Annotated in this window: 70 protein-coding genes and 2 pseudogenes (1 of these 72 cut by a window edge); 51 read left to right on the top strand and 21 right to left on the bottom strand. The window is 60.6% G+C overall.

Translation table 11 applies throughout. The annotated features are described in order from the left end of the window. The 4 genes from EOA78_RS04980 to EOA78_RS04965 form a co-directional block, all read right to left on the bottom strand. Window positions 1–1475, bottom strand: partial view of a DNA repair ATPase gene (locus tag EOA78_RS04980; protein ID WP_127314140.1) — the 5' portion only. The gene continues 133 nt to the left of window position 1, outside the view; the window shows 1475 of its 1608 coding nt (coding positions 1–1475); it begins with the start codon at window positions 1473–1475; its stop codon lies beyond the left edge, outside the window. Window positions 1476–1762: 287 nt separating this feature from the next. Next, entirely contained in the window at window positions 1763–2113 is a 351-nt protein-coding gene (locus EOA78_RS04975; RefSeq protein ID WP_245477401.1) for a hypothetical protein, read from the bottom strand. 5 nt (window positions 2114–2118) lie between these two features. Next, window positions 2119–2328, bottom strand: a complete 210-nt coding sequence (locus EOA78_RS04970) for a hypothetical protein (protein ID WP_127314139.1) — start codon at window positions 2326–2328, stop codon at window positions 2119–2121. Between the two features lie 10 nt (window positions 2329–2338). Next, the gene (locus tag EOA78_RS04965) at window positions 2339–2530 is read right to left on the bottom strand and encodes a hypothetical protein (RefSeq protein ID WP_127314138.1); all 192 of its coding nucleotides are present in this window, start codon (window positions 2528–2530) and stop codon (window positions 2339–2341) included. Between the two features lie 142 nt (window positions 2531–2672). Between EOA78_RS04965 and EOA78_RS04960 the strand changes: the two genes are divergently transcribed. Next, a complete protein-coding gene (locus EOA78_RS04960) occupies window positions 2673–2903 on the top strand; it encodes a hypothetical protein (RefSeq protein ID WP_127314137.1) in 231 nt (76 codons plus the stop codon). 90 nt (window positions 2904–2993) lie between these two features. Next, complete coding sequence (locus EOA78_RS04955) at window positions 2994–3818, top strand: hypothetical protein (protein WP_127314136.1); 825 nt, start codon at window positions 2994–2996, stop codon at window positions 3816–3818. A gap of 20 nt (window positions 3819–3838) precedes the next feature. Here the strand turns inward: EOA78_RS04955 and EOA78_RS04950 are convergent, their stop codons facing one another. Together EOA78_RS04950 and EOA78_RS04945 are read right to left on the bottom strand one after the other, a co-directional pair. After that, window positions 3839–5395, bottom strand: a complete 1557-nt coding sequence (locus EOA78_RS04950; RefSeq protein ID WP_164783644.1) for a recombinase family protein — start codon at window positions 5393–5395, stop codon at window positions 3839–3841. Between the two features lie 67 nt (window positions 5396–5462). Further along, window positions 5463–5888: pseudogene (locus EOA78_RS04945) on the bottom strand (magnesium chelatase domain-containing protein); the annotation flags it as partial. A gap of 170 nt (window positions 5889–6058) precedes the next feature. Between EOA78_RS04945 and EOA78_RS04940 the strand changes: the two are divergent. Continuing rightward, window positions 6059–7297: a site-specific integrase gene (locus EOA78_RS04940; protein WP_127314134.1), complete on the top strand. Its 1239-nt coding sequence runs from the start codon at window positions 6059–6061 to the stop codon at window positions 7295–7297. A 6-nt stretch (window positions 7298–7303) separates the two neighbouring features. Here EOA78_RS04940 and EOA78_RS04935 read toward each other — a convergent pair whose 3' ends face one another. Continuing rightward, window positions 7304–7873, bottom strand: a complete 570-nt coding sequence (locus EOA78_RS04935; protein ID WP_127314133.1) for an Arc family DNA-binding protein — start codon at window positions 7871–7873, stop codon at window positions 7304–7306. A 112-nt stretch (window positions 7874–7985) separates the two neighbouring features. Between EOA78_RS04935 and EOA78_RS04930 the strand changes: the two genes are divergently transcribed. The 7 genes from EOA78_RS04930 to EOA78_RS04895 all read left to right on the top strand — a co-directional run bounded on the left by EOA78_RS04930 (window position 7986) and on the right by EOA78_RS04895 (window position 12653). Further along, entirely contained in the window at window positions 7986–8165 is a 180-nt protein-coding gene (locus EOA78_RS04930) for an Arc family DNA-binding protein (protein WP_127314132.1), read from the top strand. Window positions 8166–8388: 223 nt separating this feature from the next. Beyond that, a complete protein-coding gene (locus EOA78_RS04920) occupies window positions 8389–8583 on the top strand; it encodes a hypothetical protein (RefSeq protein ID WP_127314130.1) in 195 nt (64 codons plus the stop codon). Beyond that, window positions 8580–10025, top strand: a complete 1446-nt coding sequence (locus tag EOA78_RS04915) for a DnaB-like helicase C-terminal domain-containing protein (protein WP_245477400.1) — start codon at window positions 8580–8582, stop codon at window positions 10023–10025. Before EOA78_RS04920 ends, EOA78_RS04915 begins: the two co-directional genes overlap by 4 nt. Further along, window positions 10025–10840, top strand: coding sequence for a hypothetical protein (locus tag EOA78_RS04910; protein ID WP_127314129.1), 816 nt, complete (start codon window positions 10025–10027; stop codon window positions 10838–10840). Before EOA78_RS04915 ends, EOA78_RS04910 begins: the two co-directional genes overlap by 1 nt. Beyond that, window positions 10837–11145, top strand: a complete 309-nt coding sequence (locus tag EOA78_RS04905) for a hypothetical protein (RefSeq protein WP_127314128.1) — start codon at window positions 10837–10839, stop codon at window positions 11143–11145. The genes EOA78_RS04910 and EOA78_RS04905 overlap by 4 nt, the downstream gene beginning before the upstream one ends. Then, window positions 11142–11675, top strand: a complete 534-nt coding sequence (locus EOA78_RS04900) for a transcription termination/antitermination NusG family protein (protein ID WP_127314127.1) — start codon at window positions 11142–11144, stop codon at window positions 11673–11675. The genes EOA78_RS04905 and EOA78_RS04900 overlap by 4 nt, the downstream gene beginning before the upstream one ends. A gap of 615 nt (window positions 11676–12290) precedes the next feature. Further along, entirely contained in the window at window positions 12291–12653 is a 363-nt protein-coding gene (locus EOA78_RS04895) for a hypothetical protein (protein WP_127314126.1), read from the top strand. Here EOA78_RS04895 and EOA78_RS04890 read toward each other — a convergent pair. Then, the gene (locus EOA78_RS04890; protein ID WP_127314125.1) at window positions 12640–12993 is read right to left on the bottom strand and encodes a hypothetical protein; all 354 of its coding nucleotides are present in this window, start codon (window positions 12991–12993) and stop codon (window positions 12640–12642) included. The two genes, EOA78_RS04895 and EOA78_RS04890, sit on opposite strands and share 14 nt — an antisense overlap. A 42-nt stretch (window positions 12994–13035) precedes the next feature. On the opposite strand from EOA78_RS04890, the gene EOA78_RS04885 reads away from it, so the two are divergent. From EOA78_RS04885 to EOA78_RS04810, 16 genes are all read left to right on the top strand, one after another. Next, window positions 13036–13572: a terminase small subunit, Nu1 gene (locus EOA78_RS04885; RefSeq protein WP_127314124.1), complete on the top strand. Its 537-nt coding sequence runs from the start codon at window positions 13036–13038 to the stop codon at window positions 13570–13572. Beyond that, entirely contained in the window at window positions 13457–15349 is a 1893-nt protein-coding gene (locus tag EOA78_RS04880) for a phage terminase large subunit family protein (RefSeq protein ID WP_348628462.1), read from the top strand. Before EOA78_RS04885 ends, EOA78_RS04880 begins: the two co-directional genes overlap by 116 nt. A 5-nt stretch (window positions 15350–15354) precedes the next feature. Then, the gene (locus tag EOA78_RS04875) at window positions 15355–15555 is read left to right on the top strand and encodes a hypothetical protein (RefSeq protein WP_127314122.1); all 201 of its coding nucleotides are present in this window, start codon (window positions 15355–15357) and stop codon (window positions 15553–15555) included. 2 nt (window positions 15556–15557) lie between these two features. Continuing rightward, entirely contained in the window at window positions 15558–17015 is a 1458-nt protein-coding gene (locus EOA78_RS04870; RefSeq protein WP_164783643.1) for a phage portal protein, read from the top strand. A gap of 21 nt (window positions 17016–17036) precedes the next feature. Next, window positions 17037–18980, top strand: coding sequence for a ClpP-like prohead protease/major capsid protein fusion protein (locus EOA78_RS04865; protein ID WP_127314120.1), 1944 nt, complete (start codon window positions 17037–17039; stop codon window positions 18978–18980). Window positions 18981–19042: 62 nt separating this feature from the next. Next, window positions 19043–19396, top strand: coding sequence for a DUF2190 family protein (locus EOA78_RS04860; protein ID WP_127314119.1), 354 nt, complete (start codon window positions 19043–19045; stop codon window positions 19394–19396). Beyond that, complete coding sequence (locus EOA78_RS04855; RefSeq protein WP_127314118.1) at window positions 19396–20007, top strand: hypothetical protein; 612 nt, start codon at window positions 19396–19398, stop codon at window positions 20005–20007. Before EOA78_RS04860 ends, EOA78_RS04855 begins: the two co-directional genes overlap by 1 nt. Before the next feature lie 35 nt (window positions 20008–20042). Beyond that, a complete protein-coding gene (locus EOA78_RS04850) occupies window positions 20043–20813 on the top strand; it encodes a glycosyltransferase family 9 protein (RefSeq protein ID WP_164783642.1) in 771 nt (256 codons plus the stop codon). Then, window positions 20810–21475: an FkbM family methyltransferase gene (locus tag EOA78_RS04845; protein WP_127314116.1), complete on the top strand. Its 666-nt coding sequence runs from the start codon at window positions 20810–20812 to the stop codon at window positions 21473–21475. The genes EOA78_RS04850 and EOA78_RS04845 overlap by 4 nt, the downstream gene beginning before the upstream one ends. Beyond that, complete coding sequence (locus EOA78_RS04840; RefSeq protein WP_127314115.1) at window positions 21472–22248, top strand: hypothetical protein; 777 nt, start codon at window positions 21472–21474, stop codon at window positions 22246–22248. Before EOA78_RS04845 ends, EOA78_RS04840 begins: the two co-directional genes overlap by 4 nt. Beyond that, the gene (locus EOA78_RS04835; protein ID WP_127314114.1) at window positions 22235–22582 is read left to right on the top strand and encodes a hypothetical protein; all 348 of its coding nucleotides are present in this window, start codon (window positions 22235–22237) and stop codon (window positions 22580–22582) included. Before EOA78_RS04840 ends, EOA78_RS04835 begins: the two co-directional genes overlap by 14 nt. Then, window positions 22582–23040 carry a hypothetical protein gene (locus tag EOA78_RS04830; RefSeq protein ID WP_127314113.1) on the top strand — a complete coding sequence of 153 codons (459 nt, stop codon included), beginning with the start codon at window positions 22582–22584 and terminating at the stop codon, window positions 23038–23040. The genes EOA78_RS04835 and EOA78_RS04830 overlap by 1 nt, the downstream gene beginning before the upstream one ends. 53 nt (window positions 23041–23093) lie before the next feature. Beyond that, on the top strand, window positions 23094–23624 hold the full coding sequence (locus EOA78_RS04825; RefSeq protein ID WP_127314112.1) for a hypothetical protein: 531 nt from the start codon (window positions 23094–23096) through the stop codon (window positions 23622–23624). Further along, entirely contained in the window at window positions 23624–24052 is a 429-nt protein-coding gene (locus tag EOA78_RS04820) for a hypothetical protein (RefSeq protein WP_127314111.1), read from the top strand. The genes EOA78_RS04825 and EOA78_RS04820 overlap by 1 nt, the downstream gene beginning before the upstream one ends. Window positions 24053–24342: 290 nt before the next feature. After that, complete coding sequence (locus EOA78_RS04815; protein ID WP_127314110.1) at window positions 24343–24819, top strand: Imm8 family immunity protein; 477 nt, start codon at window positions 24343–24345, stop codon at window positions 24817–24819. Window positions 24820–25054: 235 nt separating this feature from the next. Then, the gene (locus tag EOA78_RS04810) at window positions 25055–25489 is read left to right on the top strand and encodes a hypothetical protein (protein ID WP_127314109.1); all 435 of its coding nucleotides are present in this window, start codon (window positions 25055–25057) and stop codon (window positions 25487–25489) included. Between the two features lie 73 nt (window positions 25490–25562). Here EOA78_RS04810 and EOA78_RS04805 read toward each other — a convergent pair whose 3' ends face one another. After that, a complete protein-coding gene (locus EOA78_RS04805; protein ID WP_127314108.1) occupies window positions 25563–25931 on the bottom strand; it encodes a hypothetical protein in 369 nt (122 codons plus the stop codon). An 85-nt stretch (window positions 25932–26016) separates the two neighbouring features. On the opposite strand from EOA78_RS04805, the gene EOA78_RS36875 reads away from it, so the two are divergent. From EOA78_RS36875 to EOA78_RS04725, 14 genes are all read left to right on the top strand, one after another. Then, window positions 26017–26622: a DUF6441 family protein gene (locus EOA78_RS36875; protein ID WP_245477404.1), complete on the top strand. Its 606-nt coding sequence runs from the start codon at window positions 26017–26019 to the stop codon at window positions 26620–26622. A 3-nt stretch (window positions 26623–26625) separates the two neighbouring features. Beyond that, entirely contained in the window at window positions 26626–29400 is a 2775-nt protein-coding gene (locus EOA78_RS04790; RefSeq protein ID WP_127314105.1) for a hypothetical protein, read from the top strand. Beyond that, window positions 29397–29843: a hypothetical protein gene (locus tag EOA78_RS04785; RefSeq protein WP_127314104.1), complete on the top strand. Its 447-nt coding sequence runs from the start codon at window positions 29397–29399 to the stop codon at window positions 29841–29843. The genes EOA78_RS04790 and EOA78_RS04785 overlap by 4 nt, the downstream gene beginning before the upstream one ends. Next, the gene (locus EOA78_RS04780; RefSeq protein ID WP_127314103.1) at window positions 29844–31595 is read left to right on the top strand and encodes a hypothetical protein; all 1752 of its coding nucleotides are present in this window, start codon (window positions 29844–29846) and stop codon (window positions 31593–31595) included. It begins immediately after the preceding gene. Further along, entirely contained in the window at window positions 31595–32044 is a 450-nt protein-coding gene (locus EOA78_RS04775; protein ID WP_127314102.1) for a hypothetical protein, read from the top strand. The genes EOA78_RS04780 and EOA78_RS04775 overlap by 1 nt, the downstream gene beginning before the upstream one ends. Next, a complete protein-coding gene (locus EOA78_RS04770; protein ID WP_127314101.1) occupies window positions 32037–32819 on the top strand; it encodes a hypothetical protein in 783 nt (260 codons plus the stop codon). Before EOA78_RS04775 ends, EOA78_RS04770 begins: the two co-directional genes overlap by 8 nt. Before the next feature lie 15 nt (window positions 32820–32834). Continuing rightward, on the top strand, window positions 32835–33398 hold the full coding sequence (locus EOA78_RS04765) for a hypothetical protein (RefSeq protein ID WP_127314100.1): 564 nt from the start codon (window positions 32835–32837) through the stop codon (window positions 33396–33398). Window positions 33399–33429: 31 nt separating this feature from the next. Next, window positions 33430–35577: an Ig domain-containing protein gene (locus EOA78_RS04760; protein WP_206533408.1), complete on the top strand. Its 2148-nt coding sequence runs from the start codon at window positions 33430–33432 to the stop codon at window positions 35575–35577. Further along, window positions 35574–35762: a hypothetical protein gene (locus EOA78_RS04755; protein ID WP_127314099.1), complete on the top strand. Its 189-nt coding sequence runs from the start codon at window positions 35574–35576 to the stop codon at window positions 35760–35762. Before EOA78_RS04760 ends, EOA78_RS04755 begins: the two co-directional genes overlap by 4 nt. A 73-nt stretch (window positions 35763–35835) precedes the next feature. Beyond that, a complete protein-coding gene (locus EOA78_RS04750) occupies window positions 35836–36141 on the top strand; it encodes a hypothetical protein (protein WP_127314098.1) in 306 nt (101 codons plus the stop codon). Continuing rightward, window positions 36141–37394, top strand: a complete 1254-nt coding sequence (locus tag EOA78_RS04745; protein WP_127314097.1) for a hypothetical protein — start codon at window positions 36141–36143, stop codon at window positions 37392–37394. Before EOA78_RS04750 ends, EOA78_RS04745 begins: the two co-directional genes overlap by 1 nt. A 155-nt stretch (window positions 37395–37549) precedes the next feature. Then, the gene (locus EOA78_RS04740) at window positions 37550–38671 is read left to right on the top strand and encodes an N-acetylmuramidase domain-containing protein (protein ID WP_127314096.1); all 1122 of its coding nucleotides are present in this window, start codon (window positions 37550–37552) and stop codon (window positions 38669–38671) included. Then, window positions 38668–38964: a hypothetical protein gene (locus EOA78_RS04735; protein WP_245477399.1), complete on the top strand. Its 297-nt coding sequence runs from the start codon at window positions 38668–38670 to the stop codon at window positions 38962–38964. The genes EOA78_RS04740 and EOA78_RS04735 overlap by 4 nt, the downstream gene beginning before the upstream one ends. 198 nt (window positions 38965–39162) lie before the next feature. Further along, window positions 39163–39621 (top strand): hypothetical protein, encoded by a 459-nt coding sequence (locus EOA78_RS04725; protein WP_127314094.1) that lies wholly within the window; start codon window positions 39163–39165, stop codon window positions 39619–39621. Window positions 39622–39838: 217 nt separating this feature from the next. Here the strand turns inward: EOA78_RS04725 and EOA78_RS04720 are convergent, their stop codons facing one another. The 3 genes from EOA78_RS04720 to EOA78_RS04710 form a co-directional block, all read right to left on the bottom strand. Beyond that, window positions 39839–40612 carry a thermonuclease family protein gene (locus EOA78_RS04720; protein ID WP_245477398.1) on the bottom strand — a complete coding sequence of 258 codons (774 nt, stop codon included), beginning with the start codon at window positions 40610–40612 and terminating at the stop codon, window positions 39839–39841. Between the two features lie 420 nt (window positions 40613–41032). Continuing rightward, on the bottom strand, window positions 41033–41389 hold the full coding sequence (locus EOA78_RS04715; RefSeq protein ID WP_127314093.1) for a response regulator: 357 nt from the start codon (window positions 41387–41389) through the stop codon (window positions 41033–41035). A gap of 10 nt (window positions 41390–41399) precedes the next feature. Further along, window positions 41400–42404: an HWE histidine kinase domain-containing protein gene (locus EOA78_RS04710; protein WP_127314092.1), complete on the bottom strand. Its 1005-nt coding sequence runs from the start codon at window positions 42402–42404 to the stop codon at window positions 41400–41402. 421 nt (window positions 42405–42825) lie between these two features. Here EOA78_RS04710 and EOA78_RS04705 point away from each other — a divergent pair, with 421 nt between their 5' ends. The 8 genes from EOA78_RS04705 (at window position 42826) to EOA78_RS36870 (ending at window position 48133) form a co-directional block, all read left to right on the top strand. Continuing rightward, window positions 42826–43062 (top strand): hypothetical protein, encoded by a 237-nt coding sequence (locus EOA78_RS04705; RefSeq protein WP_127314091.1) that lies wholly within the window; start codon window positions 42826–42828, stop codon window positions 43060–43062. Window positions 43063–43128: 66 nt separating this feature from the next. Then, complete coding sequence (locus EOA78_RS37890; RefSeq protein ID WP_348628463.1) at window positions 43129–43689, top strand: hypothetical protein; 561 nt, start codon at window positions 43129–43131, stop codon at window positions 43687–43689. A 642-nt stretch (window positions 43690–44331) separates the two neighbouring features. Beyond that, complete coding sequence (locus EOA78_RS04695) at window positions 44332–45048, top strand: pentapeptide repeat-containing protein (protein WP_127314089.1); 717 nt, start codon at window positions 44332–44334, stop codon at window positions 45046–45048. Window positions 45049–45469: 421 nt separating this feature from the next. After that, complete coding sequence (locus EOA78_RS04690; RefSeq protein WP_164783641.1) at window positions 45470–46351, top strand: DUF2935 domain-containing protein; 882 nt, start codon at window positions 45470–45472, stop codon at window positions 46349–46351. Between the two features lie 247 nt (window positions 46352–46598). Then, on the top strand, window positions 46599–46799 hold the full coding sequence (locus tag EOA78_RS37690) for a KTSC domain-containing protein (protein WP_281034029.1): 201 nt from the start codon (window positions 46599–46601) through the stop codon (window positions 46797–46799). Further along, the gene (locus tag EOA78_RS04680) at window positions 46771–47280 is read left to right on the top strand and encodes a DUF2243 domain-containing protein (protein ID WP_127314087.1); all 510 of its coding nucleotides are present in this window, start codon (window positions 46771–46773) and stop codon (window positions 47278–47280) included. Before EOA78_RS37690 ends, EOA78_RS04680 begins: the two co-directional genes overlap by 29 nt. Window positions 47281–47523: 243 nt before the next feature. After that, on the top strand, window positions 47524–47745 hold the full coding sequence (locus tag EOA78_RS04675) for a hypothetical protein (RefSeq protein ID WP_127314086.1): 222 nt from the start codon (window positions 47524–47526) through the stop codon (window positions 47743–47745). A gap of 64 nt (window positions 47746–47809) precedes the next feature. Further along, window positions 47810–48133 carry a hypothetical protein gene (locus EOA78_RS36870; protein ID WP_245477397.1) on the top strand — a complete coding sequence of 108 codons (324 nt, stop codon included), beginning with the start codon at window positions 47810–47812 and terminating at the stop codon, window positions 48131–48133. A 279-nt stretch (window positions 48134–48412) separates the two neighbouring features. Here EOA78_RS36870 and EOA78_RS04665 read toward each other — a convergent pair whose 3' ends face one another. The 4 genes from EOA78_RS04665 to EOA78_RS35855 all read right to left on the bottom strand — a co-directional run bounded on the left by EOA78_RS04665 (window position 48413) and on the right by EOA78_RS35855 (window position 49849). Beyond that, window positions 48413–48697 carry a hypothetical protein gene (locus tag EOA78_RS04665; RefSeq protein ID WP_127314085.1) on the bottom strand — a complete coding sequence of 95 codons (285 nt, stop codon included), beginning with the start codon at window positions 48695–48697 and terminating at the stop codon, window positions 48413–48415. Between the two features lie 329 nt (window positions 48698–49026). After that, the gene (locus tag EOA78_RS36400; RefSeq protein WP_206533407.1) at window positions 49027–49293 is read right to left on the bottom strand and encodes an RNA-binding protein; all 267 of its coding nucleotides are present in this window, start codon (window positions 49291–49293) and stop codon (window positions 49027–49029) included. Between the two features lie 134 nt (window positions 49294–49427). Beyond that, entirely contained in the window at window positions 49428–49673 is a 246-nt protein-coding gene (locus EOA78_RS04655; protein WP_127314190.1) for a hypothetical protein, read from the bottom strand. After that, a complete protein-coding gene (locus tag EOA78_RS35855) occupies window positions 49673–49849 on the bottom strand; it encodes a hypothetical protein (protein ID WP_164783640.1) in 177 nt (58 codons plus the stop codon). The genes EOA78_RS04655 and EOA78_RS35855 overlap by 1 nt, the downstream gene beginning before the upstream one ends. A gap of 86 nt (window positions 49850–49935) precedes the next feature. Here EOA78_RS35855 and EOA78_RS04650 point away from each other — a divergent pair, with 86 nt between their 5' ends. After that, entirely contained in the window at window positions 49936–50229 is a 294-nt protein-coding gene (locus tag EOA78_RS04650; RefSeq protein WP_127314084.1) for a hypothetical protein, read from the top strand. Next, a complete protein-coding gene (locus tag EOA78_RS04645; protein WP_127314083.1) occupies window positions 50226–50597 on the top strand; it encodes a hypothetical protein in 372 nt (123 codons plus the stop codon). The genes EOA78_RS04650 and EOA78_RS04645 overlap by 4 nt, the downstream gene beginning before the upstream one ends. A 170-nt stretch (window positions 50598–50767) precedes the next feature. Here the strand turns inward: EOA78_RS04645 and EOA78_RS04640 are convergent. The 5 genes and pseudogenes from EOA78_RS04640 to EOA78_RS04620 form a co-directional block, all read right to left on the bottom strand. Then, window positions 50768–51053: pseudogene (locus tag EOA78_RS04640) on the bottom strand (hypothetical protein). A 4-nt stretch (window positions 51054–51057) separates the two neighbouring features. Beyond that, entirely contained in the window at window positions 51058–51237 is a 180-nt protein-coding gene (locus EOA78_RS04635) for a hypothetical protein (RefSeq protein ID WP_127314082.1), read from the bottom strand. Window positions 51238–51402: 165 nt separating this feature from the next. Continuing rightward, a complete protein-coding gene (locus tag EOA78_RS04630; protein WP_127314081.1) occupies window positions 51403–51636 on the bottom strand; it encodes a hypothetical protein in 234 nt (77 codons plus the stop codon). 84 nt (window positions 51637–51720) lie between these two features. Next, a complete protein-coding gene (locus EOA78_RS04625; RefSeq protein WP_127314080.1) occupies window positions 51721–52494 on the bottom strand; it encodes a hypothetical protein in 774 nt (257 codons plus the stop codon). Beyond that, window positions 52491–52730 (bottom strand): helix-turn-helix transcriptional regulator, encoded by a 240-nt coding sequence (locus EOA78_RS04620; RefSeq protein WP_127314079.1) that lies wholly within the window; start codon window positions 52728–52730, stop codon window positions 52491–52493. The genes EOA78_RS04625 and EOA78_RS04620 overlap by 4 nt, the downstream gene beginning before the upstream one ends. Window positions 52731–52946: 216 nt before the next feature. On the opposite strand from EOA78_RS04620, the gene EOA78_RS04615 reads away from it, so the two are divergent. Next, window positions 52947–53315: a hypothetical protein gene (locus EOA78_RS04615; protein ID WP_127314078.1), complete on the top strand. Its 369-nt coding sequence runs from the start codon at window positions 52947–52949 to the stop codon at window positions 53313–53315. Window positions 53316–53356 lie beyond the last annotated feature (41 nt).

The raw sequence follows: 53356 nt of genomic DNA, 5'->3' as shown, positions 1-53356 counted from the left end.
AGCTTCAACCCTACAGCGCCGACACGGTAGAGGATCGAAACCACTTCCTTCGCAAACAAGAAAGCCTTCTCGCTGGGGGTTTCGCAATAAGCCGTAGCGGCAGCGTGGGTGGGATCAAAATCAATTCTAGGCTCGGCCGCAATGTTCAAACCCAGCTGCTCAAGCCGAGGACCGACCGTCATTTCGCCAATCTGGAAAGCCTCTTTTCGACCTTCGGCGATAAAATCGAGGAGCAGCTTCAAGGTAGGGAAGGCGCTTTGCCACTCGTGTTCTAGGGCTTCGCGGCGCAGCCGGGAATACTCCACTTCCGCTCGCCGGACATTCGTTGCCGTAACTTCCAGTGTACCGTCAGCTGCGCGAAGACACTCGTTCACAAACGCAATAACGTCTCTCGGCCGCATGAGCGTATGATCGATAATGTAATCGATCGCATCCGCGCGGCCTACTTGGTATGGAAAAAGGTCCTCAAAGTGTACATCTTGCGCCGTATACTGCCTTCTGTACATTTTCAATATCCGGGAATCCGCAAGGGATTTCAACTGCGCTCGGTTCCACTTTATCTTTACGAAATATTCCTCAGATTTTTCACGCTGATAGGAGATGTCTTTTGTCTCTTGGACTACCCTCTCCAAGATATCGCTACGCATAGCGACTAGGACCTTCAGGTGCCTTATCCGCCTGAAAGTTTTAACCGTTTCGATAAGGGCGCGAATGAGCCTAAATCGAACAGAGGTGTCCACCCAATTTTCATCCAGCTTGTCTATAAGGAGGTAGTATTTGCTTTGATTTCCCTGCTCATATGCGTCAAATTCGGAAAGGATATCGATAACCCCGGACAGTTCAGATAGCTGCTCGCCGCTAATGATGCTCCTCACTCTCCTAACAAGGTCAGTCTTCTTATCGACACTGAGCTGCTTGTCATATTGACCACGGGCCTTCCATTTCCTTATCTCCCCCCCTAGCTCGGCCTCCACCTTTTTCTCAACCCGCTCGGTAATAGTTTTGATATTCTCATCCATCGTTATCCAAAATTCACCCTCCCAATCCCTCAGGTAGCGGAGCGCTTTTTCTTTTCGTTGGTCTCGACTGAACTTCTCAGTAATTCGACTAAAAATAGAGCGAGACTTTTCGGAATCTGTAACCGCCCAACGAAGGCGGATAAATTCAATGCATATTACGTGCTTCCATAGAGCTTGGAACAAAAGGTCGAGGTCCGCCCCTATGGCATGCAGGAACAAAAGGGCATCCGAATTTGATACGTAGCTCATCGCCATATCGGACGGCCGAATCTGAACTGAGTGTTCGGCGCGTGATTCTATGTATCGAATGATCGCGGTCTTCCCGGCACCAGTGCGGCCGGTCAAAATCGATCCATGAGAATCGACCTTCATAGCAATTTCGACCGGTGGGTAGTGTACAAAGCAATCGAACAGATAATCGTCATCGGTTTCAGCAGCTAAGCTGCCGATTGTCATCCCATCATTCAGTCGTATTGGGTTAGTATGCTTATGCTTTACCAAATCGATTCTCCCAGCCTCTCACAGCATAGGCATCAATTTGGGTGCAAGGAAAGTGGGCCCCCAGCCGACACGCGGCGGTTCTCCCCAACTCTGGTCGAGGTGTGATCCCAAGCGGTGGCGATGTTTGAAGCTCCCAAGGAAAGAGGCGGAAGATTTCGCGGTCCGGGGCGTTAGCCGTGCTATGCGCGAATAATGGCGTCGGTGGCCACCCTAAGCCGCGCCTCATCGCTTCATAGGTCTCCCTACGCCCCAATTGTGTGCCCGAGGATCATGTCTTGGATCGGCTTCGGTACCGCATCTTGGGCACCGGGCGAGGGGAATCGGTCCGGTGAACCGGAATTGATCGCGGTGGTACCGATCAAAGGCACCATCGACTGTTCCCGCTTGGGTGCTGTCTGTTTGGCCCTAAGGCCCGTAATCTCCTCGTCACGCCTTGCAATTCGGCTTTCCAGATTGGCGATGCGCTCAGTCAGCAAGTAGCGACCGACTACGAAGCCCCCTCCTCCGAAGAGAACAGCAAACGTAGCAAAGACTGCCGGGTTCGCCAGCACGAGCGCGGAGTTTGTTTCGAGGAACGCGATTAGGTCATGCACGGCTATCACTCCACCCGTGGCGGCGTGTCTTCAAAGCTGACCGTCACCAGTTCGGGATGGCGGTGGGCAAAGGCAAGAATTTGCGTCTCAAGCTCGCAATTGTAAGCCATGAGCGCCTTCACGGTTTCAAGCGGGCTGGCGTATCGCGCAATAAGCTTCTCCGCTTCGGAGTGCAGTGCGGCCTTGGCCTCCAAGTCGAGATGATAAGTGGTCATCGCCCGGCTCCTATCGTGCTGCGCGGCGCGGCCGTTCGGGCAAGCCTGCCGATGCGCCAAGCTGCTCTTGAAGATGGCCATTAAGAACGATCATGGCCTTGAGCGCCTTCATGACATCTCCCTTGTGGGTGGCGACGAATTTGTCGGCGACGGCCTGGAGCGCCGCTTCCTGCCGACCGTCGAGGCTGACAATGTGGTCCATACCGGTTGCTCCCGTGATCTCGCTCCCACAGTGAACAAAAACGGAACAAAAATGTCAAGGTCGAATTGACTCGACGAGGAATGCCTTCCTATTTGTCAGGAGGTAGGGCAATTGCTCGCAGATGTCAGGGAGCCGGCCGCTAATGGGCAGACGAAAGAGCCGATATGAGAGACTGTTTGCAAGCGACGCGGAGGCGATCCTTAGGGATGCTCTCAGCTTGCGCCAGACGGTGCTTTCGGCCCAGTTGCACCTGAACGCAAGCGGTGCGCTGTCCTGGCAGTTGAGTGGCCTGACGGACAAGCTGCACGAGGTGATGGCAACCGTGGCCGTGCAAACGATGCGGCCGGAAGGACCTCTCTTCTTTGCTAGGTAGTATCTGGACTACCTATTGACCGCCTGAATTGACCGAATCGATGCTTAACGGCAAGTTCGATTTAGTTCAGCGATTTCAGTGGCATCCCTGATGAAAAAAGAGCGCCTCCGCCGTGTCTGTATTTTCTGCGACGGAAATAATCTGTCGAAGGAACATCTATGGCCCCGGTGGCTGACCAAAAAATACCCTGACGATCGGCCAAACCTCGGACACCAACTCCAAAAAATGCGCTTGCTACGTGACAGCGTCGACGTGGCGAATGTAGAGGCCGGCATGATGGACCGCCGTGGGCCCCCCGCCACCCAAAAGATTCGGCGCGTCTGCGCCTCTTGCAACAACGGCTGGATGAGCAATCTGCAAAGGGCAGCAAAACCAATCCTGGTTCCGCTGATAGAAGGAAACTGGCATCTGCTGGCCGAAGCGAGTTGCGAAATCCTTGCTGCTTGGGTCGCCATGACAACGGCGGTACTTGAGTTTGCCGATGAAACGACGATTGCCGTTACCGCCGAAGATCGTCGCTACCTTCGCCGGGAAACTCGCCTCCCCCCAAGGTGGGCGGTATGGGTAGGCAGATATGAAGGACAAAAGCACCACCATTCGTTTTGGCATCGGGCACTTGGGCTGCCTACCACCTCCGCCCTACCAGACAATTATAACGGTCAACTCACGGTGATCATTGTGGGGAAACTGCTCATTCTGGCAGCCAGCGTTTCCGACAACGCGCTTAACTCGCTCTTGTACATGGCCGGGCACAACAATTTGAGGCTGGTAGAATATTGCACTCCGAGATACGGCGGTGGGATCGAGAGGATGCACGACGCCTCACAACCGGCGCCACCGGCTTTCAACGAAGAAATGGCTGACCAGATTATAGACTCTTTCTCTGAGATGTTGTTTCAACTGCACTATTCTTGAACGGCGAGATGGCGACGGTTTCAGACACTCTCTGGCATCGCGTAACGTATCTCTGTAGGTGTATCGCTGTGCTGCCAAACAAAATCCAGAGTGCCCTCAAAATAGTTCACAACGCATTCCCGAAAGGTCTCCCGTAAGGCCACGTTGATTTCTGTAATGCTGGCCCGATCGTTGCCTAGGGTGGCGACTAGACGCGCCAAACGGCGCTCGATGGCCTTACCTCCACTTTGGCGTATTTTTTCCTCAACCTCTTCAAGCTCGTCCTTAACGGCCGTCAACTGGTCCTCATTATCAGTCAGCCGCTTTCGTAAGGCCGGAGATGCGTTGCCTCGCTCTATCTCCTCCAATAGGCGCTCAATGCCATCGCCGATCCCATGTTCTTTGGCCTCCAATGCCCGTCGCGCCTCCTCCAGGAGGTCATCCCTTCCGGGTACGTCACGGGCAAACGTTCCGCTCGCCTCACGCACTGCGGCCTCGATGCTTTCGAGCCGCACTTGTTTATAGATGCACCCTCCGCCAGCCTTGGCCAAGACACAGACGAGGTACGGAGTGCCGCCCTTTCGACCCTTGTTGACTCTAGTCATCGTCGCCCTGCAACGGGGACACTTGCCGAGGCTTGCAAGGACATTTGAGACCTGTCCGGTGGAGGCTCGGACACGTGGAGTGTTGCTGCCTTTCCTCGCGCTGTTCACCCGCGCAAAATCGGCCGCAGAGACGATAGCCGGGTAGTAGTTTGGGATCGGCGGGAGCGGGTCACGAACACGCTTGCCCCGCACCTTCCGGGTGTCATGAGGGATCATCGTTCCGATGACCGCAGGGCTCTCTAGGAGCTTCTTGACGTAGGACCGTTGCCAGACCGGTGCTTTGCGCCTGCCATCCCCAAATGTGTCCACGCCCTCGGCAGTCAGCGTCTGGGCAATGCTATGCTGGCCCCCTCCTGCGATGGCGTCCCGAAAGATGCGGCGCACGATATTCGCCTTGTCTTCGTCAACACCGATCGTTGTCCTGTCGGCGCTTAGTGTGAGCCAAGCTGGGAGGCGCTTAGTCATCGGCCGCCGCTGGGCCGCCGCTGCTTCTTTCTTCTTGCCCCAAGCTTCTCTGACACGACGGGACTTGGTGGCGCTTTCTTCATTGGCCCGCATGGCGACCATTAGCGCCCACATCAATCCCATAGGGTCGTTGTCCAGACCTTCGGCAGTATATTCCTTCCCATCAGCAAGCGTCACGACTGCTATGCCGCTATCACAGAGATCACCAAGCAGCCGCACTGCCCTCCGCGCTTTGTCGCGCGAGAGCCGATCAAGACTTTCAATCAGCAGGTAGGAGCCGGCCTCAATTGTGCCATCCCGCACCGCCCCGAGGAACTCTCCCAACATACCGACCTCGGCGTTGTCACCCGCATAGGCGGAGACTCCCAAGTCCTGATAGCTGCTATTATCCAGTTCCATACCCCGCGCAGCCGCCCACCGCGCCGCAGCTTCCGTCTGCCGGCGAAGACTGTCGCCCCGCTGTTGCTCGGGGGTGGAGAAGCGGACGTACGAGTAGGCCTTAGGGGTTTTCGAAGCTGCTTTGCGCATGTGGGAAGAACTCATTCAAAGGACGAGCGTTTCTCTTCCACACAGTAGGGTCCTTTGTCAACAAATTCAGCAGATTGTGACCGCCGGCCGCCGCCACTTCGAGTGCCCGCTTGGCGCTCTCCTGGCCCTTGATGTCGGCCAGATCCGGCAGGTCACGCGCCGAGGCATGGATGCCGGCCTCCGGCCGTGACAGGACCTGCGTGCCGCGAAAATGATTGGCAATGGCGATCAGGCTGCGCGGCGCCAGAATGTCGAAATCCTTGCCGGCCCACGCCGCTTCCGGCCCGCAGGCGAAAGGACAGATCAAGCCCTTGCCTTCGGCATTGGCGCCGATCGCCGCCGGCAACGCGCCGGCCACCGCGGCGATGGTGCCGTCGAGCGACAGCTCGCCAAGCACGACATAGCCGGCCAGCATGTCGCCCGGAATGGCCCCCAATGCCGCCATCAGGCCGAGCGCGATCGGCAAATCGTAATGGCTACCTTCCTTGGGCAAGCCGAAGATGTTTGCGGTGATTGGCTGGAGGTTTCCCAAATCGTGCAAAGTCGTGCGGCGCTTGGGCTTCTGCTGTTTCCCGAGTTTACCGGCGGTCCCCAAACATGGCGCTTGTTTTCCATTTGGCGGTGAGCCTATTGTGAGTTGCCACGCAATAGGACGGTCTGCCGATGCCAAAACTCACCAAAGCTGTCGTAGACCGGGCAGAGCTCCGTTCCAAGCAGTACACGATATGGTGCTCCGAATTGAAGGGCTTCGGCGTCTATGTCCATCCGAGTGGGAGCCGAACCTACTTCGTTGACTATAGGTCCGGTGACGGCGCAAGACGGCGGATGACCATCGGTCGACACGGCGTCATCACCACCGAGCAAGCGCGGAAGCTCGCGATCGAGACCATGGGCGGCGTGGTGCTGCAAAAGGCCGATCCACTCCTTGAGCGCAAGACGCGTCGGAAGTCGCTGACCGTTTCGCAGCTCTGCGACCAGTATCTAAAAGCAGTCGACAAGGGCCTGATCCTCGGAAGGAGCCGGCGGCCGAAGAAGGCGTCGACAATTGAAATCGATAGGGGCCGGATAGAGCGTCACATCAAGCCGCTGCTCGGCACTAAGCTGGTGATCGATCTCGACCGCGCCGACATCGTGAAATTTGTTCGAGATGTCACGGTGGGAAAGACAGCGAGGCGCGATCGGTCGGGCAAGAATGGAAACCGGGTCCTAGTCACCGGCGGCGCTGGCACGGCGGCGCGCACGACAGGCTTCCTCGGCGGCATCCTAACCTATGCGGTAGGCGAAGGGATTATCTCAGCAAATCCGGTCCAGGGCGTCACCTTGCCGGCTGACAACGTGCGTAACCGAAGGTTGACCGCCTCCGAATACCGCGCCATCGGAAATGCACTGACGGGCGAACAAGCCGAACTGGACACCCCGCAAGCGATAACCGGCGCGTGGCTGCTCGCGCTCACCGGATGCCGACTAGGCGAAATATCAACTCTGAAGTGGGACGAAGTTGACGAGGCTGCCGGTTGCTTCCGGCTGAAGGATAGCAAGAGCGGCCCTTCCGTGCGCCCTGTAGGCAAAGAAGCATTCGACGTGCTGCGAAGCGCGCTCCGCGTTCCTGGCAATCCCTACGTCCTCCCTGCCCTGCGCAAGACGGGTCACTACAACGGCCTGGCAGGGGCATGGGTGCGTTTTATGCAGCGGGCCGAGCTGGTGGGCGTCACCCCGCATACGATGCGCCATTCCTACGCGTCTATCGGTGGGGATCTTGGATTTGCCGAAAGCACGATTGCTGCGATGCTCGGCCATGCTGGCGGGACCATAACGAGCAAGTATGTCCACCGGCTCGATTCGGTGTTGGTCGCGGCGGCGAACAAGATCACTGGGGAAATCTACCGACAGATGAACCTCTGACGGATGTCAGCTAGTTTTGCTCTTTATTTTCGCAACCCGCCTCATTTCCAAAACCAACTGTTCGGCGTCCTTCTCCTGCTCGGGCGTTGGAACAATCTTACGATGCGCAATCGTTTTCTGAAGTAGATCATCGCTGCCGGCTTCCGCCTCGTCAAGTATAGCAAAGAGTAACGAAACGTTAAGGCGCTGCATCTCATTCATCATCCGCATGAGAGATATAGATTCTTGAAGATTTTCGATAATCTCATCTTTAGACTTTATGGTTTCTTTCAGCGCTTCATTTTCTGGCTGCAACCGGCGTAATGTTACCAAGTCCGTGTATAGGCGTTCTTCGCGCCGGGTCGTGCTCTCTATAAGTTCGGTCGATTGGGTGCTAAGTAACGCGATTTCTCTCTCTCGACTGTCAATCACGCTAAGTAGCCGCTCGTGCTCAAGACCCTTGTGAATGTGGTCAATAATCTCGGCGTTCAACGACCGGTTGTGCTCCTCAGCCAGTTCCTTGAGTCGGTCTCGCATCCCGTCCGGGAAACGGACAATGTACTGGTCCAGCTTTCGGCTCTTTGACTGTTGCGCCATCGGTTTTCTCGCGTTTTCCCCACGTGTATCGCACTAGGCGATAAAAGCACTTGACGCAACATATCGCAATAGGCGATAGGTGGTATATCGCAATAGGCGATATAGGTGGTTAATGGCTCGTACTGATCCGCAGGTTGCTGTGCGCCTGCCCCCCGACGTTAAAGCCTTTTTGAAGGCGGAGGCGAAGGAAAACGCCAGTTCGCAAAACAGTGAAATCGTCCGCGCGGTGCGTGCGGCCATGCGGGCGAAAGGGGAGTCGTCCATCCTCTCGCAAGAAAAGGAGGTTCGCTGATGGATAAGCCCCGCCTTCGGCGCTCCGAAGTGCCTGCATACTTGCTGGAGCGCCATGGCATTCCGATTGCCCTTGCGACTCTTAATAAGGCGGCATCGATTGGGGGCGGCCCTCCGATGCAGTACGCCGGCCGCATTCCGCTCTACCACGTTGGCGACCTGGACGCGTGGGCCGCTGCGAGACTTTCGAAGCGCGTTTCTTCCACATCGGAAAGGGGCTTAACGTGAGCCAGATCGACAACGACATGAACGCCGAGCAACAGCGTGCTTTTCTCGAATGGCGCGACCTTCGCAATAAGGCAGAAGCTACCGGCGACATGGCCGACGCTCACGCCGCCGGCAAGGCGTTCGGCACGTTCTTCTACGCCTATGTCGCCAACACCTATCGCCCCGCACCTAGCACAGGGCATCGGCCTTGAGCGCAGCGTCGCAGACCATCCCCGACGCTGCATACGTTCCGGAAATCGAACAAGACGTGCTTGGCACGCTTCTGTTCGGTGGCGACTTCCGCAAAGTGATGAGCTTTCTCCGGGAAGACCATTTCGTCCCGGATATCCACCGCATGCTTTTCCGGGCGATCCGCGCCGCACATGAACAGTACGGCTCGACGACCATGCCAATCGTTTCCCGACTTCTGCCGGAAGACGCCAAGATCCTGTTCGCTCAAAAGACCGATCAGTCGCCGTCTGCCTATATGGCCGATCTGGCATCGGCGAGCGTCGCCGGCCCGCCAGGACTGGAGCGCGGCGGCAAGGCTGTCGTGGCTCAATGGGCGAGGTTGAAGACGGCCGAGGTCGGAAAGCTCCTACGGGAAACCGCGCACGACGCAACGTCTGACACCAAGGTGACCATCCAGTCGGTATCGTCAGACCTGGACACTATCGCTGCCGAGCTGCGCGCCGGTCCACGTCGCAAGTCGCGGGTGACGTTAGCGGAAGCCGCGGTCGGCGCCTTTGCCGAGATCGAGGAGGCCCAGCAGCGCGGCAACGGTCTTACTGGCATTACATGGGGCCTGACAGACGTTAACCGCGCCACAGGCGGCATCCAGCGCGGCGAAATGACCGTCATTGGCGCTCGCCCGTCCATGGGCAAGACCGCTGTCGGATTTTCGGTGGCTGTCAGGACCGCGAAGAGCGGCGCCGGGACCGGTTTCATATCTCTTGAAATGGGAGCGAAGCGGCTGGCGATGCGGGCTCTAACCGATATCGCTTATGACTGGGGCATCCAGATTGCCTACAGCAACTTGATCACCGGCAGAGTGGAGCCGGGCGAGATCGACACATTGAAATCCGCATGCCGCGACCTCGACACGCTGCCGTTGTGGATTGAGGAGCAACCTGGCCTGTCGATGACTGACGTTCGGGTCAAGACCGAACGCATGATGGAGAGCGCCGAAGCTGTCGGCTGTCCGCTTGGTGTCCTCTTTGTCGACTATCTCCAACTCATCCGCCCGTCTGCTCGCTACCAGGGCAACCGCAACAACGAGATCGCCGAGATTTCCGGCGGGCTTCGCGAACTGGCGCGGGAATGCAACTTGGGTGTCGTCGCGCTTTCGCAGCTCAGCCGCAACATCGAAAGCCGCGCCATGAACGAGCGCAGGCCGATGATGTCGGATCTCCGCGATAGTGGCGCGATCGAGCAGGACGCCGACACCATTATCTTCCTGTTTCGCGAGGCCTACTACCTCGAAAAGGAAAAGGGCAAGGACGCCGAAGCTGAAGTCAACCGCGTCTCGCGGCTCTCCGACGTTCAAAACAAGCTGGAATTCATCATTGGCAAGCAGCGCAACGGGCCGGTCAAAACCATTGACCTGTTCGTAGACATCGCCTGCTCCGCCGTTCGCAACTCGGCGAGGCTCTGATGGCGGCAAAGACGACGCTCTTGAAGGTGCGGAATTGGGAAAACTTCCAGCACTACCGCGACCGCAACCCGCCCTGGATCAAGCTGCATTTCGCGCTGCTTGCAAGCGAGGATTGGGTGACGCTAGATGATGCTAGCAAGTTGCTAGCAGTTGTGTGCATGCTGGTCGCATCCCGAAACGGGGGTATGGTCCCGAACAATCCGGCGTACCTGAAGCGGCTGGCCTACCTTGATGCTCTGCCAAATCTTCAACCCTTGATTTCATGTGGTTTTCTCTCGAAAGTGCTAGCGGTTGCTAGCACCGCGCAAGCGGATGCTAGACCAGAGACAGAGACAGATACAGAAAAGAAAGATTTGTCCGGAAAAAATCCGGACCAGCCGGTCAAATCGAAAAAGAAGGTTTCCTATTCCGAAGCCTTTGAAGAATTCTGGAAGGCCTATCCCAAGACCCCGAACATGTCGAAGGCTGAAGCCTTTGCCGAGTGGAAGAAGCTCGACAACGACGAATGCGCGCTCTGCCTCTCTGCCATCCCTGCCTATATGGCGTTCCTGAAAACCAAGCCCGATCTCGAAACGATCCATGCATGCCGCTTCATCAGCAAGCGGCGGTTCGAAGGCTTCGCCGCCGGCATCGCGTCCGCCGAAGCCGATGAGGGCGCGCAGTGGCCGAAGCGGCTGGCGTACGCCCGAAGCAACAAAACTTGGTCGTCCTCCATGTGGGGACCTGGCCCTGGACAGCGCGGCTGTCGCGTCCCGGCTGATTTACTCAACGAAGGCGATGGCAACGGCTGGCGCGAATGGGAGCAGGCCGCGTGAGAAACGAGCATGGACTTGATGAGCACGGCCTTGTGGACGGTGAGGTCGAGATCTGGCGCAACTCGTCGTGGCGCGTCACGAGCCTGAACCTAGACGAGATGAGCGGGTCGAGGCCGATGGGCTCGCCATACAGCATCGCCCTTTCCGATCTCGGCAATCCGATGTGGCCGGAACACATGTGCGCGAAGGTGTGGGTGAATCGCCCCAAGTTTATCGAAGCCTACCGGAAGGCCTGCGAGGTCGCCGGGGTAACGCCAAACGAGACGGGCATAGAGCGGGTGAACGCGCCGGGGTTTGATCAATGAACAAGCATGTCGATCTGCCGCGGTGGTTCATAGTCAAGACCAGGCCTTCCTCCGATCTGAGGGCCGGGGAAGAGATTCTTGCGCTCGGGCAGGCGGTGTATTTGCCGCAATACCGAAAGGAATACAGACACCCTCGGCAAAACCGCTGGATCACGCGCTACTACCCGCTGCTCAACGGCTACCTGTTCGTCCTCGGCTCCGTGCACTGGCATCGCGTCTTGAACTGCTCGGCCGTCGAGAAGGTCTTGCGCTCGCAGGCCGGCGCCGGTGTCGGTGAGCCGATCATGATTGACGATGCAACTGTGCAGGCCATTCGTCGGGCTCAAGATGCCGGCGACTTCGATGAACTGCGGGTCCACGGCCACAACGTCGCGGTTGGTGAAACGGTCAAGGTGACAGAGGGCGCGCTGATTGGCCTGAAAGGCGCTGTGGCCGGCGTCGGCGAGAAAGATATCACCGTGATGCTGAATATCCTGGGTCGCGAGGTGAAGACCAAGGCGCCTATTGAAATGCTGGGACGAATAGGCTAAGTTGCGACGAGGATTTGGGATTTTATCCCAACAAGGGCGAAATGTCCGTCTGCGCGAGGCCTTAGAGTTTTCGCCGGGACAATGCGGGGATCGCCCCCCGCATGAAGGGGAGTTGTACCCCTTTGCCATCTCCATCCAGAACCATAGCGGGGTGCCATGACGAGCTTTCTCGACAAGCGCCGCTCCAAGCTCGGCACGCTGGCCACGAAGTTCGCATCTGCCATTGGGTGCGGTATCGCTGTTGGCCTGGCAATCGCAAGGGCAGGCGCAGGGCTCTGACCCATGCGTGAAGGCCCCCCTTTGGGTCCTCCCAGGAGCTCAAACATATGCGGGTGGGCGACAGCGTGTTTTCGCGCTAGCGCCAGACTTTGAAACACGTTTCGTTTCGCGGATCAGATGGACATAGACCTGGCCAGCATCCGGCTCGACTCCTTTGATAGCAAGCCGTCTCCGCTCGGTTCGCTGGTATGGAGCCCCGGCCTGCTTTCGCGAAATGGTGTCCGATATCTCCGGTGCCGAACGTGGCGAGTCGACGCGAAGAAGGATGACCTATCTGCACTAAGGTCGGCAAAACTGGAACTCGCCGCGGCGTTCGTATCTGGCATCTGCGACGACATGGAACCGCTGCTTTTCGAAATGTTCGGAGTGGGGTTCTTCGATGCGGTGGTCCCTGTGGCATGTGGCCATTCGCGCCGTCCGAATTGCCTTTCGGTTCGTATTGCGGTCGAGCTTGCCGGACGGATCGGCGCGGAATTGTCCAAGGCATTCACCGATCGGTTCGTCAGCGGTTCGTCACACCCGAAGGAGTTTTCGAGACTGCCGCCGCTCGAAGTGGAGACAGTGCCGAAAGGCCGAACGCTAGTTGTTGATGATGTCGCGACCAGCGGGTTTCACATGCATGAGGCGTTGGCGGTGTTGCGCAGCCATAGCGTCCCGGCGTTCGGCGCAGTCTGGCTGGCTGGCGTCAGGCAAGAATAACAGGGATACCCTTCTTGCGGGCGCGGCGGATGGTATCTTCTGTCCCGCCCTTTCGGTCGGGTGACACGAACGCGATCAGCACGTCGCTGTCGTCAACGATCTTCTGATTACGGGCATAGAATTTTTCGGTCGCAGCCCATCTGGTAGTCGATTGGCCGGCTTCCGGCAGGTGAATGATGGTTTGCAGGCCGCGGTGCCTCGCCGCTTCTTCAGCCCATTTGTCTGGGCCTTTAGCCCCGCCGGAAACAACAGCACTGCCAGGCGGCAATTCTGCCACCTTCGCGAAGACCGAATTTTGATCTTGCCGGCTGCGGGAGCCGACGAAGCCGTAACGTTTCATGACCGTGGATGATGGTTCCGGTTGCAGGGAAAAGCAAGTCGAATGAGTGAAGCGACCTACCCAGTTGAGACCATCGCCAAGTTGCTGATGCTCACACCGCGGCGGGTCCAGCAGCTCACCAAGGACGGGACGATCCCGAAGGGCGAACGCGGGCGATATGATCTAGTCCCCGCCGTGCAGGGATACGTCAAGTTTCTGAAGGCCCGCGCGATAGGAGCGGACACGCCGGAAGGCGACAGCAGCCACAAGACCCGGTTGCTGAAAGCCCGCGCCGATATCGCCGAATATGAAGCCGAGCGCATGGCCGGCGAAGTGGCGCCGGTCGAGGAAATCGAAAAGACATGGGCCGACATGGTGTCGCGATTCCGGCAGCGCTCCCTTGGCGTGGCCCCCAAGGCCGCGCCGATGGTGGCGGTCGAGACTGCAACGGAAGCGTGCCACGAGATCATAGAGACGTTCATTCATGAGGCCCTTGCCGAGCTTGCCGCAACCTCCGTTGAAAGTCCTGCCGCAATTGCAGAAGGCGACGACGGCGGCGATGAAGACGGCGGCACCGCCTCCGAAACTGAAGATATCTGAATGGGCAGACAGGTATAGACGGCTCTCGTCGGAATCGAGCGCGGAGCCAGGGCAATGGATGACCCGCCGCGCCGAATACCAGCGCGGCATCATGGACGCGATTTCGGATCATGGCGTCGACCGCGTTGTGCTGATGACCTCGGCCCAGGTCGGCAAGACGGAGATCCTGAACAACATCGTCGGGTTTCACATTTCGCAAGACCCGTCGCCGATTTTGGTAATGCAACCCACGCTCGATATGGCAGAGACGTGGAGCAAAGATCGGCTGGCTCCGATGTTGCGGGACACGCCCGCGCTTCAGGACAAGGTAGCCGATCCACGCTCAAGGGACAGCGGCAACACGCTGCTTCATAAGCGGTTCAATGGCGGGCACGTCACGGTGGTCGGCGCGAACAGCGCGGCCGGTCTTGCCTCCCGGCCTATTCGTGTGGTGCTGGCCGACGAGGTCGACAGATACCCGGCAAGTGCAGGGGCAGAAGGCGACCCGCTCTCGCTGGCGATCAAGCGCACCTCGACGTTCTGGAATCGCCGGATCGTCATGTGCTCGACGCCAACGATAAAAGGCATCAGCCGCATCGAGGCGGCGTGGGACGAAACCGACCAGCGCCATTACCATGTGGCCTGCCCGCACTGCCAGCATGAACAACGGCTCGTCTGGTCCGGTGTGAAATGGCCGGACGGCAAGCCGCAGGATGCGCTGTATCATTGCGAGGAATGCGGGGCAGGATGGTCTGATGCGGAACGCCGCGCTGCTATTCGATGGGGGAAGTGGAAGGCGACACGCAAGAGCGCGGTCGTCGGGTTCCACCTGAACGAGATTTATTCGCCGTGGTCGAGTGTGGCCGATATGGCGGTTGCGTTCATTGCGGCCAAGCGGTCGCCGGAAACGCTAAAGACGTGGATCAACACCACGCTCGGCGAGACCTGGGAAGAGGAAGCCGAGAAGGTCGACGGCCGGTCGCTTCTATCGCGAACGGAAGATTTGCCGGCCTGTCCGGATCAAGTGCTTGTCGTCACTTGCGGCATCGACGTCCAGGATGATCGTCTGGAGATTGAGAAAGTCGGCTGGGCGCCGGACGAGGAATCGTGGTCGCTTGAGCACAAGATTATTTACGGCGATCCATCCGCACCGGATTTGTGGAAAGAGCTGGACGAATACCTGCTTGAACTAACGGAACGGGCCGATGGGACTGAGCTTCCTGTCCATTCGGCATGCATCGACTCCGGCGGCCACCATACGCAGGCTGTCTATCGCTTCGTCAAGGACCGGGTTCGCAGGCGGGTTTACGCAATCAAGGGCATGGGCGGGCCGGGGCGTCCTGTCTGGCCTCGATACGCTTCGAAGAACAACAAGGGCCGGATCAACCTTTTCCTGATCGGCGTCGATGCGGCAAAGGATGCTGTCTACGCCAGGCTGAAGATCAAGGTACCGGGGCCGGGGTATTGTCACTTTCCCAAGCGGGAGCCCCACTATTTCGAGCAGCTTACCGCTGAGATTGTTCAAACGAAATACGTCAAGGGCTTTCCGACACGGGTCTATGTCCTCCCCGGTGGAATGCGCAATGAGGCGCTGGACTGCCGGGTTTATGCCTATGCTGCGCTGCAAAGCCTGAATGTCCGATGGGGGCATTTGCTTGCGGCGCAGTCTAGGAATCCCCCGCCGCCAAAGCCGCGAACAGAACAGATAGAAGCCGCGCCCGCCCCTCCAGCGGGCGTTTCCAATCCAAGGCCGAGACGATCGGGCTGGGTTGAGCGCCGCGGCGGATGGTTGAGGTAGTAACCATGGCCTATACACAGACGCAGATCGACGCGCTCAAGTCGGCCATGGCATCGGGCGTTCTGACTGTCCGGCATGGCGAGACGACAACCACATTCCGATCACTGGCGGAAATGCAGAAGCAGCTTTCGATCATGGAGGCTGACGTGGCTGGAACGTCGACACGCCCACGCCGCACGGTTGCCGCATACGGGAACGGGTGCTGATCGTGGGCATCCTTGACCGCTTGTCGGGCTATATCTCGCCAAGGAAGGCGCTGAAGAAGTCCGCGATAACGGAGGCGCGGGCGAGCTACGATGCCGCCACACGAGGCCGCAGGGCGCAAGGCTGGCGCGCAGTATCGACCGACGCCAATACGGAATTGCTCGGGGCTGCCAGTCGTGTCCGCGACGTGGCGCGGGACATGGTCCGCAACGTTTCCCTCGCGGCTCGGGCAAAACATGTTATCACACATAACGTCGTCGGGTCCGGGATTATCCCGACGATCAGCTCCGCGAACGAAGCGCAGAAGGCGCGGCTTGAACAGCTTCTGAAGGATCATTTCGACACGACGGCCTGCGATGCTTACGGGCGCCATGATCTCTACGGCATTCAGAATCTTGCCATGGGCTGCGTCGTGGAGGCAGGCGAAGCCCTGATCCGGTATCGCCCTCGTCGTACAGAAGACAGCCTTCCGTTGCCGTTTCAGATCCAGGTCATGGAGCCTGACTATATCGACTCCTCGATCAGCGGCCCGCAGCCCAACGGCAATTTCGCGGTGCAGGGCATCGAGTTCAACGTCTTCGGGAAGATCGTCGCCTATCACCTGTTTCCGGAACATCCGGGCTCAATGGCAACCTACACCCTGCAGACGAGCAGACCTGTTCCGGCCGAGTTCATAAGCCACGTCTTCTACACGTCGCGGCCCGGCCAGGCGCGCGGCATTTCGTGGTTCGCTCCGGTCATTCTTCGCATGCGGGACCGTGCGGACTTTGCCGACGCGCATCTGATGCGGCAAAAGATTGCCGCTTGTTTCGCGGCATTCATCCGCTCAAGCGAAGGTAACGACGGCATCGCGTCATTGGCGGATGGGGATACCTTTCAGATCGAGTCCCTTGAACCGGGGATGATCGAGCGGCTTAATGACGGTGAGGATGTCACCTTCGGCAACCCGCCTCAAGTGGGAGACTATGGGGAATACATCAAGGCGCAGGACCGCGAGATCGCGTCGGGGCTGGGCATTTCCTATGAGGCGATGACCGGCGACCTGTCAAACGTGAACTTTTCCTCCGGCCGCATGGGCTGGCTTGAATTCCAGCGCAATATCGATGCCTGGCGGAATTTCATGCTTCTGCCCCAGATGCTCCAGCCGATCGGGAAATGGTTCCTCGATTCGGCACAGGTCCAGGTCGGCAGGACCGACGCGAATGTGATGTGGACGGCGCCGCGGCGTGAGATGATCAATCCGCGCGAGGAAGTAACAGCGATGCGGGATGCCATTCGCACAGGCGTTTCGTCCCGTTCGAATGAACAGCGAAAACTCGGCTTTGATCCTGGGTATCTCGATGCGGAAATCGCGGCGGACAATCAGCGGGGGGATGGGCTCGGCCTGATCTTCGACAGCGACCCGCGCAAGGTCACAAGCGCCGGCAACCCGGCCACAACTGAACAGCCCGTTCAGCAATAGGTTTTCAGGAAAGGAACTGCCATGACTCACCGGCTTCTGGTCGGCGGCGAAGTCGTGCTTTACGGCGATGTCGGCGACATGTGGGGCGACGGCTCCGGCTTTACTGGCCGCGATGTGGTCGAAGCACTTGCCGAACATGGGAAAGGCCCTGTTTCCGTCCGGCTCAATTCGGGCGGGGGCTTCGTCTTTGAAGGCGTCGCGATCTTCAATGCACTGAAGGCACATGGTGATGTGACTGTCTATGTCGATGGTCTGGCAGCTTCTGCTGCGTCTGTCATCGCCATGGCCGGCGACAAGATCGTGATGCGAGACGGCGCGCTTATCATGATTCATGACCCGTCTGGCGTGACGATCGGCAACGCCGAGGATCACCGCGAAACAGCGGATACCCTGGACAAGCTCGGCAGCATCATCGCCGGTATCTATTCCCACAAAACCGGCATCGACGCTGCGGAAATGCGCGCCATGATGCTGACAGAAACGTGGCTCGATGCCGAAGAGGCTGTCGAGTTCGGCTTCGCAAGCGATCGCGAAGAAACGAAGGCGGTGGCGACCGCACCATTCGATTACGCGCTCTACACCAAGGCACCGGAGTTCCTGCAGTCCGCGCAACGCGCTCGGCCTGTTCTTCCCACCGTGGCCACCGCCACTTCACGAAAGGAGCCTGTTATGGCTAATACTGAAACCGTGACGGCCACGGAACCGACCGCCGCCGTCGTCAACCATGCCGACGAAATCTTTGCCCGTTGCGAGACGGCGAAGCTCACCATGTCGGAAACCGCGACTGTCATGAAAGCCGCTGCCGGCGACCTCGACAAGGCCAAGGACGCGATCATCAATGCGCTTGCGGCCCACGACACCCAGCCGGAAATCCGCCCAGTTGCAACCATCACGGCGGATGCGCGCGACCGCTTCAGGGAAGGCGTCTCCAAGTCGCTGATGCTCAAGGCTGGCCATGCCGGCGGCGAAGTCAACGAGTTCTCCTCGATGACGCTCCGCGAAATCGCCCGCGAGAGCCTGTCCCGCGCCAACGTCAAGATGTCCTTTGCTGACCCCATGGCAATGGTGGGTGCCGCCTTCACCATGCAACACTCGACTTCCGACTTTGTGGAAATCCTTGCCAACATCGCCAACAAGTCGATGCTCAAGGGCTACATGGAAGCCGAAGAGACGTTTGAACAGTGGACCGCGCGCGGCACGCTGTCGGACTTCAAGTCGACCAAGCGCATCGACCTGAACCTCTTCCCGTCGCTGTCGGTTGTGCCGGAAGGTGCTGAATACACCTACGGGACGATCGGCGACCGTGCCGAGACGATCCAGCTTGCCACCTACGGCAAGATGTTTTCGATCACCCGCCAGGCCATCATCAACGATGACCTGAACGCCTTCACCAAGATCCCGTCCCGCATGGGTCGGGCGGCGCGGCGCACGATCGGCAACCTCGTCTATGCCGTGGTTACCGACAACGCTGCGATGGCTGACGGCATCACGCTGTTCCATGCCGATCATGGCAATTCGGGAACTGGCGCCTTCACCATGACGGCCGTCGACGCTGGTCGCACCGCCATGGCTCTCCAGCAGGACCCTGACAGCCACGCAACCGGCGGCCTCAACATCCGTCCGGCGTATGCCTTAGTTCCGGTGGAGATCGAGGGCAAGGCCAAGGCGCTGATGGCGGCGGAATTCGATCCGACCGGCACGCAGCGCAACCCTAACACGGTTCGCGGCCTTGTCACGGTCGTTCCGGAAGCCCGCCTGTCCACGCATTCTGCGGTCAAGTGGTATCTGGCGGCGAACCCGAACCAGCACGACACCATCGAGGTTGCCTATCTCAACGGCAATTCGAATCCAGTGCTCGAACAGCGGGACGGCTGGAACGTCGACGGTGTGGAATTCAAGGTCCGCATTGATGCTGGCGTGAAGGCGCTCGACTATCGCGGCCTGTTCTACTCGACCGGCTCCTGATCAATCGGAGCGGCCCAAGCCGCTCCTTTCCCCCCACCTGATTTTCACGAAAGGAGCCCAAGATGGCTACCAACTATGTGCAGCCCGGTAATCATATTACCGTCACCAACACCGACACCACGGATTCCGTCGACCTTTCGGCAGGCGACGGCTTCCGCGTTGGCTCGCTGTTCGGCGTTTGCATTACCGATGCGGCCGAAGGCGAGGATGTCGTGATTGCAACCGAGGGCGTCTGGATCCTGCCGAAAGTCTCGGCCCAGGCGTGGGCACTCGGCGACAAAATCTACTGGGCCGATGCGACCTCCAACTGCACCACGACGGCCGGTTCGAACAAGCTGATCGGTGTGGCGGTTGCGGCAGCAGCCAACCCGTCCTCGATCGGCACCGTTCGCCTGACGGGCGCGTTCACGATCTGATGCTGTGGAGCGTCCCGAGGGACTGGCCAGGCGAGACCGTCTTCGTTCTCGCATCCGGTCCATCGGTCAAGCAACTCGACCTGTCGCTCCTGAAAGGGCGGCGGGTCATCGCCGTCAAGTCGTCGTGGCTGCACTGGCCGGCGGCTGATGTGTTGTTCTTCGCCGACGGCCGCTGGTGGACGGAGAAGCGGCTGCGGCCCAGCGCCGACGCCTTTGCCGGTCTGATCGTCACCACGGCGATGGAAATCGGCGATCCGCGCGTCAAACGCATCAAGAAGATCATTCCGACGCATCTATCGGCCAATCCTGGCGAAGTCGCGCTGGCGCGGACGAGCACGACCGGTGCCATCAACCTGGCGATTCATTCCGGCGCCAAGCGGATCGTCCTGCTCGGCGTCGACGCCAAGCTTGGGGCCAACGGGCAGCGACACAGCCACGGGCTGACGTGGCCGTGGCCGAAAGGCGGTCAGCCGCAGGCCTTCGCCGATCAGCTGGCGGAATACCGGGCGATCGCGCCGTCGGCGGTGAAGATGGGCGTCGAGATCGTCAACGCCAATCCCGACAGCGCGGTTCAAGTCTGGCCGCGGCTTAAGTTCGAGGACTGCCTGTGAAGTGGGCCAGCTGAATGGGACGCGGCGACAACATCATGGCGACGGGCCTGGCTCGGGGTGCTGCGGCGCGCGGCAAGCGGATTGCCTTCGGCGACGGCCGGCGCATCGCCTGGGACCAACACAGCAAGGAAATCTTCCGGGGCAACCCGAACATCGCGCCACCCGGAAGCGAGGCGGACCCGGATCTCGAATGGATCGATTACCGGACGGGGCACAGGATCTACAACGGGCTCGACCGCGCCCGGCAGCGATGGATCTGGAACATGGATTTCAGGCCGGTGCCGGGCGAACTGTTTTTCGACGAGCATGAGCTCGCGTGGGCGGCCGGCGTCGGCGCCGGCTTCGTCTTGATGGAGCCGAACGTCGAGGCGTTCAAGAGCTGGGCGTCGAACAAGCGATGGCCGGCGGATCGCTACGACGCGGTCGCGGCGCGGCTTGCCGCTGACGGCGCCGAGATCGTGCAGTTCGCTCATGGCGACCACAGGATCAGGCACGCCCGCCAGGTCAGGGCGCCGTCCTTTCGGCACGCGATGGCGGCGCTCGCTCGCGCCTCGCTCTATGTCGGGCCGGAGGGCGGCATGCATCACGGCGCTGCGGCAGTCGGCGTGCCCGGCGTCGTCCTGTTTGGCGGCTTCATTCCACCTGACGTGACCGGCTATGCCGGCCACGTCAATCTGACGGGCGGGGCGAAGGCCTGCGGCTCGCTGCGGCCCTGCGCGCACTGCCGGGCAGCGATGCAAGCGATCAGGGTCGAGGACGTGACCGCAGCCGCACAGACCCATCTGACACAATCGAGGGCAGCATGAAACAGATCAGGGGGATGTGGTTCCCCGACAGCGACGAACACCTCGAGGGGCAACTCGCCATCAACCCGCTGGTCGACGGCAGGGGAACCTACCAGTACAGGAAATACGCCAAGGCGCTGACCCATGTGACGAGGCGCGGCCATGCCGTGGACATCGGTGCCCAGGTCGGCCTGTGGTCGCGGGTGATGGCGCTCGATTTCGCCCGCGTCACGGCGTTCGAACCGCTGCCGGCGCATCTGGAATGTTTTGAGCGCAATCTCGCCGAGCCGCTCGCCGCCTGCCGCATCGACCTGCACCGGGTCGCGCTCGACAGCGTCGAGGGCGAGCTCGCCATCGCCATGCCGCCGGAATCGACCGGCAACAGCCATGTCGCGCAAGGCGGTGAGCAAGGCGAGCTGATCGCCGCCCGCATGCTGGACAGTTTTGATCTCACTGGCATCGATTTCGTGAAGATCGACGTCGAGGGTTTTGAAAAGCCGATCCTCGAGGGCGGCGAACAGACGATCCGCCGCGAAAGGCCGGTCATCATCATCGAGCAAAAACCCAACGGCAACGCCGAGCGCTACGGCCGAGGCCGTTTTGCTGCGCTCGACCTGCTCAAGGCGTGGGGCGGCAAAGTGAAATGGGAGATCGGCGGCGACTTTTTGGTGGAGTGGACATGACGATCTGGCTTTGCGTGACGCCGGAGCGCCGCGAAAAGACGCGCCGCATCATGGAAGCGCTCCACGCCGGCGGCCGTGGCGCGACGCGCATCCACGAGGGTGCGCCGCCGCGTGGAGAACCGTTCGTGGTGTGGGGCCATCACTGGCTGGCCGAGCGCATCGTGCCGCACGCTATTCGTGACAAGACGCCGTGGTGGCTGATCGACAACGGTTTTCACCTGCCGGCCAACGGTGAGGCGACCGGCTACTATGCCATCACGTCAGGCGGGATGACGCCGGCGCTGCTGGCCGACTGCGACAAAGATCGCCTGCTGGTGCCGATGGCGCCATGGCGGGAGCCCGGCGCCGGCCACGTGCTGCTGGCGCTGCCCGGCGGCTGGAGCGGGCACATGATGGGCATGGACATGGCGGCATGGTCGCGCACCATCGAACGGCGCATCCGGCGCCAGACCGACCGGCCGATCGTCATCCGCGAAAAAGGCTGCAAGCGACCGCTTTGTCACGACCTCGCTGGCGCGCATGTGCTGGTGACGCATTCGAGCAAGGCGGCAATCGCCGCTGTCGTCGCCGGCGTGCCGGTGATCGTTGAGCCGACCAGCGCCGCAGCACCGATGGGATCGACAAAACTCGCCGACATCGAGCGGCCGAAGCGGCCGGGCGGGCGCGAGGCCTGGTGGGCGTCGCTGATGGCGCAGCAGTTCACGTTGGCCGAGATGCGCGCTGGGCTGGTTTCGCGGATGATGCGGAAGGTGGCGACCGATGGGGCTGGTTGATTTCAATACGCTGCTGTTCAACCCGGTCTATACGGTGTTGGGCGAGGCCGCGACGCTGACGCTGGACGACACCGCCGGTACGACGGCCGATCTCTCGGCGATCGACGAGACGGCTGGCGTCGAGGTGCTGGAAGGGCCGTCGATCGCCACCATCCGGCCGGCCGCGTCGGTGCGCACCTCCGAACTGGCGGAAAAGGGCATCGCCGTTGCCGACTTGGCCAACGCAGCGCTGACGCTCAACGGCAAGAACTGGAGTGTGATCTCGCACCATTACCTGCCGACACCCAAGGGCGAGGTGCAGGCACAGATCCGGCTGATCCTGGAGGAATCCTGATGGCCTATGAGGATCCTCGCGAGGCGATCTTGGCGCGCCTGCTGATCGTGGCGGCGGCGGTCGACGCGACTTTCGAGGCGCGCCGCAACGAAAGCAGCCTGCCCGATACGCAGAAATATGTGATCCTGCTCGATGGCGCCGAGCACACTGTCGGCACCATTCCCGGTCGCCGCAGCGATGCCGCCCCGCCGCCGCAAATGATCGAAATGACGCCTGAAGTGCAGTTCCGGCTGGCCGGCAAGGCCACCGATGTCGGCACCGATCTCAACCTGCTGCGTATCAACCTCATCGCCGCCGTCATGACGGACGCCACGCTGCTCGGTCTGACCGTCAAGCGCCAGTCGATCGTCTACGAAGGCTCGCAGACGGCAACCGAGCGCGGCCGCTCCATGGAAGGCGGCATCGGCGTCGCCTTCGCCTTCACCTACCTGCTCAAGCCCGGCGAGCTCTCGGCTTAGCATTTCTCTTCAACCGCCCGGTTGACGGGCATCATCACCGAAAGGAAGAAACCATGCCAGCCTCTCCAAGCGCCGACAACTATTTCCAGGGCACCGGCTATGCGCTGTGGACGCCGACCGGCGGCGTGCAGCGCGATCTCGGCAACATCGTCGAGTGCGAATTGACGCCGTCGCAGGACAAGCTCGAGCACAGGAAGACGCGCGGCGGTTCGAAGAAGACCGACTTCACCCAGTACAACAACCAGGCCATGCAGATCCGCATCGTGCTCGACGAGATCACCGCGGAGAACCTGCAGCTGCTGTTGATGTCGAGCGATCCGGTGACCGCCACCGACGGCACCAAGACCATCCGCCTGATGTCGGAATCGGTGATCTCGGGCGCGCTGGAATTCATCGGCGACAACACCCAGGGCAACAAGGTGCACGGCGTTTTCCCGTCGGTGTCGTTCGGCCCGACCGGCTCGTTCAGCCCGATCGAGGACGCCGATTTCGGCCAGATCGAGATCACCGGCGACCTGCTCGCCACCACCTATACCGACGGCTCGTCCGACTTCGGCACGATGACCATCACCGAGGCCGCCTGATGGTCGGTCTGCTCGATATCGCACCGCTGACCGAGCGCGTCCCGGTCGGCAACGCAACGGTTGAAGTGTTCGGTGTTTCGGCAAAGGGCGTCGTCAGCCTGCTCGCCCGCTTTCCCGAGGTGCGCATGCTGATGGTTGGCAAGGATGTCGGCATCGACAAGCTGATGGAAATGGGCGGCGATGCCATTGCGGCCATCATTGCCGCCGGCATCGGCTTTCCCGGTGACGAGGAACAGGAAAAGGCGGCTGGACGGCTTTCGGTCGAGGCACAGGCCGATCTGCTAACCGCCATCCTGAAAGTCACGCTCCCAAACGGAATAGGCCCCTTCGTCGAGAAGCTGACGGCGCTGGGGGCAACCGTGGGCGTCGCGGCCGCAGCATCACCAAGGGTGCCGGCTACGAAATCGCCGAAGTCATCGTCGAGCTGACAGAGCACGGCCACGACGAGGGCCGGCTGTGGCAATGCACGCCAAGGGAGCTGATCGGCCGCCTGCATTTCTCCGAGCGGATCAGGAAACGCAACGCCGCCGAGGCGCTTGCGACCAACGCCATGGCTGCACGCGGCGATCCGAAGGACGTCAAGAAAATCCTAGGCCGTGAACTCACAAATGCGCCTTGATCGCGTGGCGGAGGACGGCCGTTCCAGTCCGCGTCGTCAACCGTTATAAGTGCGCTCCCTAAACATTATCTACGACGCAGCGGCATCAAGGAGCGGACATTGGCACGGGCGAATGAGAAATGGCTTGAGTTTGCCAGGGTTCCTCTCCCCGACCGCCTATCTTTGCGGAGCGTGGATGCTTCAAACCTGGGTGATGTTGCCGAGAGCCGGATCCGCGAGGGCTATACGCAAATGGAGATAGAGGCCGGTGTGAAAATGCTCGATTCGGTCGAGCTTCTTGAGCAATGGGAACCCTCCAATCCCAGAAGCGTGGCGCTGGCTATGTGTCTGGCCATTGGTTGGGACGACGACATAGGAACCGACGATTTCCGTGTCTACGTCGTGACCAACGACGTGAGATCGCACTTGCCACGCCGCTCCACCGCATGGGTGTTTGTCGATGTGTTTGAGTGGCAGAGCGTATTGGCGAGCCTCCTCAACATCTTACGGAAATGCGAGCGCGCGACGTGGGATGATAGCGTGCAAGAACTCAGAAAGCGCTTCGATTGGGAATATGAGGGCATGGCCGGGACGTAATCGAACTTCAGCACCGGGTCCTTGTCGGCTGCCATTTTGTATTGCGGCGGAGCCTGGATCAGATTCGACCTTAATATGAAAGTCTCGCATCAACCTCATTGCGGACATCCAGTAATTTCTGCATACGTCAACCTGAATGTCGCATGCGGGTTCTAAAAGTTTCATCATGTTGCGGTTGGGCTCTCTCTATGCCGTCATAGCTCTGTCCCTCTCTGCTTGCACGGGACTCGGCTCGTTGAAATACCAACGCGTCGCGGACGGAAGCCCCCCGCAAAATCTCGCCAAGCTTCCATACGGAGAGTATGTCAAGTTGGAGGTGTCATCCACCATCGACATCACACGATACTTGGAGAGGTCGGACAGAGAAGTCGTCTATGTGTCCGCCGGGCTATGCCCTGCCGCCGGCGAAAAGGACGTGAAAGTCATCGCATTCGGGCCGTTTGAAAGTCGCCACCCCCAACGATACGACATCTATCTGGTGGCAAAAAATCCTGAATCCCATATCCGATACAGCAGCACATTCCTTGCAGAGTATAGCGCCTACGACCTCAAAAGGGACAGGCGCGACGTTTGCATCAGGCTTTCCGCTCCAGGGTATCCTGCCGCCGCACGATCCGAGGAGTTGAGAGTTCCTGCCGAGGTGTTCAGTCGCAACGACAATGCCGAGTAGGTCCGCTTTCTAAAGGCGGTCATTCTGCATTTATGAGTTCACGGCCTAAAAAGACGCCGAACGCGACTGATTTTTACTGCCCGGCCGGCTTGTAGAAATCGACGCTGGAAAGCTGCGGCCCGTTTCCAATGGTCATCTTGCCGACCGTGCCTTCAGCGGCGACGTCGCAACGCACGTCGGTCAGGATGCTGGTGCAATGCTCGAACAAGGGCCGCAGGTCATCGCGGTCGACCCATGGCGGCATCAGCGTGACGTTGCCGCCTGGCAGGCTAAGTAACATGAACTTGTCGCTGGCCAGCGCGACGCGGCCCTTGGTGATGACGACGTCGCGGCCGACCAGATCGGGCCACGACACCATGAATTCGAGCGGGTCGATCAGCACCTGATCCTTGGCCATCGCGGCGGTCGCGGTGAGCGCAAGTATTAAGCCGACATATCTCATGTAAAGCCCCTCCCCGCCCAAATAGAAACACGTTTCCGAGCCGAGGGCAAATGGCGCGCTTCCGCTATCAGGCCAAGCCGGCCGAATTCGCCGGGGCAATGTTCGGGATCAAAGACCCGATTGCCTTCGCGGCGACGGCGGCAATCAGCGAAGCCGGCGACATCGTCAAGCGCGAGGGGCGGGCCGACATCGCCGCTGCCGGTTTCTCCAAACGCTGGCAGAACGCGCTGCGCGTCAACGTCTATCCGAAGCGCAGATTCTCGATCATGCGGCGGCGCTGATTTTCCACAACATCCGCTATGCCGGCATTTTCGAAGAAGGCGGGACGATCTCGGGCAAGCCGCGCCTCTGGCTGCCGCTCAAGGATACGCCGAAGCGTGCCGGCCGGCAGAAGATGACGCCAGCGCTCTACATCAAGACCATCGGGCCGCTGGTCAGCATTGAACGTCCGGGCAAACCACCATTGCTCGCCGGCAAGATCGCCACCAATCGGCGCGGTTCGAAAACCGGCAAGGTCAGCCTGAGCGCCCTCAAGCGGGGCGGTGCCGGCGCGCCTTCGACATTGGTGCCGCTTTTCGTCGGCATCGACCGCGTCAACATTCGCGACCGGTTTTCCATTCGCGAGATCACCGAACGCGCCGCGGCGCGTCTCGGCGACCTCTACCTGAAACACCTCAATCCGGACGGTTGACCTATGGCCAGAAAACCGATCGTCCAGCGCATCGCGCTTGAGGGTGGCGACGTGATCAAGGATCAGCTGAAGGCGCTCGGCGATGCCGGCGAAAAGGCCTTCAACCAGATCAAGAACGCCGCCGTCAAAGCCGATCTTGACAAATTTGGCGCCAGCCTGTCGAAGGTCGGCAACGACCTGGCAACGGTTGGTCGCCGCCTGGCGCTGCTCGGCACCGGACTGGCTGCTGCCGCCGGCGGGACCACGGCGGCCGTTGTCGGTCTGGCGAAGTCCGGTGCGGAAGCTGCCGACGCCGCGGGCAAGGCGGCGCAAAAAACCGGCCTGCAGATCGATGCCTATGGCCGGCTGGAATTCGCCGCCAAGCAGGCCGACGTCAGCCAGGAAGAATTCGTTTCCGGCATGTCCCGCCTCAACAAGGCGATCGCCGAAGCAGCGACGGAAACCAGCAAGGCCGGGGATGTGCTGGATGCGACGGGCGTCAAGGTCACGCGGTTCGGCGTCAAGACCAAGGATGCCGCCAAGAAGGTCGACACCGCCGGCAACGTCTTCACCAAGCTCGGCGTCAAGATCAAGGATGCCAACGGCAGGCTGCGCTCGAATGAAGCCATCGTCCAGGACGTGGCCGCCGCCTTTGCCCGGATGCCGGACGGCGCGCTGAAATCGGCGCTGGCGATCGAGCTGTTCGGCAAGGCCGGCGCCAACCTGCTGCCCTTCCTAAACCAGGGCGCGGACGGATTGCGCGCGCTTGGCACTGAGGCCGAAAAGCTCGGCATCCTGTTTACTCCGGAGCAGTTCGCCCTCGGCGATGCCCTCGGCGATTCCCTGGATTCGCTGTCGACGGCGATCAAGGCGATCCGGGTGCAATTCGGCCTGCTGTTCGCGCCGATCGTGCTGGAAGCTGCCAAGGGCCTGACAAACATCGTCGTCGCCAACAAGGATGCAATCCTCCAGCTTGGCGCCGCGGCTGCGCGCACCGTCGCCGGTATTTTGGGCGACCTGCTGCATCTGCTGTCCGGCAACGACCAGAACATCAAGAACCCGTGGATACTGGACTGGCGGGATGCGATCGTCGGCTTCGGCCGAGACGTCCAGGCTGTCGTCAACACGGTGGTTTTGCCGCTGTTCAAGGCGGTGCGCGACGGCGCAAACCTGGTCGCCGACAGCCTCAATGCCATGTTCGGCACCAAGGTCACCGGCGGGCAACTGCTGATCGGCGCCGCGCTGTTGCAATTGCTCGGCGTGTTCAGGCTGATCACGTCCTCCGTCGGCGTGGTCGTCGCTGGCCTGCGGCTGATCGGAACCGCGCTTGCCACGATGTTCAGCGGCGGCCTGATCGCCTCGGCAAAGGCATTCTTCGGCACCATCGTCACCGGGGCGAAGACGTTCCTCGGCCTGGTCGCCGGCCTGGTCGGCTGGCCGGCGCTGCTGGTTGCCGCGCTGGTGGCGGCCGGCGTCGCCGTGTTCGTCTTTTGGGATGACATCGTCGCCGGTGCGCAGGGAGCTATAGCCAAGATACGAGAATTCTTTTCGGCCGAAAATCTGGCCAAGGTGTTTGCCGCTCTGCTTGAGGGTGCAAAGCAGGCTGGCGCGCTGTTCGTCGAGCTCTGGAGGCTGCAGGTCGAGGCTGTCGGCTTCATCCTCAAGGGGCTTGCGACCATCGTCTCCGGCTTTGTCCAGGGTGTGATCAGCGAAATCGGCAATCTGGCGGGCCAGCTGCTTCCGTCATGGGATCAGATCAAGGCAGCTGGCACGGAGGTATGGAACTCCATAAAGTCCGCCGCGACCGGCATCTGGGAGGAAGTCGTCGCCGTCGCAATGGGTGTGGGCGCACGACTTCAGCCCGCCTGGGAGGCCATCAAAAGCGGCGCGTCCGATGCGTGGAACTTCATCCGCGACAACGCATCTGTCTTGTGGGATGGCGTGGTCGACATCTTCACGTCCGCCAAGGACCGCGTTTTCAGCGCCGTCAGCGCCGTCGCCAGTGCAGCATTCGAGGCATGGACCGGCGCTTCCGCAGACGTCGTGGATGCGGCCAACCAGATCGTCGATGCCATCGAGCGCGCCACCAGCGCGGCCGGCGACGTCTCTGGGGCAGAGAAGCTCGCGCAGGCCCTAGTTGCGCCATTTCAGCAGGCCCAGCAGCAGATCAACCAGATCATGGCTGCCATCCGCGGGCTGGTGCAAAACGGCTTCCTGACACTGGCATCATCGGTCAACGCCATCGCCAATCAGATCGAGACTGCGATCAACCGCATTCTTTCAGCCTTGCGTCAGGCGGCAGCTGAAGCGCAGCGCCTGCGCGCCGCTGCAGGATCGTCGTCCTCGTCCGGCGGCGGATCGCCGGGGTTTGCCGGCGGTGGTGCGGTGCGCGGTGCCGGTGGTCCGAAGACGGACAGCATCCTCGCCTGGCTGTCCAACGGCGAATTCGTCATCCAGGCGGCGGCGGTGAAGAAGCTTGGCGTCGGTTTCCTCAACGCCCTCAACAACGGCTTCCTGCCATCGCTCAAGGGCCTGCGCGGCTTCAGCCTCGGCGGCCTTGCCGACGGCTTCAACCGCTCGATGGCGATTCCGCGCTTTGTCGACGGCGGCTTTGCCAAGATGAAACTGGCGCCGGCCTCGGCGATGTCGGGAAAGACCGTGCATGTGAAGCTGCAATACGGCGTCACCGAAGACCGGGTCATCGACATGATCGGCGAGGAAAGTGCGGTCGACAAGCTCTACCGTTTCGCCATCGGTGAGAGCCTGACCAGCGCCGGCCGGCCCCCGAGGCGCACATGAGCGTCCCGACCGATCTCCGCCTCGATCCGATCGGCGTGCCGCCCTACAGCGCGCGCAACATCAGCCAGACGCTGACGCCGGTCGATGGCGCCGCGCAGCTCGCCCGCACAGTCAATGGCGAGCTGATCGACCTGTCCGACGGCAGCAGCTATCGCAAGTACAAGTCGACGATCTCCTGCACCGACCAGCAGCAGCCGGCGCTCTCCGGCGTCTGGCCGGGCATGGAACTGACCGTCGATTGCATCGTCGAGCTCTCCTACCTCACCATTGGCGGCGCGCCGGAACGCGAGGTCGCCGGCAACACCGCCGATCCGGCAACGCGCACGGAAGGCGATTTCACCTTCTACCGGCCGCGCCTGCAGATGCGGGTCGTCAACTACCAGCAGGACCTGGCTGAGTGGGATGCCGACGCGGCGTGGTCGTTGGACCTCGAGGAAATCTGAATGTTCTTCTTTGCCTGGGTCGCGCCGACAGAAACGACATTCGGCCTCGAGCATCAGGTCGAGGACGAGAAGGTCATCGGCATTGCGCTGACGAACGGCGAGGGCGGTTTCGCCAAGGCTGACATAAAAGTCAAGAATCCGCGCACCGGCCTGCTGGCGCCGGGTCGCGACCAGTGGGCATGGCTGTCCTGGGTCGATCCGCAGAACCCGACGGCCGGCGCTGTCGCCTTGCTGTTCGGCCGCATCGTCGGCTTGCCGCAGCAGGTGCAGGGCAATGCGATCACGCTGACCTTCCTGGCGCGGCCGGCCGACTATGACGCGGTCAAGCGGGCTCTGGCCGAAACGATGAAGGTGGCGCCGTTCTGGGATCCGGTCTTCCTCAACGAAGACAGCCGGGATGACCCAGACACCGTGCTGCAGGGCTACACGCACGCCTGGCATATCGACCGCATCACGCATGCTGTGACGGCATCCGACATCCTCAACGGCGAGGACGGGCTGATCGACTTCGGCGAGGATTTTCTGCGGGAAAGCCTCGACCTGTCCTATGGCCAGCCGCCGCTCACCAGCGTCAAGGTCTCGGCTGTCATCAACTGGGACCAGGCGGCGGTCGGCACTGTCGATTTCACCGCGCAGCTTCTTGCAGCCTTCGCCGCGGCGGGATCGGGAGGCAACCATTCCATCAGGTCGCTGACCGGCGACGGGCTGATGCTGGACTTCCCCGAACAGGACGACCGCATCGGCAGCGGCTGGTCCTTCGGCGCCTGCTCGATCTCTCGCACCGACGGCTTTGTCGTGCCGCAGGATTATCACCAGGTCGTCATGATCAACGGCACCGGGCAATTCCCGGTCTGGACGATGCGGCCGGTGTTCAAGGTCGACTACGACGTCTCGCGCAAGCGGCAGGAAACGCTGTCGTTCACGCTGACGGCCGACTGCCAGGCGATCGTCACTGATCCCGGCGGCGAGGATATCGAGGAGATCAAGGTTTCCGGCGACGCTGACGAGCCGGTCGATGCGCCCGACACAGATAATCCGCTCGGCGCGCTGCCAATCGGCGACGTGCGGAACCGGGCCTATTTCCCGACTGCCAGGGGTCGCCAGAGCCTGGAATATCTCATCTGCCTGGCGCGCGGTGCCATTCTGGAGCGCTCCCGCGCGGTCTCGGTGACCTTCTCGGTGCCGTTCCGCGACGGGCTTGATCTGTCCTGCCGCAAGAATGCCCGCATCGCTGATCCCAGGCTGCCGGGCGGCGAGGCAACGGGAAAGATCATCGCCTACACGCTCTCCGTCGCCGACGGCAAAATGCTGGCTTCGGTGACCATCGGCTGCACGGTCGGCAAGGGCAACACGGTTTCAACGGTGCCCGGCGATCCCGTCTTTGCCGACGAAGGCTATGTCGATGAAGGCTATCAGCTTTATGAGGGCGCCACCTTCATGCCGGTTGCCGGCGAAGTCACCTATGGGGAATTCGGGCACATCCCGCCCGACGATGACGGCATCGATTTCTTCGCGATGGACCCGGCAATGCTGGTCGAGGACATCACCATCATCAACCCGCTGCCGACGCAGCAAGCGGTTCTCAATGCTTTCAAGCCTGACCTGGCGGCGGCGATCGAAGCGCTCAACCAGGTGTTCACCGAGGTCGACGGCGACCTCAAGGTGCTGAAGGCCGGCCCGTTCATTACCGACTATCCGATCACGGTCAGCGCATTGATGGTTCCCAAGACTTTGGACCTCGAGGCTGCCTGATGGTGACCATAGGCGGCATCCCCAATCCATGGCGCGCCGGGCGGAATTCGAGCGCCGCGCGGCTGGACTTCATCAACCGCTCCGGCAATGGCGAGAATGTGCTGAAGCGCGCCCTGGCCAAGGTCAAGCCGGAAGACGGCGGTGACGCGCATTTCCGCTTCGGCAAGGCATCCCGCTTCACGCTGACAGAGCCGGCGCAGAAGACCAATCCGGGGACGACGGTGACCTGGCCGCCGGAAGAGCCGATCGAGGATCCGGAAGACGGCATCGTCGTCATCGACTACGACTATATCGACCGCGCCGTCGAAACCATCCGCATCGAAAACCCCGACGATTCCGAACAGTGGGTGGAGGTCGAGCGCATTACTAAAATCATGTTCCGGCGCCGCGACGACGGCGTCTACATCAGGCTGAATTTCGACTGGTCGAAGGAGCCGTCCGGTGGCTGATTCCTATGGCGGCGGCCCGAACCCGCCGGTCCAGCTCGACCCGTTCCAGAACATCGTCAACGTGCACTGGAACACGATGACGCATGTCGCCTTCAGGGTGAATGTCAGATCGAGCGTGACTGTCGCCTTCGATCCGGTCGAATGGGCCGGCGAACCCTATGTGACGCCGATCACCGGCACCTCCATCTATCTGACCGCTGCCGACCTCGTCTATGGATCGTCGCCGACCAGCGATTTCAGCGGCTGGAACGGCCAGACCTGGCAATTGATCGGAGAGGATCCTCCGGTCGAGGGGCTTCCCGATCTGTCCGGCGCCAGCACGACTTACGGCGCCTGGGAATATTACGGCGCAAAAAGCGAGGAAGACCCGCCCGAATTCCTCGACATCCCGCGCGCCGAATGGGATGCGGCGAGCGGAGCCGGCACCGGGCTGATCATTCCCGGCGGGACCGCTGAATTCAAGCAAGGCGCGTTCACCATTCACCTGAACGGCAATCCGATCACCGGCGAACCGGAATTCCAGGCTGTCGGCCTGCCTTATCCCGGGCCGCCGGACTTCGTCGTCTGGGCGGCAAACTATGATTTGGCGACGACGCCGATCGCGCCGGCCGGCTTTTCGATTGCCGACATCGTTGTGGTGATCGATGGGAAGGCGTTTCGCGCCTATGCCTCGGCGGCGGTGACGACCATGGAGCCGGACCCCTCGCTGCAAATCGCCGGCAGCGCGTTGTGGGTGCTGTGCCAGCGCTCGCCCGACGACGACCCGACTCCCTGAATAGGATTTTTCCTGATGACAATCGTCTACCGGACCACTGGCGCCTGGGGCGTCGGGCAGGGCTACAACCTGACTGCGCTTCAGGTCGACGGTAATTTTTATGACCTCGACCAGCGCATCCAGGCGATCGAGGACAACCCGCCCGAGCCGGTCAACATCTCCAACATCATCGTCGTCGGCACCCAGATGACGATCTATCTGGAGGACGCGACGGTCTTCGGCCCGTTCACGCTGCCGCAGGCGAATTTCCGGCCGTCGGTGGTGGCGACGGTCACGACCGACACCCACACGCCGGTGCTTGCCGACGCCAACTCATACAAGCGTTGCACCCATGCCGACGGCTGCACGGTGACGGTGCCGCTCAATTCGGCGGTCGCATTCCCGGTCGATACCGAGCTGACGTATCGGCAAGCTGCCGACGAGCCGATCATCTTCGATACATTGACCGACGGCCCGACGCTGAACGGCATTGCCGGCTTCCTCGACATGACCGGCGGGCGCGGCGCGACGGTAACGCTGAAGAAGGTCGCCACCGACGAGTGGGACATCATCGGCCTGCTAGCCGAGGACGTGACTTGATGTCGATCAGCTTTCTCCCGGAGTGCGGGCGATGATGCTGGGGACGCTGGCGCAGCGCAGCGCCCCGGCCCAGGGCACGCCGGCGTGGGTGCCCGACGGCGCCGACGGCTTCCTCGATTTCGTCAACGGGCAGTATTTCGCCGGCGGCGCCGTGCGTGCCATCGCGACCCTGCTCGGCGGCGATTTCGATGCCGGCGCCATCTCCGCGTCCGGCATGCGGATCACGCCGTCGAACGGCAACCGGCCGAAGGCGATCGGCGCGCTGCTGTCGGACCTGACTTCTGGACTGGCGGCGGGCTGCACCATCCTGGTCGAGCTAAACAGCGCCATCTCGCCATCCGGGTTTCTGATCTTCATCGGCGACGACATCAACTTCGACGTTGCCGACGAAGCCATCATCGCCAACGCCAACGGCGCCCTGTTCGATTACTGGGACCTGGACATCTCGGACGCCATTTCGGGGTCGGGCCTGCACAAGATCGCCATGACGCTCGCGCGCGACGTCGGCGGCGGCGACTACGAATATGCCTGGTGCGACGACGGCGGCGCCGCGATCACGCAGACGGTGGATTATCTGACCCATGTTACCGCGGTCGATACCATCCTGTTCGGCCATGATGGCGTCGGCAGCGGGAACTCGCTGAACGACATCTATATCCGCTCGATCACGCTCTATCCGGCGAAGCTGCCGGCGGCGCTGACGGCGCTGACCGACTTGCCCGATCCCCTGGAAATCAGCGGCACCCCGGTGCTGACCACCGAAGAAGACGTGGCCTATGCTGGCTTTACAGTCTCGGCAACAGGCGGCACGGCGCCCTACGCATACTCTGTGTTCTCTGGTTCGCTACCGGCAGGCATCACTCTGAACGGCTCGACAGGGGCGGTTACCGGAACGCCGACCACGCCAGGAATTTCAGAGGACATTGTTATCAGGGTCACGGACGATCTCGGGGCCACAGACGATCTCGCAGCGTTTGATCTGGAGGTCACCGAGGCCGGCAGTCTGACGCCGATGATCACCGACAGCGCGATCTATACGCCGAACGCAGACCCGATGCCCGATCCCTTCGTCCCCTACACGGACGATCTCCTCGTGCCGATCATGCGCTGGTCCGGTGTGCCCGGGACGCAGATCGGGTCGTTCACGGGCAAGCTCTACGGCGACATCTGCCGGGCTCAATACCCCAAGCACGACTTCTGGAATTCGAACATGGCGCTTGCCTACTTCGAAAAGAATGCGGGCTCGGGAGGCTACTCCGGGAACATCTTTGTCAACGGCGCGACCGGCGAGCCCGTGTACTGCTGGGATCGTCCGGGGGGCTGGGAGGAAGCCCGTTGGAGCGAGGTCGAACCGGACCTGATGATCGCCGTCATCGGCGACGCGATCTGCCACTACGACGTTACGGACGGCACCTACGACGTCACCCACGATTTCAACGGCACCTACTCGGACATGACCATAGGTCTGTACGAGGGCGAGCTTTCGTGGGACAGCGACATCGTGCCGATCCAAGCGACCCGCGACAGCGACGGCCATGAAGTCTGTTTCGCCTTCAAGATCAGCACCGACACGGTTCTCGGCGTCATCGATCTGGACGGCATCGAGATCACCGACGGCGGCGTCAGCATCTCGCCGCTCGGCAATTACATCGTGCGCGGCAACGACGACGGCACGCACGACATTCATCTGATCGATGGCACGCACCATCTCCACTTCTCGGAAGACGAGAAGCCGTCGCACTACTCCTTCGCGGTCGAAGGGGGCATCGAGTACATGGTCGGCGGGGACCGTTCGGCGAGCGGCGACCTGATCAAGCGCCGGTTGAGCAACGGCACGACGACTGTCATCGGCCCGGACGCGTTCACCTACCACACGTCCGCCCGCTCTCACGATATCGTCACGCTCTGGATTTCGACGGACTACTGGCCCGACAGCGACAACGCCAACGACATCTATGTCAGCCAGATCGTCATCGTGGCGATGGACGGCTCGGTCGTCGGCCGCGTCTGCTTCACCCACAAGAGCGGGACCATCGAATACGACCGGGAGACGCACGGCATCATCTCCCCTGACGGCAAGATGATTGCCTTCCAGACGGATTGGGGCAACGGCAGCGGTCCAGTGGTGACGTTCGTCGCGGACATGAATAACTTCTCGTGCGCAGGACTGTTTCCATGACCGACTTTCATTTCCTGTACCGCATCTACAACACCAAGAAGATGACCCGCAGCGCGAACTCACATCGCATCGTCTGGCGCTCCGACCAGCACGAGAGCGAGAGCGACGACATGGACCGCGCGCAGTTCGAGCACTTCCGCGAGAAGGCCCGGCGCGCGGGCATCGAAGTTAAGAAGGCGGACTGAACGCCTGTCAGCCATCTCTCCCACAAGGGGGGAAAGAGCCCTCGATCTTTGAACCTCTGGAAAGGAACCACCGATGGCCACGCTGATCGTCACCTTCTCGAAAATTGATGGTTCGCACCACTACGTCGCCCCTGTGGCGCAAGGCGCGAATTGCCGAACCGAAACCATCACCATGCCGGCAACTGGCGCGCTTTCGGCTGCTGCTACCGAAGAGATCGTCGAACTGCTTGCCGATGCGGATTGCTGGGTAGCGATCAGCTCTGACCCAGATTCCACGATCGCGACGGATGGCACCGGAACGGCGCGCAAGATCAAGGCCAACATTCCCTACACGTTCGGCATCCGGGACGGCGAAAAGGTCGCCGTCGAGGCCGCCTGATGGCGATGAACCGCCTCGGGCTTGGGCTCGGCCTGCAGCGCGGTGCCGGTGCGTCCGCGCCGCCGGTCATTGCGCCCGAAAATTCCGTGCTGCCCGCCATCAGTGGCAATGCCCATGTCGGCTCGACCCTGACTGCCTCGACCGGCACATGGCTAAACGGTGTCGACACGTTCGCCTATCAGTGGAAGGCCGATGGCACCAATGTCGGGTCGAACCAAAACACCTACATGCCCGTGAGTGGCGATGTCGGCAAGGTGATCACCGTCGTAGTGACGGCCACCAATGCCGGAGGCTCGACGCCGGCCAGCAGCGGGGCCACGTCTGCCGTCATTGCCGTTCCCGTCAACACCGTGGCACCGGCTATCACCGGCAGCGCCCTGGTCGGATTGACGCTGACTTGCTCGACGGGCACCTGGAGCGGTGGCGGCAGCCAGACCTATGCTTACCAATGGAAGTCGGCCGGATCGAACGTCGGCAGCAATCAAAACACCTATGTTCCGGTCACGGGCGACGCCGGCAACACCATCACCTGCACGGTGACCGCGACCAACGCTGCGGGCTCCGGAACGCCGACGGAGAGTGCGGCTACGGCGGCCGTCGATGTTGCTGTCGGCGTGTCGGGGACTGATACCGGCAGTATCGTCAACAATGCGGCACCGACTTTTACAGGGAAAAGCTTCGGTGCCGCGCGCGCCGATCGCTGCATCCGCGCGTGGGTCACGTACCAGGATGGCGCCGCCAACTCGGCCTTCACCGGTTGTACGATCGGTGGCGTGGTGGCCACCAAGGTCGCAGAGGCGGCCGCTTCAGGCAGCGTCAACGCCGCGCTCTATACCGCTGCGGTGCCGACCGGCACGACCGGCGATATCGTGCCGTCGATCTCAAATGCTGGGGCGACGCTGGATTGCCAGGTCAGCGTGGTCCGCACGGTCGGTCTTGCCAACGCCGCCACCGACACGGCAGGCGGTCTCACTGGCGGATCGAGCTTCACCAGGAACAATGACTGTCCGGCTGGTGGCGCCCAGATCTTCGGCTGCTATCGCGACGGGGCATCCGGCACTGGCAACAGCATCGACTGGACCAATGTGGATGAACTGCCGCCTGAAATTCACTTCGATTCCAACCAAAGGTCACAGGTGACGGCGGCCAGGATCAACGCGTCGGCGCAGACCAACCAGGCGATCACCGCGACCAATCCGGGCGGTGGCGTCGTCAGCTTCTACATGGCCGGCGGCTCCTTCGCGCCGCTGTAAAACGAAAAGGGCCGGCGCGACGAACGCCGACCCTCTCTCGTCCAGCGCTCGTCGGGTTCAATGACAGGGCGCGCGTCGGCAAACTGCCTCGCCAGATCTGAAATTGCAACTTCCGCGATCACGCAACCGGCCCGCGAGGGCGGAAAGGACCTCTCATGTTCGACGCCTTGACGCTGCGCGCCATCGGCGAGCTTGCCGATCGCCTCAAATGCCCGGACGCCGCGCTGCAGGCCGCTGCCGAGGTCGAAAGCGACGGCCGGCCGTTTGCCATGGTCAAGGGCAGGCAGGAACCGCTGATCCGTTTCGAGGGCCATTACTTCGATGCGCGGCTAAACGCCACGAAGCGTGTCGCCGCCCGCGCGCAAGGCCTGTCCAGCCCAAAAGCCGGCGCGGTGAAAAACCCGGCGTCCCAGGCCGCCCGCTGGGTGCTGCTAACGCGGGCGACGAAGATCGACCGGCAGGCCGCGCTGGAATCGATCTCGATCGGCCTCGGCCAGGTGATGACGGCGCATTGGAAGAAACTCGGCTTCGCCAGCGTCGACGACATGATCAAGCTCGCCCGCAGCAATGCTGCCGGCCAGATCGACATCATGGCCCGCTACATCGATAAGTTCGGCCTGGCCGACGAGCTGCGCCGCCTGGATTTTTCCGCCTTTGCCCGCGGCTACAACGGGCCGGCCTACAAGAAGCAGGGCTACCACCTGAAGATGGCGGCAGCCTACAAGCGCCTCAGCGGTTCGCCGCCCGTCTCGGGCGCCACCGGAATGCTTCGAATGGGATCGAGCGGCGCCCGGGTGCGCGCGCTGCAGGCGCTGCTGGTGCGCGCCGGCTATGCCGTCAACGTCGACGGCGACTATGGTCCGTCGACGCGCGACGCCGTGCGCGAGTTCCAGAAGGCGCAGAAGGTCACCGCCGACGGCGTCGCCGGGCCGGAAACGATCCGCCGCCTCGAGGCGTGGAAGCAGGCGCCGGAGGAGGAACCAGGCAAGCAGGGCGTCACCGAGACGCCTGAGGCCAAGGAAGGGCTTGGCGGCGTGGTCGGTGGCGCCGGCGTGGAAGTCGCGCGGCAGACCGTAGAGCAGGCGGCCGAGAAAACCTCGTGGATACCGGGCCTGGAATGGATCTCCGGCATCCTGTCGGTGATCGCTGTCTTGCTTGTGCTCGGCGGTCTCGCCTGGATCGCGTGGGGATGGTGGAAGAGCCGCCGCACCGATGAAGGCGACATCGGCAGCAACGCGACTGCCGTCGAGGCTGCACCGGACGAAGTGCTTGCATGATGGCGGCAATCCTCACCTTCGTCGCCAGCCGTCTCGGTATCAGCCAGGCGCTCGCCAGCGTCGTCGCGATCGGCGTCACCATACTCGTCGCTTCCGGCGCTGCATGGGGCGTCTACGCCTACATCAAGCACCAGGGTGCGGAGGAAGTCCGCGACCAGATCCAGAAGGACAATCAGGATGCGATCAACAAGGGGATTGAGGCCAGCCGTTCTTTTGACGACTGCATTGACGGTGGCGGGGTGTGGGATTTCCGGCGTCAGCGGTGTTCCCGCACTTCGTTCGGCCCTCGGTAGCAGCCTGGCCGGCGCCCAGGGCAAGACCGCTGAGGATCAGAACCGGATCGACCGGGCGATGGCGCCTGGCTGCGCCATCGGCCTCTACGTCAGGGACGAATGCGACCGCCACACCAAGGCGAGTGCCGCGCGCCGTGCCGAGCTGAAATGATCGTAGTGCATCACCAAGAAAGGGCCGGGCTTGTGGAAGGTGAAGAGATGAGCGGAAACGCGCAGAAGATCGCAGAGAACGTTGTGCTTCTTGCCATAGCGCGGGTATCTATGGCGCTCTCTCTGCCCCTTGTCGGCTTCCTGGTCTGGCTGGGCGGACAATATCTCGACGGCAAGTTCGAGGCCCAGGACCAGAAGATCGCCTCGCATCGCGAGGCGGCGGAGAGCCAGACGAAGGTGACGTCGGCACGCATAGAAACCGTGGAGAAGACGGCGCAATCCGCCATCGACCAGGCTTCGAAAGTCAGTGACCGCCTTCTCTCCGTTGAGATCAAGCAGACGCAAGACTCAGCCTCGAGCGAAAAGTTTCAGGCCGCCACACTGAACCGCCTCGACAGGGTTCAGGACAGTATCGTCGGCCTGTCGAATGCGGTTGCCGCGCTCACCGCCACGGTGCAGGCGGTCGCCGAGCAAAGGAGCCGATCGCCGCCGCAGCCTGGCAACTGATCCGCGCCCCCCATAGCCCGCCGTGCCGAAAGGTCCGGCGGGCTTTTTGCGTTTGGAACAAAGGCTTGAGACGACAGTTAGGGCCTTTGCAGCATGTTCTCGCAGACCGATGCTGCGATCGGTGTCCTCCGATCAAGCTCGCGCTCTCTCCTGGAGGGTGCGGGCTGCAACGGAACCAAAATCGCGCAATAGCTGCGGCACAAGAGCAAGGCGGACGTCACCGTCGCGCTTTTCGCCAGCCCGCTGATAGGGCTTCTGCCTCGCTGCAGAACCAGCGCTCCCCCTTGCCGGTCGAGATCGCAGTCCGGCTGTAATATTTCTGCCCAGGCATGTGATAGATGCGCTCGCCGCTCGAGCTGACGTTTCCCTTGATTTTGCAGGTCAAGCCGCCGAGGAGGCCGACGCCGGTCGATTGCTCGCTGACCGTTTCGACGTTGTCAGCGTTGGTAGCGCGCCAATCCCAAGGCTGATCAAAGCGGCCCTGCCATAGGCCGCGATGCGCCGCCTTCGCAGTAGCCTGCTCGGGCGCAAACGCCCCGTTGGAATAGCGAGACCAGTCTAGAGCATAGCCTTGTTCGACGAGCCATTTCTGCACACTGCGGCCATCCGCGCGATCGCAGTTCCCGACGAGGCGGCCATAAGGATCCCGGCCGACGAAGCTGCAATGCAGTGGCCGAGAGGTGGCCAGGAACTTGTCTAGCGCATGGGCTGCCCGGCGCCCGCAGGGGTATTCGAAGCCCTTCGCGTCATCGCAGTACTGTCGGCGCTCCGGTGCGTCGATGCCATTGAAGCGGATGCGCTGACCGGCAATCTCTACTGTGTCGCCATCGATCACGGAGGCGCGGCCTTTCATGGGGCCGGGCAATGGTTCTGTCCAGTTTGTTATGGTGCTTTGGAGGCCAGAGGCGCCCTGTTGGCCGGCGGTGCTCTGGATCGCGAATTGGGTGACTGCGGCGGCAATCGTGCCGGCGCCGAGGAAGATCAGCCCCAAGAGCGGTTTCGGCAGCCACCTTGACGGCATTCTTCTGCCGGCGCGCCTTCGCCAGCGGTCAGCCTGATTGGCGCCCTGATATCGGTGGCCTTTGCCCACGCCCTCTCTCCCGAAGAGAGAATGCCGCCATTCCGGGCGAGAGTCCAGAAGCCGCAATAAGCCGCCGTGCCGGAAGGTGCCAACCGCCGGCTCCTGCAATTTCCGATGCACTAGACAGGGCGGAACTTTAGCAATTTATAAAAATTGTCTTTGAGCGGCGGGCATGCCCCTCTCGCTGCCCGCTGTAGATCGGGTTCGGCAACAACCCGATCGGGGCCCGCGCTCTCCGCCAGAGGCGCGGGCTTTCAATTCACAAACGTTAGAGGGTTGATGTTCTGGCTCGGTATGATGAAGCAGCCAGAAACGCTCCTTAAGGGATGGTCAGGACCCTGTCAGTTGCGTCAACGCAGCCAGCAGACGACGCTCGCCAGTCGGTTTACCGGCATTAGGTGCTCCAGCCAGAACCTCGCCGCCGACTTGATCGGGCCTGTCATAGGCGCTTGCCACGGCGAAAGGCACATTTCGCGCTTTCAAGATCTCGGCTAGCGGCGTGACGAGTTCTGTTCCGAGGTTAACGTCGAGGAGCGCCACTGCGGGCACTTCGTCCTCTAACAGGCGCAGCGCATCTCGCACGGTGGCCACCGGGCCCATGACCCGCCAGCCGTGATACTCAAGCAACAGCTTGAGGTCCATCGCTACAAGAAACTCGTCCTCCACAATCAAAACGGTTTTCTGCATGGAACGGCATTCAGCCCGGGCGAGCGGCACTCCCCAGCGGAATGACGATCTCAGTCTCCAAACCGCCTACTAGGTACTTCAGTTCCACCTGCCCTCCGAGGCTGTAGGTCGTAGCGGATTGGATGAGTTCAGTACCGTAGCCCGTCGTAGCGGGCGGGGTCACCGGCGGGCCGCCGCTTTCCACCCATCTGAGTCGGAGCCGGCAGTTCCCTTCCTCTATCCGCCAGCTGACCCGCACCTGACCATCAGATACCGACAGTGCTCCATACTTGGCGGCATTCGTCGCTAGCTCGTGCAGGACAAGGCTGAGCGACTGGAGCGCGCGGGTATCAAGCTCAACGGCCACACCGGGTCCGATCACGATTGCGTCGGGATTAGCGGTATAAGGTGCGAGGATGCGCTCCAACAGCGCCACCAGATTTGGCTCGTCCTGCTCGACGAAGGCGATGTCCTGCGCTTGCACCAAGGCATTGAAACGCCCCAGGAAATCATCACGGTATTCCTCTGCCGAACGGCCCTCCGTGGTGGTGTGACGGGCTATCGATTGCGCAACAGCGAGCAGGTTCTTGATCCTATGCCTGAGTTCGCCGAACTGCATGTCCTTCGCTGCATCTCGGCGATAGCGATCGGTTGCGTCCACCATCGATAGCAACAGGGAACGACTGCCGTTGTCGGGATGGTGCAGGGTGCGAGCTGTCAGAAGCATCGTTCTCCGGCCTATATCCGGAAAATCGTGCTCGACCTCATAGTTGATCACGGCCATGCTTTTTGGGATCACCGCCGAAAGCAAATGACGCAGTTCCGGAATGTCCCATTGGCCGTTGCCCAGCTCATAGATGTGCTGCCCGATCGTCTCGTCCCGGTCAACTTTGAATGTTTCAAAGAAGGAACGACTGGCATTCTGTACGGAAAGACCTTCATCCAGCACAAGCAGTGGGTCGACAACGGTATCGACGATACCCTGCAACTGAACGTGGCCGGTGCGCAGAAGGCGGTAAAGGTCTTCCATATTCATCGTGAGCAGCCCTGCATTGCAGGGCTAAAATAAAGAGAATCGCCGCGCCCTGCAATCGACGTTGCGGGGCTGATCGGCCGCGTGAAGCACCTGCGCGGCGAGGAGGATTTGCGGCATGCTTCGCTGCAGGATTTCTGGGAAGAATAAGGGAAGTGAAGGCTACATGCGGAGAATTGGGATCGGCATCATGTGCGTTGGCTTGTTGCTCCTCGCAACGGCCTTCTATTTAGGCGCCGGTCCGTCCCGCGAAGGCCGGCTCTATCTCGGCGCTATTTTGGGCGCCGCAACCTTCATTTCTGGTGCGTGGATGTACATAGCCGGTCGAAATGGTTGGCTTTAGGTAACAGACCCGCTTGCGTTTCACATAGGCATCAGGATTATATTCCTCTCCGTTGCGGCGAGCCCTTCAACGGAGATCGCCATGCCCCAAAAGACCCTCGCCGACACTCTGGCAGCCCGCGAATCGATCTATGTCAATTGCGGGCACCCGATGTGCTGCAAATCGACGAAGCTCGATATCCAGGGGCTAATTGACAGGCTCGGCCGTGACCACGGCTCGATGCATGACGACCTGGTCGGGCTCTTTGTTTGCTCGAATTGCAAGGCTGCCGGCCGTGGCCGCCGGCCGCCGGCCGGTGTTCTTCACATGCATTCCTGACTACGAAGGCCAGCAGCGGGCGCGCAATCGCGATTGGAAGCCAACTTTCGAACGAGAGGGCTGAAAGTGGCCGGCGCCGAAGCCTACGCGCTGACGTCCGTCTCGCTTTCCTCGTCGATCGCCCGGGACCGGCAGATAGGCGTTGGTTTTCCAGCCATTCGCGCAACACGATCTGAACGAGTTCCGACCGGCCAGACACCCCGGCACGCCGTCAGTTCGCACGAGGCGGGCGGTTTGCTCCAGTCCGGAATTCCGATTTGGATGACGCCATTGCACAGCTGCCCTGCGACATGCGAGTTTGTCAACCAAATGGCTCATCATGAGAGTCTCGTCATGTCCATTCGCCGGATTGCGTTGACCTCGGCAGCGGTCACGCTTGCCTTCACAACCCTCGCCCAGGCCAGGCCGGACACCCGCGCCATGACCTGCCAACAGACGCAGGCGCTAATCCAGAGCCATGGCTCGGCGGTGCTGACCACCGGCCCGAACACCTATGCCCTCTACGTCCGCCGGTACAGCAATGCGTGCGACTGGTCGGAAATCCCAGCGGTAGGGTTTGTGCCGACGCGCGATGGCCAGTGCTTGGTTTATCGATGCAGAGAGCCGCTCTACACTCCTCCCGGCTGACGGTGACGAGCATAGCTATTCTGCTGCGCCTTTCGGCAGGTACGTCCTCCGTTGTGGGCTCAAGCGGCACACCGGAGACGTTTCTAAGCATCAATGCGGCGCGTCGCAGGATGATCTGCAGATCGGCGCGCGACATATCGGCGATGCGGTCGGCGGCGCTTTCAACCTCTTCAGCGACAGACAGGCGGGTCATTCAGAGGTCGGTCACCTTCAATGGCAGTGATAATCGCCTGTCTTGTGGTTCTTGTGCAACCATTGCTGTCGGTCCCGCGCTGTGTGCGTAGGCGCTGGTCCCAAAAGCCAAGCTCAAAGCCGCTTGTCGGCAGCGGACGCCGGCGGTGGCGGTCAGCACCCGAGCAGGCTCCCAATAAGCGAGACAAACGTCCAGAGCGGAGGCCTCGGCTTAGTCAAGCATACCTACGGAATGATGCGCCTGGCCGGTGACAAATGAATCTCTGCTGGACCGCCGATGATATGGGGAGCCGCTCGCAAATCGCGCCCTGCGCGCGGGTTGATCGGTTGATCAACATCAAAGCTTGAATATGAGAAATGCGCTAACTGTGACGGCGGTGGTCACGGTGGCTCGATTGTCAGCAGATGTGATAAGGTTGAGTGTCGGCGAGTAGCAGAGGTCCAGCAACAATGACTTTGAGGCGAACCAGAGCTTACGGCGCATCCGGCTTGGTTCTAGCGGTTTGCACTGTGTTTGCTTGGCAGAACGCCACTGCTGCTCAAAATTGCCACGCAGCCCCGACGCCTGGCGTCAATTGGCACGAGTGTGACAAGAAGCTTCTCATCCTAGAAGGACAGGACCTGAGCGGGGCGAACCTGTTCGGTGTTGATTTCACTTCGACCGACCTCAGAAAAAGCAATCTCCTTGCGGCAAATCTTGAGAAGGCAACGCTTGTGCGTGCTTCCCTGGCCGACTCGACCGCCAAAGGCGCCCGGTTCGACAGAATCGAGGCCTACAGGACCGACTTCAGCCGTATGGACGCGCAGGGCGCTGTGTTTGCGAGCGCGGAAATGCAGCGCTCGAATTTCCAGGACGCCAATCTGACCAATGTTGATTTCACAAAGGCAGAATTGGGGCGTGCGCAGTTCCATGACGCCGATATCAGCGGCAGCCGCTTCTCGTTTGCCAATCTCGCACGGGCGGACTTCCGAGGAGCGACGTTCACCGCGCCGATAGACTTTGACCGCGCCTTTTTCTTTCTGACCCGTATCGAGGGCGTCGACCTTTCCAATTCGGCGGGTCTGTCCCAGTGGCAGCTCAACATGGCTTGCGGAGACGCCCGGACCGAGTTGCCTTCTGGCTTGACGAGGCCTGAAGATTGGCCCTGTCAATTCCAGCAGGAATAGTTGTCGGCAAGCGAACTGCGGCAAATGCTGCACCCGACAGGATTCGAACCTGTAACTTGCCCGCCGCACCTTCGGCGCGGCGGGCCTTTTGCCTGTGGATGGAACACAACCCTGAGAAGAAAGTTCGGTCTTGCAGCATCTTCTCGCAGACCGATGCTGGGATCGGTGTCCTCCGATCAAGCCTGCGTTCTCTCCCGGAGGGCGCGGGCTTTCTTTCGCTGTCGCTCTTTTTGTCTTGAGGGAACGTCTGCCCGAGATCGTAGTTTGGACGTCCACCATTGTGTTTTTTGTTCGTTACCTCGCGCTCGATTCGACCGCAGGCGTAGCGGAACCTTTCATGCTTCTAAATGCTTCTAAGTTGTAGATGAACCAGGGCGCGCGCGCGTCCGGCCTGTGCGCCCAAAGTAGCAGGAGGACTACTATGGACACGCAAGGCCATTTTCGTATCTCTCGCCGCCGCATTCTGACGGCGGGCGGCGCACTGCTGGTGGGTACGGCACTCGTCGGGCCGGCTTTCGACGTATTCGGTCATGACTTGCCCGGTGTCATGACGAAGGATGGGGGTTTGAAGCAGGTCTTCTTGCCTGAGCTAGGCGCGGAAGACCCGGTTGCGCACTCCCTCGCAGAGAATCTGTTCTGGACTGACATCCTGACGGAGCACGCTAAATTTTTCACGATGCTGATGCCCGGACCGGAGCTCGCGGCGCAGCGCAGCCGCGTGGAGAAATTCCAGGCGCAGTTCGGAGCGCAGTTCGAGAAGGTTCGCGACGGGAACGTGAGCGCCGACAATTACCGCGCTTTCAACGAGTCTACCATCGAGATGGTGAAGCCGTTCGTGGATTTCAAATATGAGATGCGAAAAGCGCAGGAATCGGGCCAATTGAAGAGCCTTGTTTGGCCTCTCTTCTTCGATCACACCGCCCGCGAGGCCGAACGGTTTGGGAAGCGGCTGGAACAGCTCTCGCGTGGCAATGTTGAGATCGAACGCGGCGAAGCGGTGAAGTTCTGGACGCGCATCATGGGCGAGCATGCCGACTTTATCGCACACCTGCTCGACCCCCAAGAAGCCGCGCTCATCAAGAAAGCTATGGAGACGAGCGATGCGTTCGACGAACTGCATGACAGTCCGCCGTCCTCAATGGAGCCCGCTGAGAAAGCAGTGCAGGACATCCTTGATTTCAAGACCGCGGCTGTGAAGGGGATAGAAACAGGGGAGATTAAGAGCATCATTCATCCGTTGCTGGCGGATCATGTCCGACGAGAGGCTGTAAAGTGCGCCGATGAGTTAAAACGCGCGGCATAAGGGACTTTCAGTTTATAGCCACGACTCGGCGGCCGCAGCGCGCGGTTGAACCTTTACGACTTCGCCCTCTCCGAAGCCGCAAACCGCTTGGCTAGGGCCCAAAGGTGCGCTCGCGCTCGCCCTAGTGTTGGCGCTGTTGTTTTGGCTGATAGGGCTCGTCCTAACGGCGGTTGCCAAGCCCGCGGCTATGCCTTCGCATGAAGCGTGAATGGACTTGGAACACGTCGTCACCTAGATCGTTGACTGCGTGCCGCCGGAGACCTTCGCCGCGTTCAAAGCGGCCTTTGCCAAGGGCCGCTACTTCAACGACCACATCCGCAATCACTTCCGGTACCGTGTAGCGCCTACTAATGGGGACCTCGTTGTGGCGCGCGTTAGGAACAGACAGTCTAGCTTGACGACGGCACGGAGCCTCACCAATGACCACCAGCCCCCGAAAAGAGCGTAAATTTCCTGCTTCGGCAGGTATCCTTCTAGGGTTAGGCCTAGGCGGCTTTTTCGACGGGATCGTGCTCCACCAAATTCTGCAATGGCACCACATGATGACAAGCGCGGGCTACCCGCCCAACTCTGTTGAAAATCTGAAGCTGAACACGATGTTGGACGGATTCTTCCATGCCGCCACTTATATCTTAACTGTGCTTGGCTTGGTCGTTCTGTGGAATACAGCAAGAAAGCCTCACTTTTGGTGGTCGGCCAATCTGCTTTTCGCGACGATCTTGATCGGATTCGGTCTCTTCAATTTGATCGAAGGAGTTGTTAATCATCAGATCTTGGGACTGCATCACGTAAATGAGACCGTTCCGCGCGATCTATGGATCTTTTGGGACATCGCCTTCCTAGTTTGGGGCGCGGTAATGCTGGCCGGCGGCTTTGTGCTCTATCGAAATTCCAAACAGGACCGTTTTGACGAAGTTCGCCGAACTTAACGGACAACGGCGCCCGCTTTGCTCAACAGTGCTCCGGTGGCCACGACTTTCCTTGCGGCTTCTGGCTCTTCTTCAGTCCGGGCCTCGCGCGGAGGAAGAACTGGGCGGCCCCCGCTATAAATTGTCCGGAGTAGAGCCCGTAAAAAAGGTGCGGCGGGCTTTTTTGCTGTCCGGGTGGAACCCGATCTGGCGACAATCGTTCGGTGCGGCAACACTGCACCATGCCGTCAGATCGGATCAACAATGCGGGAAAAGCAGGCCCTCACCGATAAAGAAAAACACGACAGACGGGAGCGAACGTCGGATGCTGCCCGGGAATTGATCGAGGTCGAGCGCATGGCACGAGATGCAAAGACAGCTCGGCTCCGGGAGCAGCGACTGAAGGCTGAAATCGCTTTTCCGGAGGCTTCGGCTGCAGAGCCGACGCCAGCACCGAAGAATCGCAAGACAGCGAAGGCCCGATAGCTCTCTCGTCGAACGGCTCTTCTCATTCGTTCGGACGTTGCGGGTCTTCACGGACACGTCAATCTTGAAGCTGGCGGGGCTTGACCCCAACCTGGACTCTCTTCCGTTCCCCGCTGGCTCCGGCCGGCGGGCTTTTTTGTTTTCCGATCTGCTTCAAAATGAAACATCCGGCCTCCCTCTGCGTTCAACTCCAAAGGAGCTGCCTTATGGTTGGCGAGGTGAGCGCAAGGCAGAGCCGGACAGTGGTTCTGCCGTCCAGCTTCTTGCCCGGCGATTGGCCGAGCAAACAGGTATCTCGGAGCCTGATGCTCGGCTTCTGATCGAACTGATCGGCACCAACTGGAATTCACTGGTATTTCAGGCCCGGTTGATGAAATCGCGGCGCTGACACCCGGTGCCGAACGGACACGCTTGACGTGGCCGGCGTCCCTTGGGGGCGTTGGGGTAGATTGCCTAGTAGAGACACCGGCCGAGCGGATTGGGGTCCGCCGCAAGAGACAATTTCAGCAAGAGCTTCCATTCGGCAACCAGGATCGCGGAGCACGCTAAACAATTCGTTGATCAACGGCTTGCTCGATGTCCGGAGGAGATCACGAAACCGAAATCGCTGTTCTAAAAGGACGTTGCGGGCCGCCAAAAACCTAATCGGGATCGGAAGGGGCCATGGCTACCGGGACCGATGCACCCTAGGCGCGGGCTCGTGCGATACTGTTTCGACATCTACCGTGACTAGGCCGGCTCCTTCGATCCGGACCGTCACCTTGCCGTCCTCGTCATCGACCCGAGTGACAAAGCCGGTGATCTCGACCTTCTGGCCGACCCTTGTTCTCTTAGGTGTGTCGATCGAAAAGGGAAAGCTGTAAGACGGTATGCTCACGCTCGACATGCCGTTGTCCAGCACCTTCAGGATTGTCACGGTGAGCGTGACTTCATCGCCGATCTTCACAGTCATGGCCTAGGGCTCCACTTCCAGCTTCATCATTCCCAACTAAACATTCCATTTTGCTAAAATGTTCCGGAACTGAATCTGCGGGAGGCGATTCCAGACATATCAGAGAGCGAACTTGTTTGGGCAGCTCAGCAAATGAAGCTTCGCTCCTAACACTTGTCACATTCTTCCCCCATCCTGGCCGATCGCATAACTTGTGCCGGGTGCCGGCGCTCGGCGCCGGATTTTTTCAGCGCATGAATTTGCCGGTCGGCCACCACCTCCGTGGGTTTCTGGCCTGTTCCGGACCTCTCAACGGAACGGGCTCCTTTATAAAGCGCAGCGCCTAAAGTTCACGCACTGGCCGTGCGGCGCTTCGAAAGCGCTTGCCACAACTCTGTTTCGTCTGTGAAGCCGTTCTCGAAAGCTTCAATAACTTCGCAGGCGAGCCGTTCCCTCTGGTCCCGGTCTTTAAGGGCCACACGACGCTCTTGGCACAGCTGGTCGAATACCTTCTGGAGAAGGTCCAGGTCGGTCGACGTGAATACGCTGCTGAATTTTGAGAAAGTCATGACACCCTCCTGCCTCATCGGGGCGAAAAGCGTGATCTGCTCTTTCAAGCGTCCGTTTGCCTCGGTTGGTGCGGACGACGCTTCACAATGCGACGTTGTGGCCAGCACAGCGAATCATATTTTCGGGAGGAGCAGCGTTGAGCGATATCGCATCACTCGACGCCGTCGGATGTAATGTCAGCTTAGAGCGCCTTGCCGGCGCGCATCATGGCGCGCGCGATGGCGAGTTGCATTTCGACCTTGGCGTTTTCCTTTTGCGTCATGTTGTCGGCCGCGATTAGGCGGCGCAGCGAACGCATCACCTCGCCGCGCGTCCACCCGGCATCGACCATGCAGTCGACAATGGCCTGAAATCCCGGCTCCATCGCCTCCTGGCAGTCTATCTCCCGGTCCGCGTAATCGTGATGACGACTTGGCTTTTTGACAATCACAGATAGCGCTCCCCTTCACTGCGGTGTTCGAAGCAGAACCAATGCGGCGTCTGCTTAGGCCTGGCAAAGCCCCAGCCGGCGTGCTTGCCGCAGCCGGGGTGCTCGCAGAAATGATGCTGGACGCCCGGCGCCGTCATCTGGTCTGGCCTCGGCAGGCGAATTTCATCACTCAAAGCAATGCGCTCCGTGGGTTTCAGATCGGTGGAAAGATTCCACACGCCGACTTGACGTTCAAGAAAAATGTTCCTTATTCGTTCTCATGGCGCACGAACCGATCGACACCCTGGGAAAGGCGACCCGGCACAACCTGCTGGTCAAGGCCGAGTGCAGTTGCGGCAACGTCCGCTACCACCGCTCGGCCGATCTGATGATGGTGTTCGGCGGCGGCAGAGATCCGCAAAGCCTCAACTTCAGCTGCGATCGGTGCAAGCCGTCGATCAAGATCACGCTGCTGGAAGTTCATCCGGAACACCTGCCGAAACGCCTCATGATCCACAAGCCGATGAAGGTCGGCGGCAAGATTGAGTGGTTTGTCGAGCGGTTCCGAGGATGAGCGAACGACTAAAGATCCGGTTCGCCTATCAGCGCGGCTGGCAGGTCGTGGACGGCAGCGCGATCATGAGCACGTTCGACAACAAGGAGGGAGCGTTTCAGTTCCTTGTCGACCGTGGCGCCCGCGTCTGGTTGGAATGGAGCAGGACCGTCATCGGCGGGAAAGCACCGCCGTCTGACTTCGCTGCCAGTTTCATGCAGGATACAGTCGGTCGCATCCTGAAGACGCTCCACGGCACCGAGGCCGGGACATGGTTCTGGTCATGTTTTGAAGGTGGCGCGAACGGGAGGGTCTTCACAAAGGACGAAGCGGTCTTCGGCGTCGAGCGCGCCTATACCCGCCGTGTCGTCAAAGCTGACTGGCGGTAGGCCGCTGTGTTGAAGCCAGGCGCCAAGCCAGGTGCCCCGCACTGGGTCAATACGTCTGGCACCGCAATTGCATAGTCAGCAATACCGGGCACCCCAATGCACGGCACCCATGGGACCCGTCGCTTCGCAAATGTAGCGGCGGGTCTTCTACATACTGGTCGCTCCCCAGCCTACGCGCTGCCGTCCGTTTCGCTTTCCTCGTCGATCGTTCGGACTGGCAGATAGGCGTTTGTCTCCAGCCATTCGCGCAGCACGATCTGGATGAGTTCAGACCGGCCAATTTTCATTTCAGCCGCGATGGAACTGAGAGCGTCCTCCGTTGTGGGCTCCAGCGGCACGCCTGAGACATTCCTGAGCATCAATGCAGCGCGACGCAGGATGAAGATCCGCGCGCGACATATCGGCGATGCGATCGGCGGCGCCTTCGAGCTCTTCCGCTATTAATCGGCGTGTCATTCCACTAGCGCCGTTCAAGGTCACTGACCCTAGCCTCCAACGATGCAATCTGCCCCGCCAACTCGCGGAGTAATTCCTGTTGGGCATTGTGGTTTTCAACTTCTCGATCGTTAATAAAGTTGACGCAGGCCACAAGGCGCTCACTCACCGCGTTTACATGATCGGCGAGATCGAAGCCGTACATCGTCGCACCTCGCTTACACGTGCCTTCATCCATGAATCCGCTTGCAGATGGGCCACTGGTCAGCATCAAAATTATACCCGACAAGTAGCAGACGGCGCATGAACCCCTCCCCGTATCAGTTGATCTGCCTAGAGTTTTGTCTTCGGCGGGGAAAACGGCAAGTGATTATTCTGCAAGAAGGTCCTGATCGATCTTGGCAATTACCCCCTCAAGGGCCAGGACTGCACGCCTCGATATCTCAACATGAGCGGCCGTGGTGTCGACTTTTCCCTTGCCCGGCTGAACGGTCCAAATGCCGGTTTTCCCTGCTTCGGCATTGGCGATAAACCGGCGCTCATCTTCAAGCTGCTGGCTAAGTTCTTCTCGGAAAGCATTCCATTGGTCTTTCGTTGCGGGCATCGGGGTTTCCTCCCTCGGCTTTCTTTCGGCTGAGAGTGGCGCAGCTCTGCCGAGCGCGCAAGCTTCGCCCCACATGGGGGACATTTAGGCAGTCGGCTCCCTGTCCCAATCACGTGCGGCGATAAGAGCCGGATTCCAGAAGGCGTTGGAAATCCGCGAACGCTCCTTTTCCCAGTCGGTCAATTCGAGATTGCTGCCTTTGACGGCGAATTTTGTCGCGCCGATGATATCGCGAGCCGCGTCGACCAGCAAAAAAAGCTGATCATATTTTGGTACATTCTTTTCCGACTGTTTCAGCAGAAGGTGTGCGAGCCACTCGTTTCGAAAGGCCGACAACTTGGCGAGTGCCAGGCCGCCGTCGCGCGAACGTCGAAGCTCCCGATATCGCGAAAGCGCTGCCGCAGCGTGGCGCTCCGCCGCGGCTGCATTCGTTTGGTCGGCGCTGCTGCGGAACGATTGCCAAAGCCCGGCCTCCGTGACCAGCTTCCTCACGCACCGTTTCTGGCCAAGAAGTCGTAGCATCAAAGGAATGGACGCTACGTCACTCCGGTTGGCTTTCTTGGCGATTGATTCTCCTGGTTTTGGACGCGGCTCTTCGAAGAGCTTCGCCAACACGATCGCCAAATAGAGCTGCGTCGCGAGCTTGACCGTGTCGTAACACTCGGCCCCATAGAACCGGTGCCCGTGCAACTCGGCCTTGACGATGTTGTTGGCCGTTTCAAGCGACATTTCCAGTTGAATTGCCGTCCGAAGCTCACGCTCAACTAGTTCGACCATGGCGCCAAGCCGCTCAATCGCCGTTTCAATCGGGAGCGGCTTTGCTCGCTTCTTCTTCTGCTGCCCGCGCGTCTTGTTCATGGATTTCGCTTGGCCAGCCTCACGCCAGCGCCGCCGCCATTCTCTGGGATGAACTCGATGCCGGCGGCAATCAGCGTCTCCTGGAGGCGCGTCAAGGTGGTGGCATAAGGCGCTCGCTTACCTGCTTCGAAGTCGGCAATCGTCGCGCGACCAACCTCTGCCTTCTCAGCAAGATCCTGTTGCGCCCAACCTATTAGGCCGCGCGCGGCCCGCAATTGCCCTGCTGTGATCGTCATTCGCTCCAACTTCATTCAAATTGTATTGACTTGCGCCCGAAGTCATTTAATTTGCATGACGTTACATCAGGCGCGTTAACTAGGCAATTGTTGGATATCGGGCATGATCCGATGTTTGATTTCGTCCATGTTGCCGGGTGTGCGCCAGTTCTTCCACTGGCGGTGGCCTGGGCGCCAGGGCGAACACAAACCATCCACAGGCAATGAGGAAGTGAAATGCCGAACACCACTGTTCGGGCGGCCGCCGAAGGCATGCCCGATATCAACCGCCGTCGCCTTCTGCTTGGTCTCGCAGCTGGTTCCACCGCCGCCGTCGCAGCGGCAGCCTTTACGATCATCGACGCGACCGCAGCGCCGTCTGTCGCTGACGCGATCCCAGCTACGCGGGAGAAGACCAGTCTCGATGCAATGCTGCTGGATCTGCCGCCGGAAGAGGCTCAGCGGTTGAGGTTAGAAATTCTGGCGATCATCGCTGCCGTCAAAACAATGTGCGCCCGAGGCGACGATTTCCAAACGATCAGGAATTTCGTCAGAACCCGGTGTCAGCAAAATCAGATGGACTGGAAGAGGGAACGGGGAATATGAGCACCGCGCCGACCGTCGAACCCTTTTGCGTCTCTGACACG

This window comes from Mesorhizobium sp. M5C.F.Cr.IN.023.01.1.1 (assembly GCF_003997585.1).
GTDB classification, from domain to species: domain Bacteria; phylum Pseudomonadota; class Alphaproteobacteria; order Rhizobiales; family Rhizobiaceae; genus Mesorhizobium; species Mesorhizobium wenxiniae.
Note: the sequence above shows the minus strand (reverse complement) of the source record. Positions and strands in the feature narration are given on the sequence as shown.

What these genes read in the sequence shown, in the direction of transcription:
- EOA78_RS04970 (WP_127314139.1), bottom strand. Translation starts at nt 2,328, where the DNA reads ATGACCACTTATCATCTCGACTTGGAGGCCAAGGCCGCACTGCACTCC.
- EOA78_RS04965 (WP_127314138.1), bottom strand. Translation starts at nt 2,530, where the DNA reads ATGGACCACATTGTCAGCCTCGACGGTCGGCAGGAAGCGGCGCTCCAG.
- EOA78_RS04960 (WP_127314137.1), top strand. Translation starts at nt 2,673, where the DNA reads ATGGGCAGACGAAAGAGCCGATATGAGAGACTGTTTGCAAGCGACGCG.
- EOA78_RS04955 (WP_127314136.1), top strand. Translation starts at nt 2,994, where the DNA reads ATGAAAAAAGAGCGCCTCCGCCGTGTCTGTATTTTCTGCGACGGAAAT.
- EOA78_RS04950 (WP_164783644.1), bottom strand. Translation starts at nt 5,395, where the DNA reads ATGCGCAAAGCAGCTTCGAAAACCCCTAAGGCCTACTCGTACGTCCGC.
- EOA78_RS04940 (WP_127314134.1), top strand. Translation starts at nt 6,059, where the DNA reads ATGCCAAAACTCACCAAAGCTGTCGTAGACCGGGCAGAGCTCCGTTCC.
- EOA78_RS04935 (WP_127314133.1), bottom strand. Translation starts at nt 7,873, where the DNA reads ATGGCGCAACAGTCAAAGAGCCGAAAGCTGGACCAGTACATTGTCCGT.
- EOA78_RS04930 (WP_127314132.1), top strand. Translation starts at nt 7,986, where the DNA reads ATGGCTCGTACTGATCCGCAGGTTGCTGTGCGCCTGCCCCCCGACGTT.
- EOA78_RS04910 (WP_127314129.1), top strand. Translation starts at nt 10,025, where the DNA reads ATGGCGGCAAAGACGACGCTCTTGAAGGTGCGGAATTGGGAAAACTTC.
- EOA78_RS04900 (WP_127314127.1), top strand. Translation starts at nt 11,142, where the DNA reads ATGAACAAGCATGTCGATCTGCCGCGGTGGTTCATAGTCAAGACCAGG.
- EOA78_RS04895 (WP_127314126.1), top strand. Translation starts at nt 12,291, where the DNA reads ATGGAACCGCTGCTTTTCGAAATGTTCGGAGTGGGGTTCTTCGATGCG.
- EOA78_RS04890 (WP_127314125.1), bottom strand. Translation starts at nt 12,993, where the DNA reads ATGAAACGTTACGGCTTCGTCGGCTCCCGCAGCCGGCAAGATCAAAAT.
- EOA78_RS04885 (WP_127314124.1), top strand. Translation starts at nt 13,036, where the DNA reads ATGAGTGAAGCGACCTACCCAGTTGAGACCATCGCCAAGTTGCTGATG.
- EOA78_RS04880 (WP_348628462.1), top strand. Translation starts at nt 13,457, where the DNA reads ATGAGGCCCTTGCCGAGCTTGCCGCAACCTCCGTTGAAAGTCCTGCCG.
- EOA78_RS04875 (WP_127314122.1), top strand. Translation starts at nt 15,355, where the DNA reads ATGGCCTATACACAGACGCAGATCGACGCGCTCAAGTCGGCCATGGCA.
- EOA78_RS04865 (WP_127314120.1), top strand. Translation starts at nt 17,037, where the DNA reads ATGACTCACCGGCTTCTGGTCGGCGGCGAAGTCGTGCTTTACGGCGAT.
- EOA78_RS04860 (WP_127314119.1), top strand. Translation starts at nt 19,043, where the DNA reads ATGGCTACCAACTATGTGCAGCCCGGTAATCATATTACCGTCACCAAC.
- EOA78_RS04855 (WP_127314118.1), top strand. Translation starts at nt 19,396, where the DNA reads ATGCTGTGGAGCGTCCCGAGGGACTGGCCAGGCGAGACCGTCTTCGTT.
- EOA78_RS04850 (WP_164783642.1), top strand. Translation starts at nt 20,043, where the DNA reads ATGGCGACGGGCCTGGCTCGGGGTGCTGCGGCGCGCGGCAAGCGGATT.
- EOA78_RS04845 (WP_127314116.1), top strand. Translation starts at nt 20,810, where the DNA reads ATGAAACAGATCAGGGGGATGTGGTTCCCCGACAGCGACGAACACCTC.
- EOA78_RS04840 (WP_127314115.1), top strand. Translation starts at nt 21,472, where the DNA reads ATGACGATCTGGCTTTGCGTGACGCCGGAGCGCCGCGAAAAGACGCGC.
- EOA78_RS04835 (WP_127314114.1), top strand. Translation starts at nt 22,235, where the DNA reads ATGGGGCTGGTTGATTTCAATACGCTGCTGTTCAACCCGGTCTATACG.
- EOA78_RS04830 (WP_127314113.1), top strand. Translation starts at nt 22,582, where the DNA reads ATGGCCTATGAGGATCCTCGCGAGGCGATCTTGGCGCGCCTGCTGATC.
- EOA78_RS04825 (WP_127314112.1), top strand. Translation starts at nt 23,094, where the DNA reads ATGCCAGCCTCTCCAAGCGCCGACAACTATTTCCAGGGCACCGGCTAT.
- EOA78_RS04820 (WP_127314111.1), top strand. Translation starts at nt 23,624, where the DNA reads ATGGTCGGTCTGCTCGATATCGCACCGCTGACCGAGCGCGTCCCGGTC.
- EOA78_RS04805 (WP_127314108.1), bottom strand. Translation starts at nt 25,931, where the DNA reads ATGAGATATGTCGGCTTAATACTTGCGCTCACCGCGACCGCCGCGATG.
- EOA78_RS04790 (WP_127314105.1), top strand. Translation starts at nt 26,626, where the DNA reads ATGGCCAGAAAACCGATCGTCCAGCGCATCGCGCTTGAGGGTGGCGAC.
- EOA78_RS04785 (WP_127314104.1), top strand. Translation starts at nt 29,397, where the DNA reads ATGAGCGTCCCGACCGATCTCCGCCTCGATCCGATCGGCGTGCCGCCC.
- EOA78_RS04780 (WP_127314103.1), top strand. Translation starts at nt 29,844, where the DNA reads ATGTTCTTCTTTGCCTGGGTCGCGCCGACAGAAACGACATTCGGCCTC.
- EOA78_RS04775 (WP_127314102.1), top strand. Translation starts at nt 31,595, where the DNA reads ATGGTGACCATAGGCGGCATCCCCAATCCATGGCGCGCCGGGCGGAAT.
- EOA78_RS04765 (WP_127314100.1), top strand. Translation starts at nt 32,835, where the DNA reads ATGACAATCGTCTACCGGACCACTGGCGCCTGGGGCGTCGGGCAGGGC.
- EOA78_RS04760 (WP_206533408.1), top strand. Translation starts at nt 33,430, where the DNA reads ATGATGCTGGGGACGCTGGCGCAGCGCAGCGCCCCGGCCCAGGGCACG.
- EOA78_RS04755 (WP_127314099.1), top strand. Translation starts at nt 35,574, where the DNA reads ATGACCGACTTTCATTTCCTGTACCGCATCTACAACACCAAGAAGATG.
- EOA78_RS04750 (WP_127314098.1), top strand. Translation starts at nt 35,836, where the DNA reads ATGGCCACGCTGATCGTCACCTTCTCGAAAATTGATGGTTCGCACCAC.
- EOA78_RS04745 (WP_127314097.1), top strand. Translation starts at nt 36,141, where the DNA reads ATGGCGATGAACCGCCTCGGGCTTGGGCTCGGCCTGCAGCGCGGTGCC.
- EOA78_RS04740 (WP_127314096.1), top strand. Translation starts at nt 37,550, where the DNA reads ATGTTCGACGCCTTGACGCTGCGCGCCATCGGCGAGCTTGCCGATCGC.
- EOA78_RS04735 (WP_245477399.1), top strand. Translation starts at nt 38,668, where the DNA reads ATGATGGCGGCAATCCTCACCTTCGTCGCCAGCCGTCTCGGTATCAGC.
- EOA78_RS04725 (WP_127314094.1), top strand. Translation starts at nt 39,163, where the DNA reads ATGAGCGGAAACGCGCAGAAGATCGCAGAGAACGTTGTGCTTCTTGCC.
- EOA78_RS04715 (WP_127314093.1), bottom strand. Translation starts at nt 41,389, where the DNA reads ATGCAGAAAACCGTTTTGATTGTGGAGGACGAGTTTCTTGTAGCGATG.
- EOA78_RS04710 (WP_127314092.1), bottom strand. Translation starts at nt 42,404, where the DNA reads ATGAATATGGAAGACCTTTACCGCCTTCTGCGCACCGGCCACGTTCAG.
- EOA78_RS04705 (WP_127314091.1), top strand. Translation starts at nt 42,826, where the DNA reads ATGCCCCAAAAGACCCTCGCCGACACTCTGGCAGCCCGCGAATCGATC.
- EOA78_RS04695 (WP_127314089.1), top strand. Translation starts at nt 44,332, where the DNA reads ATGACTTTGAGGCGAACCAGAGCTTACGGCGCATCCGGCTTGGTTCTA.
- EOA78_RS04690 (WP_164783641.1), top strand. Translation starts at nt 45,470, where the DNA reads ATGGACACGCAAGGCCATTTTCGTATCTCTCGCCGCCGCATTCTGACG.
- EOA78_RS04680 (WP_127314087.1), top strand. Translation starts at nt 46,771, where the DNA reads ATGACCACCAGCCCCCGAAAAGAGCGTAAATTTCCTGCTTCGGCAGGT.
- EOA78_RS04675 (WP_127314086.1), top strand. Translation starts at nt 47,524, where the DNA reads ATGCGGGAAAAGCAGGCCCTCACCGATAAAGAAAAACACGACAGACGG.
- EOA78_RS04665 (WP_127314085.1), bottom strand. Translation starts at nt 48,697, where the DNA reads ATGACTGTGAAGATCGGCGATGAAGTCACGCTCACCGTGACAATCCTG.
- EOA78_RS04650 (WP_127314084.1), top strand. Translation starts at nt 49,936, where the DNA reads ATGGCGCACGAACCGATCGACACCCTGGGAAAGGCGACCCGGCACAAC.
- EOA78_RS04645 (WP_127314083.1), top strand. Translation starts at nt 50,226, where the DNA reads ATGAGCGAACGACTAAAGATCCGGTTCGCCTATCAGCGCGGCTGGCAG.
- EOA78_RS04635 (WP_127314082.1), bottom strand. Translation starts at nt 51,237, where the DNA reads ATGTACGGCTTCGATCTCGCCGATCATGTAAACGCGGTGAGTGAGCGC.
- EOA78_RS04630 (WP_127314081.1), bottom strand. Translation starts at nt 51,636, where the DNA reads ATGCCCGCAACGAAAGACCAATGGAATGCTTTCCGAGAAGAACTTAGC.
- EOA78_RS04625 (WP_127314080.1), bottom strand. Translation starts at nt 52,494, where the DNA reads ATGAACAAGACGCGCGGGCAGCAGAAGAAGAAGCGAGCAAAGCCGCTC.
- EOA78_RS04620 (WP_127314079.1), bottom strand. Translation starts at nt 52,730, where the DNA reads ATGACGATCACAGCAGGGCAATTGCGGGCCGCGCGCGGCCTAATAGGT.
- EOA78_RS04615 (WP_127314078.1), top strand. Translation starts at nt 52,947, where the DNA reads ATGCCGAACACCACTGTTCGGGCGGCCGCCGAAGGCATGCCCGATATC.